The 57,671-nt window shown below is 59.9% G+C and carries 44 protein-coding genes and 1 pseudogene (2 of these 45 running past the window's edge); 23 read left to right on the top strand and 22 right to left on the bottom strand.

Going from position 1 to position 57,671, the window contains the following annotated elements; all coding sequences use genetic code 11:
- A protein-coding gene (locus tag AB4N53_RS00500; protein ID WP_150636617.1) for a TrkH family potassium uptake protein crosses the window boundary here: on the top strand, window positions 1–1,316 show its 3' portion. It extends 139 nt beyond the left edge of the window; the window shows 1,316 of its 1,455 coding nt (coding positions 140–1,455); its start codon lies off the left edge, out of view; it ends in the stop codon at window positions 1,314–1,316.
- Here the strand turns inward: AB4N53_RS00500 and AB4N53_RS00495 are convergent.
- Window positions 1,273–2,334, bottom strand: a complete 1,062-nt coding sequence (locus AB4N53_RS00495; protein WP_202883387.1) for an AraC family transcriptional regulator — start codon at window positions 2,332–2,334, stop codon at window positions 1,273–1,275. The genes AB4N53_RS00500 and AB4N53_RS00495 overlap by 44 nt on opposite strands.
- Window positions 2,335–2,499: 165 nt before the next feature.
- Between AB4N53_RS00495 and AB4N53_RS00490 the strand changes: the two genes are divergently transcribed.
- Both AB4N53_RS00490 and AB4N53_RS00485 read left to right on the top strand, forming a co-directional pair.
- Window positions 2,500–2,811: an Mpo1-like protein gene (locus AB4N53_RS00490; RefSeq protein WP_041478979.1), complete on the top strand. Its 312-nt coding sequence runs from the start codon at window positions 2,500–2,502 to the stop codon at window positions 2,809–2,811.
- Between the two features lie 14 nt (window positions 2,812–2,825).
- Complete coding sequence (locus AB4N53_RS00485) at window positions 2,826–3,416, top strand: HD domain-containing protein (protein ID WP_460125134.1); 591 nt, start codon at window positions 2,826–2,828, stop codon at window positions 3,414–3,416.
- A 109-nt stretch (window positions 3,417–3,525) separates the two neighbouring features.
- Here AB4N53_RS00485 and AB4N53_RS00480 read toward each other — a convergent pair whose 3' ends face one another.
- Window positions 3,526–4,341, bottom strand: coding sequence for a UDP-2,3-diacylglucosamine diphosphatase (locus AB4N53_RS00480; protein ID WP_024012063.1), 816 nt, complete (start codon window positions 4,339–4,341; stop codon window positions 3,526–3,528).
- A gap of 135 nt (window positions 4,342–4,476) precedes the next feature.
- Between AB4N53_RS00480 and AB4N53_RS00475 the strand changes: the two are divergent.
- Together AB4N53_RS00475 and AB4N53_RS00470 are read left to right on the top strand one after the other, a co-directional pair.
- Window positions 4,477–5,240: pseudogene (locus AB4N53_RS00475) on the top strand (AraC family transcriptional regulator).
- A gap of 72 nt (window positions 5,241–5,312) precedes the next feature.
- A complete protein-coding gene (locus tag AB4N53_RS00470; protein WP_460125130.1) occupies window positions 5,313–6,206 on the top strand; it encodes a DMT family transporter in 894 nt (297 codons plus the stop codon).
- Here AB4N53_RS00470 and AB4N53_RS00465 read toward each other — a convergent pair.
- Window positions 6,200–6,487, bottom strand: coding sequence for an Rdx family protein (locus AB4N53_RS00465; RefSeq protein WP_460125127.1), 288 nt, complete (start codon window positions 6,485–6,487; stop codon window positions 6,200–6,202). The two genes, AB4N53_RS00470 and AB4N53_RS00465, sit on opposite strands and share 7 nt — an antisense overlap.
- 71 nt (window positions 6,488–6,558) lie before the next feature.
- Here AB4N53_RS00465 and AB4N53_RS00460 point away from each other — a divergent pair, with 71 nt between their 5' ends.
- Window positions 6,559–8,748: a patatin-like phospholipase family protein gene (locus tag AB4N53_RS00460; protein WP_460125124.1), complete on the top strand. Its 2,190-nt coding sequence runs from the start codon at window positions 6,559–6,561 to the stop codon at window positions 8,746–8,748.
- Between the two features lie 128 nt (window positions 8,749–8,876).
- Here AB4N53_RS00460 and AB4N53_RS00455 read toward each other — a convergent pair whose 3' ends face one another.
- The 3 genes from AB4N53_RS00455 to recQ all read right to left on the bottom strand — a co-directional run bounded on the left by AB4N53_RS00455 (window position 8,877) and on the right by recQ (window position 13,494).
- Window positions 8,877–10,670: a FimV/HubP family polar landmark protein gene (locus AB4N53_RS00455; RefSeq protein ID WP_460125121.1), complete on the bottom strand. Its 1,794-nt coding sequence runs from the start codon at window positions 10,668–10,670 to the stop codon at window positions 8,877–8,879.
- Between the two features lie 127 nt (window positions 10,671–10,797).
- The gene (locus AB4N53_RS00450) at window positions 10,798–11,232 is read right to left on the bottom strand and encodes a MarR family transcriptional regulator (RefSeq protein ID WP_016771142.1); all 435 of its coding nucleotides are present in this window, start codon (window positions 11,230–11,232) and stop codon (window positions 10,798–10,800) included.
- Window positions 11,233–11,364: 132 nt separating this feature from the next.
- A complete protein-coding gene (recQ, locus tag AB4N53_RS00445; RefSeq protein WP_024012058.1) occupies window positions 11,365–13,494 on the bottom strand; it encodes a DNA helicase RecQ in 2,130 nt (709 codons plus the stop codon).
- Between the two features lie 403 nt (window positions 13,495–13,897).
- On the opposite strand from recQ, the gene AB4N53_RS00440 reads away from it, so the two are divergent.
- Both AB4N53_RS00440 and AB4N53_RS00435 read left to right on the top strand, forming a co-directional pair.
- Window positions 13,898–14,485 carry a UPF0149 family protein gene (locus AB4N53_RS00440; RefSeq protein ID WP_016771143.1) on the top strand — a complete coding sequence of 196 codons (588 nt, stop codon included), beginning with the start codon at window positions 13,898–13,900 and terminating at the stop codon, window positions 14,483–14,485.
- Between the two features lie 10 nt (window positions 14,486–14,495).
- Window positions 14,496–14,888: a YbaN family protein gene (locus tag AB4N53_RS00435; RefSeq protein WP_460125116.1), complete on the top strand. Its 393-nt coding sequence runs from the start codon at window positions 14,496–14,498 to the stop codon at window positions 14,886–14,888.
- 193 nt (window positions 14,889–15,081) lie between these two features.
- Here AB4N53_RS00435 and AB4N53_RS00430 read toward each other — a convergent pair whose 3' ends face one another.
- The 4 genes from AB4N53_RS00430 to AB4N53_RS00415 form a co-directional block, all read right to left on the bottom strand.
- Window positions 15,082–17,304: an autotransporter outer membrane beta-barrel domain-containing protein gene (locus AB4N53_RS00430; protein WP_460125113.1), complete on the bottom strand. Its 2,223-nt coding sequence runs from the start codon at window positions 17,302–17,304 to the stop codon at window positions 15,082–15,084.
- A 242-nt stretch (window positions 17,305–17,546) separates the two neighbouring features.
- The gene (locus AB4N53_RS00425) at window positions 17,547–19,487 is read right to left on the bottom strand and encodes a hypothetical protein (RefSeq protein ID WP_460125110.1); all 1,941 of its coding nucleotides are present in this window, start codon (window positions 19,485–19,487) and stop codon (window positions 17,547–17,549) included.
- A 149-nt stretch (window positions 19,488–19,636) separates the two neighbouring features.
- Entirely contained in the window at window positions 19,637–21,556 is a 1,920-nt protein-coding gene (locus AB4N53_RS00420) for a hypothetical protein (RefSeq protein ID WP_460125106.1), read from the bottom strand.
- 362 nt (window positions 21,557–21,918) lie between these two features.
- Entirely contained in the window at window positions 21,919–29,772 is a 7,854-nt protein-coding gene (locus tag AB4N53_RS00415) for a retention module-containing protein (protein WP_460125103.1), read from the bottom strand.
- 532 nt (window positions 29,773–30,304) lie between these two features.
- Here AB4N53_RS00415 and AB4N53_RS00410 point away from each other — a divergent pair.
- From AB4N53_RS00410 to AB4N53_RS00400, 3 genes are all read left to right on the top strand, one after another.
- The gene (locus AB4N53_RS00410; protein ID WP_039761048.1) at window positions 30,305–31,663 is read left to right on the top strand and encodes a TolC family outer membrane protein; all 1,359 of its coding nucleotides are present in this window, start codon (window positions 30,305–30,307) and stop codon (window positions 31,661–31,663) included.
- Between the two features lie 174 nt (window positions 31,664–31,837).
- The gene (locus tag AB4N53_RS00405) at window positions 31,838–33,997 is read left to right on the top strand and encodes a type I secretion system permease/ATPase (protein ID WP_073472856.1); all 2,160 of its coding nucleotides are present in this window, start codon (window positions 31,838–31,840) and stop codon (window positions 33,995–33,997) included.
- Window positions 33,998–34,007: 10 nt separating this feature from the next.
- Entirely contained in the window at window positions 34,008–35,369 is a 1,362-nt protein-coding gene (locus AB4N53_RS00400) for an HlyD family type I secretion periplasmic adaptor subunit (RefSeq protein ID WP_262137898.1), read from the top strand.
- Window positions 35,370–35,487: 118 nt separating this feature from the next.
- Here AB4N53_RS00400 and AB4N53_RS00395 read toward each other — a convergent pair whose 3' ends face one another.
- Window positions 35,488–36,084, bottom strand: a complete 597-nt coding sequence (locus AB4N53_RS00395) for a tRNA-uridine aminocarboxypropyltransferase (protein WP_460125100.1) — start codon at window positions 36,082–36,084, stop codon at window positions 35,488–35,490.
- A 7-nt stretch (window positions 36,085–36,091) separates the two neighbouring features.
- Window positions 36,092–36,985 carry a LysR family transcriptional regulator gene (locus tag AB4N53_RS00390; RefSeq protein ID WP_007956593.1) on the bottom strand — a complete coding sequence of 298 codons (894 nt, stop codon included), beginning with the start codon at window positions 36,983–36,985 and terminating at the stop codon, window positions 36,092–36,094.
- A gap of 343 nt (window positions 36,986–37,328) precedes the next feature.
- On the opposite strand from AB4N53_RS00390, the gene speB reads away from it, so the two are divergent.
- From speB to AB4N53_RS00370, 4 genes are all read left to right on the top strand, one after another.
- Window positions 37,329–38,279 carry an agmatinase gene (gene speB / locus AB4N53_RS00385; protein WP_003222717.1) on the top strand — a complete coding sequence of 317 codons (951 nt, stop codon included), beginning with the start codon at window positions 37,329–37,331 and terminating at the stop codon, window positions 38,277–38,279.
- Between the two features lie 10 nt (window positions 38,280–38,289).
- Window positions 38,290–38,712, top strand: coding sequence for a YybH family protein (locus AB4N53_RS00380; RefSeq protein WP_460125098.1), 423 nt, complete (start codon window positions 38,290–38,292; stop codon window positions 38,710–38,712).
- Window positions 38,713–38,763: 51 nt separating this feature from the next.
- Entirely contained in the window at window positions 38,764–40,266 is a 1,503-nt protein-coding gene (locus AB4N53_RS00375) for a purine-cytosine permease family protein (RefSeq protein WP_460125095.1), read from the top strand.
- A 159-nt stretch (window positions 40,267–40,425) separates the two neighbouring features.
- Window positions 40,426–41,805 carry a sodium:solute symporter family protein gene (locus AB4N53_RS00370; protein ID WP_460125093.1) on the top strand — a complete coding sequence of 460 codons (1,380 nt, stop codon included), beginning with the start codon at window positions 40,426–40,428 and terminating at the stop codon, window positions 41,803–41,805.
- Window positions 41,806–41,966: 161 nt separating this feature from the next.
- Here AB4N53_RS00370 and AB4N53_RS00365 read toward each other — a convergent pair whose 3' ends face one another.
- Window positions 41,967–42,095 (bottom strand): PA1414 family protein, encoded by a 129-nt coding sequence (locus tag AB4N53_RS00365; protein ID WP_003184145.1) that lies wholly within the window; start codon window positions 42,093–42,095, stop codon window positions 41,967–41,969.
- A 142-nt stretch (window positions 42,096–42,237) separates the two neighbouring features.
- Window positions 42,238–43,131, bottom strand: coding sequence for a putrescine utilization regulator PtrR (ptrR, locus tag AB4N53_RS00360; protein WP_460125090.1), 894 nt, complete (start codon window positions 43,129–43,131; stop codon window positions 42,238–42,240).
- A gap of 103 nt (window positions 43,132–43,234) precedes the next feature.
- Here ptrR and AB4N53_RS00355 point away from each other — a divergent pair, with 103 nt between their 5' ends.
- The gene (locus AB4N53_RS00355) at window positions 43,235–44,416 is read left to right on the top strand and encodes an MFS transporter (RefSeq protein WP_460125088.1); all 1,182 of its coding nucleotides are present in this window, start codon (window positions 43,235–43,237) and stop codon (window positions 44,414–44,416) included.
- Here the strand turns inward: AB4N53_RS00355 and AB4N53_RS00350 are convergent.
- The 3 genes from AB4N53_RS00350 to AB4N53_RS00340 all read right to left on the bottom strand — a co-directional run bounded on the left by AB4N53_RS00350 (window position 44,364) and on the right by AB4N53_RS00340 (window position 47,252).
- The gene (locus AB4N53_RS00350; protein WP_460125086.1) at window positions 44,364–45,293 is read right to left on the bottom strand and encodes a DMT family transporter; all 930 of its coding nucleotides are present in this window, start codon (window positions 45,291–45,293) and stop codon (window positions 44,364–44,366) included. The two genes, AB4N53_RS00355 and AB4N53_RS00350, sit on opposite strands and share 53 nt — an antisense overlap.
- A gap of 611 nt (window positions 45,294–45,904) precedes the next feature.
- Window positions 45,905–46,297 carry a DUF2177 family protein gene (locus AB4N53_RS00345; protein ID WP_460125084.1) on the bottom strand — a complete coding sequence of 131 codons (393 nt, stop codon included), beginning with the start codon at window positions 46,295–46,297 and terminating at the stop codon, window positions 45,905–45,907.
- Between the two features lie 118 nt (window positions 46,298–46,415).
- Window positions 46,416–47,252, bottom strand: coding sequence for a CvfB family protein (locus AB4N53_RS00340; protein WP_016771157.1), 837 nt, complete (start codon window positions 47,250–47,252; stop codon window positions 46,416–46,418).
- A gap of 339 nt (window positions 47,253–47,591) precedes the next feature.
- Between AB4N53_RS00340 and AB4N53_RS00335 the strand changes: the two genes are divergently transcribed.
- The 3 genes from AB4N53_RS00335 to AB4N53_RS00325 all read left to right on the top strand — a co-directional run bounded on the left by AB4N53_RS00335 (window position 47,592) and on the right by AB4N53_RS00325 (window position 49,646).
- Complete coding sequence (locus AB4N53_RS00335; protein WP_016985943.1) at window positions 47,592–47,780, top strand: hypothetical protein; 189 nt, start codon at window positions 47,592–47,594, stop codon at window positions 47,778–47,780.
- 202 nt (window positions 47,781–47,982) lie between these two features.
- Window positions 47,983–48,699 (top strand): TorF family putative porin, encoded by a 717-nt coding sequence (locus AB4N53_RS00330; RefSeq protein ID WP_460125081.1) that lies wholly within the window; start codon window positions 47,983–47,985, stop codon window positions 48,697–48,699.
- A gap of 77 nt (window positions 48,700–48,776) precedes the next feature.
- Window positions 48,777–49,646, top strand: coding sequence for a DUF6279 family lipoprotein (locus AB4N53_RS00325; RefSeq protein ID WP_460125079.1), 870 nt, complete (start codon window positions 48,777–48,779; stop codon window positions 49,644–49,646).
- A gap of 121 nt (window positions 49,647–49,767) precedes the next feature.
- Here AB4N53_RS00325 and AB4N53_RS00320 read toward each other — a convergent pair whose 3' ends face one another.
- Window positions 49,768–50,160 (bottom strand): transcriptional regulator, encoded by a 393-nt coding sequence (locus AB4N53_RS00320; RefSeq protein ID WP_460125076.1) that lies wholly within the window; start codon window positions 50,158–50,160, stop codon window positions 49,768–49,770.
- Window positions 50,161–50,332: 172 nt separating this feature from the next.
- Here AB4N53_RS00320 and AB4N53_RS00315 point away from each other — a divergent pair, with 172 nt between their 5' ends.
- Both AB4N53_RS00315 and AB4N53_RS00310 read left to right on the top strand, forming a co-directional pair.
- Complete coding sequence (locus AB4N53_RS00315) at window positions 50,333–51,067, top strand: DUF899 domain-containing protein (protein WP_460125073.1); 735 nt, start codon at window positions 50,333–50,335, stop codon at window positions 51,065–51,067.
- An 89-nt stretch (window positions 51,068–51,156) separates the two neighbouring features.
- Window positions 51,157–51,432 (top strand): hypothetical protein, encoded by a 276-nt coding sequence (locus AB4N53_RS00310; RefSeq protein ID WP_024012041.1) that lies wholly within the window; start codon window positions 51,157–51,159, stop codon window positions 51,430–51,432.
- A 51-nt stretch (window positions 51,433–51,483) separates the two neighbouring features.
- Here the strand turns inward: AB4N53_RS00310 and AB4N53_RS00305 are convergent, their stop codons facing one another.
- Window positions 51,484–52,824: a DEAD/DEAH box helicase gene (locus AB4N53_RS00305; protein ID WP_024012040.1), complete on the bottom strand. Its 1,341-nt coding sequence runs from the start codon at window positions 52,822–52,824 to the stop codon at window positions 51,484–51,486.
- Window positions 52,825–53,015: 191 nt separating this feature from the next.
- Here AB4N53_RS00305 and AB4N53_RS00300 point away from each other — a divergent pair, with 191 nt between their 5' ends.
- A complete protein-coding gene (locus AB4N53_RS00300) occupies window positions 53,016–54,314 on the top strand; it encodes a mechanosensitive ion channel family protein (RefSeq protein ID WP_460125068.1) in 1,299 nt (432 codons plus the stop codon).
- Between the two features lie 595 nt (window positions 54,315–54,909).
- Here AB4N53_RS00300 and AB4N53_RS00295 read toward each other — a convergent pair.
- The 3 genes from AB4N53_RS00295 to AB4N53_RS00285 all read right to left on the bottom strand — a co-directional run bounded on the left by AB4N53_RS00295 (window position 54,910) and on the right by AB4N53_RS00285 (window position 57,287).
- Window positions 54,910–55,776, bottom strand: a complete 867-nt coding sequence (locus AB4N53_RS00295) for a carboxylate/amino acid/amine transporter (RefSeq protein ID WP_460125065.1) — start codon at window positions 55,774–55,776, stop codon at window positions 54,910–54,912.
- A gap of 343 nt (window positions 55,777–56,119) precedes the next feature.
- The gene (locus AB4N53_RS00290; protein WP_329516067.1) at window positions 56,120–56,719 is read right to left on the bottom strand and encodes an FMN-dependent NADH-azoreductase; all 600 of its coding nucleotides are present in this window, start codon (window positions 56,717–56,719) and stop codon (window positions 56,120–56,122) included.
- Window positions 56,720–56,972: 253 nt separating this feature from the next.
- Complete coding sequence (locus AB4N53_RS00285; RefSeq protein ID WP_129998982.1) at window positions 56,973–57,287, bottom strand: 3-phosphoglycerate kinase; 315 nt, start codon at window positions 57,285–57,287, stop codon at window positions 56,973–56,975.
- A gap of 49 nt (window positions 57,288–57,336) precedes the next feature.
- Here AB4N53_RS00285 and AB4N53_RS00280 point away from each other — a divergent pair, with 49 nt between their 5' ends.
- Window positions 57,337–57,671 carry the 5' portion of a LysR family transcriptional regulator gene (locus AB4N53_RS00280; protein WP_016771199.1) on the top strand. Its footprint extends 589 nt past the window's final position, so the window shows 335 of its 924 coding nt (coding positions 1–335); its start codon is at window positions 57,337–57,339; its stop codon lies beyond the right edge, outside the window.

Genomic DNA, 57,671 nt, shown 5'->3' with positions numbered 1-57,671 from the left:
GCATGATCACCTTTATCGCCGGCCTCGCTCTGGTGATTCCCGGGAGACCGGAACACATTCACCTGCGCCCGCGCGACATGTACCTGCTGACAGTCAGCAGTTGGCTGGTGGTGTGCATTTTCGCCGCGCTGCCGTTTCTGCTGACCCAGCACATCAGCTACACCGACTCGTTCTTCGAAAGCATGTCCGGCATCACCGCCACCGGCTCTACCGTGCTCAACGGCCTGGACAACATGTCGCCGGGAATTCTGATGTGGCGGTCGCTGCTGCACTGGATCGGCGGCATCGGCTTCATCGGCATGGCGGTGGCGATTCTGCCGCTGCTGCGTATCGGTGGCATGCGCCTGTTCCAGACTGAATCCTCGGACCGCTCGGAAAAGGTCATGCCGCGCTCGCACATGGTGGCGCGGCTGATCGTGGCGGCCTACGTCGGCATCACCATTCTCGGCAGCCTGGCATTCTGGTGGGCCGGGATGAGCCCGTTCGATGCGATCAACCACGCGATGTCGGCGATTTCCACCGGTGGTTTCTCGACCTCCGACCAGTCGCTGGCCAAGTGGACGCAACCGGCGGTGCACTGGGTGGCCATCGTCATCATGATCCTCGGCAGCCTGCCATTCACCCTGTACGTGGCGACGCTGCGCGGCAACCGCCGGGCGTTGATCAGGGATCAACAGGTGCAGGGTTTGCTGGCGATGTTGCTGGTGACCTGGCTGGTGCTCGGCACCTGGTACTGGTGGACCACAAAGCTGCATTGGCTGGAAGCGCTGCGGCATGTGGCGCTGAACGTGACCTCGGTGGTCACCACCACCGGTTTCGCCCTCGGCGACTACAGCCTGTGGGGCAACTTCTCGCTGATGCTGTTTTTCTACCTGGGCTTTGTCGGCGGTTGCTCAGGTTCGACGGCGGGCGGGATCAAGATTTTCCGTTTCCAGGTCGCGTATATCCTGCTCAAGGCCAACCTCAATCAACTGATCCACCCGCGCGCGGTGATCAAGCAGAAGTACAACGGCCACCGCCTCGACGAAGAGATCGTCCGTTCGATCCTGACCTTCTCGTTCTTCTTCGCTATCACCATCTGCGTGATCGCCCTGCTGCTGTCGCTGCTCGGGGTCGACTGGATGACCGCGCTGACCGGCGCCGCCAGCACCGTGTCCGGCGTCGGCCCGGGCCTGGGCGAAACCATCGGCCCGGCCGGCAACTTCGCGACGCTGCCGGATGCGGCGAAGTGGATTCTGTCGTTCGGCATGCTGCTCGGCCGACTGGAGATCATTACGGTGTTTGTGCTGTGTATTCCGGCGTTCTGGCGTCATTGACCGCGTCCGGCACTTGCGTCAGGCGTAGGCGGTATTCGCCTGGCGTGGTGTCGAACCAGCGGCGAAACGCGCGGAAGAAGTTGCTCGGGTCGGCAAAGCCCAGCAGGTAAGCGATCTCCAGCAAGGTCATGCTCGGTTGCGCCAGATATTGTTCGGCGAGTTCGCGGCGGGTGTCGTCGAGCAATTGCTGAAAACTGGTGCCCTCCTCCTGCAAACGCCGCTGCAACGTGCGCTGGGAGAGGTGCAATGTCTGAGCCACGGTGTCGCGCTTGGGCTCGCCCTGGGGCAGCAAACGACACAGCACCTGCCGTGCCCGGTGCGTCACGCGGCTCTCGGAAAACCGCGCCAGATATTCCCCGGCAAAACGGTCATGCAACAGCGCCATGGCTTCGTTGGCGGTGGGCAATGGTGCTTCCATATCGGCACGTTCGAAGATCAACGCATCGTATGGCGCGTTGAACACCAACGGTGCGTGAAAGGCTTCTTTATAAGGTTGCAGGTTTGTCGGCTGATCGCCCTGAACTAACACTTTGACCGGGTGCAGCGGGCGCCCGGTCAGCCAGCCGCACAGCGCCAGTGCGCAGGCCAGTGAGGCTTCGGCGCTCTGCCGGGTCGGCGGCAGATGATCGCCGTGCACGGTGAGAATCAGCGCGTAACCTTCATCGAGCAGGCGAAAGCTCAGGTCGGCGCTTTCGGCAATGATGCGTTGATAGCGCACCAGACGCTGGAAGCCTTCAGCCAGCGTATTGCTCGACATCAGCGCATAGCCGGCGACGTGAAACGAGGCCGGGCGCACCACTTTGCCCATGTTCAGGCCGATCGCCGGGTTGCCGGAAACCTCGACCGCGCGCTGCCAAAGCCGGGTCATGGAGTCCTGCGGGAAACGCGCATCGGGATCTTCGAGGGCGCTGAAGTCCAGCCCCAGCTGCTTGAACAGAACCCGGCAATCCAGGCCGTCCATCTCCAGTGCTTTGACAATCCCCATCGCCCAGCTTGCAGAAGTCGTTCGTTCGCTCATGGTTGTTATTCTTTTACATGACGGGCTGCAGATAACCGCCCTATTTGCGAAGGATACTAAAGTGGCGCCGATTGTCACTGGCCCACGCCAATGATCACTCTAGACTCAAATAAGCTACCCAACGCACAACTTGTCGCCAGAACAATCACCACAGAGAGCGCGGTCGTGGAAAACATCAAGCAGTTCAACAGCTTCGCCGAGTTCTACCCGTATTACCTCGCCGAGCACAGCAACAGCACCTGCCGTCGTCTGCATTTCATCGGCACTTCTCTGGTCATCTTCATTCTCGCCCTGAGCATCGCCAAGAGTGCCTGGCTGCTGTTGCTGGCACTGCCTGTGGCCGGTTACAGCTTTGCCTGGATCGGCCACTTCTTTTTTGAAAAAAACCGCCCGGCGACGTTTCAGCATCCGTTGTACAGCTTGCTCGGCGATTTCGTCATGTACCGCGACATGATTCTCGGTCGCGTGGCGTTCTGAATGAGGGTCTGCCCATGAATGCCCATGCTCGCTTCACTCATATGAAGGACGGCACCGAAGACGACTGGGCGATCATCGCCGCCGACTTCAGTGCCTATGCCAGACAACTGCCGTCGCGGATCCTCGCGCATCTGAAGCTGCTTGAGGGCGACTTCGGCGGTTTCCCGGTGGATCGCCTGACCCACTCGTTGCAAACTGCGACCCGTGCCTTTCGCGACGGGCGTGACGAGGAATACGTGGTCTGCGCGCTGTTGCATGACATTGGTGACACCCTCGGCTCCTACAACCATCCGGACATCGCCGCAGCGATTCTCAAGCCGTTCGTGAGTGCGGAAAATCTGTGGATGGTGGAGAAGCACGGCATCTTTCAGGGCTATTACTTCTTTCATCACCTGGGCATGGATCGGCACTTGCGCGAGCAGTTCAAAGATCATCCGCAGTTCCAGGCCACTGCCGAGTTCTGCGCCAAATACGACGCGGCGGCGTTTGATCCGGCGTACGACACGCTGCCGCTGAGCTTCTTCGAGCCAATGATGGAGCGGCTGTTTGCGCAGCCGAAGAACTCGATTTACAAAGCCGCAATGCAAGAACACAGCCCGGCCTAAGCCCACATGTGGGAGCGAGCCTGCTCGCGAAAGCGCTGTATCAGGCACATAAGTTTGTCTGACACTACGCCTTCGCGAGCAGGCTCGCTCCCACAGGGTTCTCTTTCGCTCAGGCGATTTCGGCAACTTTGGCAGCTTTCAACTCCGCCTCCCGCGCCTGCGCATCCGCCAGCCGATACAGCTCGATCGTGCCGTCCCAATGCTCGATCAGCGCCGTGCACGATTCGACCCAGTCGCCACAATTGAGGTAGTCCACCTCCCCCACCTTGCGAATCTCGGCATGGTGAATATGCCCGCAAACCACGCCATGCAGTTCGCGCTTCACACATTCGTGGGCGATGGCTTCTTCGAAATCGCTGATGAAACTGACGGCGGTCTTGACCTTGTGTTTCAGGTACGCCGACAGCGACCAGTAACCGTAGCCATAACGGGCGCGCCAGTGATTGAGCCAGCGGTTGAGGGTCAGGGTGAATTCGTAGGCCGAGTCGCCGAGAAACGCCAGCCAGCGGTGATAGCGGGTGATCACATCGAACTGATCGCCGTGAATCACCAGCAAGTGCCGGCCGTCCGCCGTAACGTGCACCGCCTCGTCGACCAACTGGATATTGCCCAGAATCAGTTTCGAATAGCGCCGCAGGAATTCGTCATGGTTGCCGGTGACGTAGATCACTTCGGTGCCGCGCTTGCTCATGGTCAGCAGGCGACGGATGACGTTGGTGTGTGCCTGCGGCCAGTACATGCCGCTGCGCAGTTTCCAGCCGTCGATGATGTCACCGACCAGATAGACCTTGTCGGCGTGGTAGCCCTTGAGAAATTGCGACAAGTGCTCGGCCTGGCAATCCCGGGTGCCCAGGTGCACATCGGAGATCCACAGGGTTCGCACCCGTTGTTTGCGGCTGGGTCGGGCGAGCTCGGCGCTGGTCATGGGCAACCCTCTGCGATGTTTTCGCCAGCTTGCGCGCGCCCGGTTAATCGACCGTGACAAGCGTGAGTCAGTCGTGTGACAACGCATCCAGCGTACGGCGGTGTAGACTGACGGCCACTTCGGAGACGACCTGCCATGCGACCGATCCTCACCCTGCGCCAGTACACCCACGATTTGATTGTGCACAGCCACGAGCACGCGCAATTGGTGTTCGGGCTGTCCGGTGCGCTGGATTCGAGGTCGAGGGCTGTGGCAGCCAAGTGCGTCAGCAGAGTGTTGTGGTGGTTCCGTCCGGCGCTCATCATGCCTGCGACAGTCCCCAAGGCAGCAGCTGCCTGGTGCTCGACATCCCTGAAGGGGAATGGGTGCAGGACTCGCTGGGCGCGCATGCCGAGGCCAGTCGCCGCTTGCTCGATCATCCGGGGCGGCTGTCGCTGGACTCGGGGCAGAGCCAATTGGTCAACTGGCTGGCGAACAGTCCGGTCAGCGATCCGTTGATCGCGCAGCAAGGCGCGGTGTTGCTGCTGGCCAGTCTCAATCACGCGCAACCTGCCGAACTCGGCGCGCGTCGCCTGCCCTACGCCGCGCTGGATGCGCACATCGAGCAATACGCCGCCTATCCGCTGCAAGTCGCCGACCTGGCGCGCGTGGCCGGGTTGTCCAGTGCGCGCCTGCATGCACGGTTCATGGCCGAATGCGGACAGACGCCGATGGATTACATCCGCAGTCGACGCCTGCATCTCGCGGTGCAACTGCTGCGCGACACTGCATTGCCGATTGGTGAAGTAGCCAGTCGCGTCGGTTACAGCTCGCAAAGTGCGTTCTCGGCCGCAGTCCTACGTGAGTTCGGCTCATCGCCCGGACATCTTCGGCGCGATTCCTGCGACAAAAGACGATAGCCTGCCGACAGACTTGTAGGCCGAGACGCGGTTCAATGTACGCATGAAGTTGAACCTGAAAAAAGGAATGCAATGACTCCGCGTACCGCCCTGGGCGCTCTGCATATTGGCGCTTTGATGTTTGGCCTGACCGGTGTGTTCGGCAAACTCGCTGCCGCATCCCCTGCTGTGATCGTCTTTGGACGTGCGGTTTTTGCCGTGCTCGCCCTGGCATTTTTCGCCCGTTTCGCCAGCCAGCATGGTTGGCAGAAACTTCAGTCCGTGGACTGGCGGCGCCTTGCCCTCAGCGGCCTGTTGCTGGCCGGGCACTGGGTGAGTTTCTTCATATCCGTGAAGATCGCCGGCGTAGCCATCGCAACATTGGGCTTTGCCAGTTTCCCGGCGTTCACGGTGATTCTCGAAGGGCTGATCTTCCGCGAACGTATCCGCGCCAACGAGATTCTGCTGGTGGTATTGGTCAGCATCGGCCTGATTCTGGTAACGCCGGCCTTCGACCTGGCCAGCGGGGCGACCATCGGTTTGCTCTGGTCGGTGCTTTCGGGGCTGCTGTTTTCCCTGCTGTCGCTGACCAACCGTGCGAGCTCCGGGCGCATCCCGGCGGTGCAGGCGGCGCTGTGTCAAAACGTGGTGGTGGCATTGTGTCTGTTGCCGGTTGCGGCACCGCAACTGAGCGAGGTGCGCGCACTGGACTGGTTGTGGATTGCCCTGCTCGGGGTGTTCTGTACCGGCGTCGCCCACAGCCTGTTCGTCGCCAGTCTGGCGGTGATCAAGGCGCGCACGGCGGCCGTGGTGTTCGCCATGGAGCCGGTTTACGGCATCACCATCGCCTGGCTGCTGTTCAATGAAATCCCGACGCCGAAGATGTTGATTGGCGGCGCGCTGATCATTGTTGCCATCGTTATATCGGCGCGGATGTCAGGCCATGCCGACAAGAAAGCCGTCGCCGCCGAAGCCGCGTCTCACTGAGTGCGGTCGTTGTGACCGAGGTCGCGGTCAGGATCGATCTGATCGCGCACCCGTTGCTTCAACACCTTGGCCTCGGGGAAACCACCATCGGCCTTGCGCTCCCAGATCTGCACACCCGCACAGCTGATGTGAAACACCCCGCCGGTGCCCGGCACCAATGACACTTTGCCCAGGTCGTCAGCAAAGGTGCTGAGCAGCTCCTGTGCCAGCCACGCGGCGCGCAACAGCCACTGGCATTGGGTGCAATAAGTGATGACAACTTCGGCTTTGGCGACGGTCATGATCGCTGAAACTCCTGAGACAGAGGGCGCCGCTATAATAGCCGGCTTTATCGCTTGCCCCGAGACTCACAATGCGCCGTTTGCTGTTCTGCCTGCTGCTTGGTTTCCTTCCCCTGCTGGTCCACGCCAGTGACGCGCCACGACCGAAAGTCGGCCTGGTGCTGTCCGGCGGTGCTGCGCGCGGGCTGGCGCACATCGGCGTGCTCAAGGCGCTGGAAGAACAAGGCATCAGGATCGACGCGATTGCCGGCACCAGCATGGGCGCGGTGGTCGGCGGCCTGTACGCCTCGGGTTACAAGATCGACGAACTGGAAAAGCTCGCCCTGAGCATCGACTGGCAGGCTGCACTGTCCGACGCCCCGCCGCGTGAGGACGTGCCATTTCGACGCAAGCAGGACGACCGCGACTTTCTGGTGAAACAGAAACTCAGCTTCCGCGACGACGGCAGCCTCGGACTGCCATTGGGGGTGATTCAGGGCCAGAATCTCGCGCTGTTACTGGAAAGCCTGTTGGCCCATACCAGCGACACCCGTGACTTCGACAAATTGCCGATCCCGTTTCGCGCCGTGACCACCGATATCGCCAATGGCGAAAAAGTGGTGTTTCGCAAAGGCCACCTGCCGCAGGTGATCCGCGCGAGCATGTCGATCCCGGCGGTGTTCGCCCCGGTCGAGCTTGATGGCCGACTGCTGGTGGACGGTGGCATGACCGACAACATCCCGCTGGATGTCGCGCGGGAAATGGGCGTCGACATCGCCATCGTCGTCGATATCGGCACGCCGCTGCGCAATCGCAAGCAACTGACCACCGTAGTGGATGTGCTCAATCAGTCGATTACCCTGATGACCCGGCGCAATTCCGAAGAGCAACTGGCGAGTCTGCATGCCGATGACGTGTTGATTCAGCCTGCACTGGCAGCGTTCGGCGTGACCGATTTCGGCAAGGCGCAGGAGATGATCGATGCCGGTTATCGCGCCACGCGAATCCTCGATGCGCGTCTGGCGCAGCTGAAGCCGACTCAAACCCAGGACGCGGAATTGAACGCTGCCCGCCAGCCTGGTCAGCGCACGCCGATCATTACCGCAATCCGGGTCGAAAATGACTCGAAGGTCGACGATGACGTGATTCGCTATTACATCCGCCAGCCGATCGGCGCGCCGCTCGACCTGGGCCGCCTGCATTCGGACATGGGCACGTTGTACGGCCTCGATTACTTCGATCAAGTGCGTTATCGCGTGGTGCACAAGGGCCAGGATCACACATTGGTCATCAGCGCCAGCGGCAAGCGCAGCGGTACCGATTACTTGCGGGTCGGTTTGAATCTGTCGGACGACATGCGCGGCGACAGTGCTTTCAATCTTGGCGCCAGTTATCGCGTCAATGGCATCAACCGCCTCGGCGCGGAATGGCTGACCCGCGCGCAGATCGGCGACAAGCAGGAGCTGTACAGCGAGTTCTATCAGCCGCTGGACGTCGGCTCGCGTTACTTCGTCGCGCCCTATGCGTCGTTCGAGGCGCAGAACGTTGATTCGGTGCTGGATAACGATCCGATCGCCCAGTACCGGGTCGAGCGCTACGGCTTCGGCCTCAACCTTGGCCGGCAGATCGGCAACAATGGTGAAGTGCGACTCGGCGTCGGCCAGGCCTGGGGCAAAGCTGATGTGCGCATTGGCGATCAGGATTTGCCGAGTGAAAGCTTCAACGAAGGCTTCTATACCGTGAAGTATTCCTACGACTCGCTGGACAACGTGTACTTTCCGCACGAAGGCAAGGACGTCAGCCTGACGTTCGCTCAGTTCGAACCGGGTCTGGGTTCGGACAATCGCTATCGCCAATGGGAAGCAAAGTTCGACAAGGCCATGAGCCACGGGCCGGATACGCTGATACTCGGCGGGCGCTACGGCCGCACGCTGGACGATGCCAATGTGGTCACCTCAAGCTTCCTGCTCGGCGGCGCGCGGCAGTTGTCGGGGTTCCGTGAGGATGCGCTGTCCGGACAGAACGTCAGCCTGATGCGCGCCGTGTACTACCGCCGTCTGACGCCGCGCTCGTACCTGCCGCTGGACTTCCCGCTGTACGCCGGCGCCTCGCTGGAGCGCGGTCGGGCGTGGAACAACGACAACGAGTTCGACAGCGGCTACATTAATGCCGCGAGCGTGTTTATCGGCTTCGACACGCCGCTGGGGCCGTTGAACTTCACTTATGGCTTGAATGATGCGGATGAGCAGGCGGTTTATCTGAATCTGGGGCAGACGTTCTGACGTGAGAGGGTGTTGGCCGATCTGACGCCTTCGCGAGCAGGCTCGCTCCCACAGGGGAAAGCACATTCCATTGTGGGAGCGAACCTGCTCGCGAAAGCGGCCCTCAAGGAATCGTAATCCGTGGGCGCTCAGCGAATCCCCGCCAACAACGTCCGCGCCGTCTGCTTCAACGGCTCATCCCCTTCCCTGAGCAATTCATTGAGCAGCGCGATCGCACTGTCGATGTCGCCGTCGTCGATGCAGGTTTGTGCCTGTTCGAGCTTGCCGGCGGCCTCGGTGTCAGTGTCGATGGACTCGGGCAATTGCAGATCCAGAGGTTCCAGCACCAGCGATGGCTCGGGATCGCCGAACTCGTTGAGAAAGTCATCGTCGAGCGGTTGGGCGTCGGGTTCGGGAATCCATTCGAGCTCGGCTTCTTCGGCAGATGCCGCCTGCGGCAGTTCGAAATCGGCGTCCACTGACAAGCTGGTTCCCAGTGCCGGATCATCGATCGGCGGTGCCGCGCGATCGCTACGGCTGTCGTTGAGATCCCAATTCGAATCCATCGACAGCTCGCCCAGGTTCAATTCGAAATCATCCTCGGGAGCGCTGAGCGTCGATGCGAGCGGCGCGGCCGCAGTCGCAGGCAGTTGGGGTGCAATTGGCGTTGCTGCAAATGCCGCCGGTGCGGCGCCTGCCAGTTTTGGATGGCGAGCACGGGTTTCAATCAGTTCGCGTTCATCGACGCCAAGCGCACGCAGGCGGTTCTCCTGCTGTTCAAAAGCGCCACTGTCACCCTGGCGCCCCAGGACTTCCAAAAGCTGCAAACCGAGATCGGTGCGTTCGGGTTCCTTGTGCAAGGCATCGCGCAGCAGCCCGGCGGCTTCGCTGAGTCGACCGTAGGCCAGATAGATGCCCACGGCCTCCAGCACGTCGCCGGCACCCGGTTCGTCTCGATGATCAGCCGCCGCGTGCGAACCGACAGTTTGGTGAATCTCGGGCTCATCGACGTCGCTTTCGACGCTCACGGGCAATAGCGGCAGCGGGGTGCCATCTGCTGTCGAACGTTGCTGACGGCGGCGTATGAGCAACGCTGCCAGCACGCCCAGCAGCAATATCAGTCCGCCAAGCACAGGCCAGTTCACGCCATCGTCTGTTGATTCGACCGGGGCTGAAACAGCGGCCGGAGCGGGCGCGACCACGGCTGGCGGCGGCGCGTTCTGTACTTCGGCCAGACGGGTTTGCAAATCTTCGATCTGCTTCCTGCCGTCGGCTATCTGCACTTGCTGTTCTTGCAATCTGAGGTTCTGTTCATCGATGGTCTTTTGCAACTGCTGGGTCAGCAGCACGCTGGCGGCCAGTTGCTCGGCCTGCGCATCATTGGCAGGTGCCGCTGGCGTCGGCGACACAGGCGCCGCGGTGCGTTTGCCCTGGGCTGCCTGGGGCGCCGCGGTAACCGGTTCGACGGTTGGAAATTCGGAGGATTGCGGGCGCGGATCCGGCTCGTCGGTGGCGGGCACGATGCCCGGCGAGCCCGGCGGGTCGATCAGCACCGTGTACTCGCGCAACAGACGGCCGTTGGGCTGATCGAGCTGCACGAGGAAGTTCAGGAAAGGTTCGTTGACCGGCTTGCCGGACGTCACCCGGATCATCTGGCGACTGCCGCGCAAAATCGGGGTGAATTTGAGGTCATTGAGAAAGAACACCCGCTCGACGCCGGCCCGGCCGAATTCATCCGCCGAAGCCAGGCTGGCCGAGAGATCGTTTTGCGTCAACGTGCCGACATCGACCAGTGCGATGTCGGCCTTGAACGGCTGATTGAGGGCTGAGTGAACAGTGATTTCGCCCAACCCCAACGCCATCGACCAGGTCGAGTAGCTGAATACGCCAGCGAGCAGCAGCCATTTGGCGCCCTCGCGCAGCACGTGCCGACTTGCGAGCATGAGCATCCCTTAAATAAGCAAAACCGGTTTCTATGCGTTCGCACATCCGGTACGAACACGATATTGCCCAGTAGTTCTTATAGACGGCTCAGACCGATCTCTCAAAAAATCGCCGTTGGGATGTGCCTCAAGATTTTTCCAGATTGGCCAGAATGTGCCCGTGCACACGCATGCACACCTTCAAATCCGCCTCGTCGACGCCTTCGAATAATTCGTGGCGCAGTTGCGTGGCAATGGTTTCGATTTGTTCGATCAGCGGCAGAGCGGGTGCGCAGAGAACGATTTTTTTCGCCCGACGGTCTTCCATCACGGACTGGCGTTGCACCAGTCCCTGGTTCTCCAGACTATCGAGCAAGCGCGCCAGGGTCGGGCCTTCGACGCCGACACTCTGCGCCAGTTCGCGTTGGGTCGGCGCCTCTTCAAAACGCGCCAGATGCAGCAGCACCAGCCAGCGCGCCTGCGACAGGCCCAGCCCGGCGAGACGACGATCCAGTTCGGCACGCCAGCCACGGGACATCTGGGCCAGTTGCATACCAAAGCGATGTTGATCGGTTAACGGCATAAAACACTCACGGTTAGACTGAAAATACGGAAAATCTAATTATTAGTCAGCTAAGCATGGGCCGCAGTTATAGGCAAGAGTGGCTCTGTACTGAATCGTTACAACTGTACGGGGCTTGGCGCATACGCCGTTTCACATCTCGAATTCAGACTGCAACGCCGCCCGCACGCAATACAGCACGCCTTCCGGTACTCGCCCGGCAAACAACTCCGCCACTTCGGCGACCGACGGCAACTCGCCCTCGCCATCGAGGAACGCGTCCTGCACTTCGCCCATCAATTCCTCAGGCAAGTCCAGCGCCTGCTCCAGCGACAATTGTTGCTTGCCGATGGCTTCAGCGAGCATGGCGTAGACGTTTTTCTCCGAACACTGCAGTTGCCCGGCGATCTGCAGCGGGGTCATGCCGGCGCGGGCCAGGGTGATCAGTTCGTGACGGACATCGGCGACCACCTTCGGCGCCTCGGCCTCGCCGCCGAGCACTTCGAGGAAGGCTTCGCCGTAACGTTCCAGCTTGCGTGCGCCGACGCCGCTGACCCGGGCCATTTCCGCCAGCGAGGTCGGTTGGCTGCGGAGCATTTCCAGTAGCGTCGAGTCGGGAAATATGACGTAAGGCGGCACACCGTGTTCTTCAGCAAGCTTGCGGCGCAATGCACGCAAGGCTTCCCACTGTTCGCGTTCCTCGCCGCGTACCAGCTGGCTGGCCTGGCTCTTGCTGCCGGTCTTGGCGGTGACTTGCGGTTTCAGGTCACGGCGCAGTTCCAGTTTTACTTCGCCTTTGAGCAAAGGCCGGCAACTGTCATTCAAGCGCAGACCGCCATAGCCCTCATGATCGACGTCGGCCAACCCACGGGCCACCAGCTGGCGGAACAGCGAGCGCCACTCGCTCTCGCTCAGCGCCTTGCCAACGCCGAACACTGACAGATGCTGATGGCCAAAGCTGCGCACCTTTTCGTTGTCCTTGCCTAGCAACACGTCGACCAGATGACCGACGCCGTAACGCTGGCCGGTGCGGAAAATCGCCGACAACGCCTGACGTGCAGGCTCTGTGGCGTCCCAGGTCTGCACGCCGTCGACACAGTTGTCGCAGTGCCCGCACGGCTCAGGCATGTCTTCATCGAAATAGGCCAGCAACGCCTGGCGGCGGCAGCGGGTTTCTTCGCACAGCGACAGCATCGCGTCGAGCTTGTGCTGCTCCAGACGCTTGTGGCGCTCGTCGCCTTCGGAGTTCTGCAGCATCTGCTTGAGCATCACCACGTCTTGCAGACCGTAGGCCATCCAAGCATCCGCCGGCAGACCGTCACGGCCGCCGCGACCGGTTTCCTGGTAATACGCCTCAAGGGATTTCGGCAGATCGAGGTGCGCGACGAAGCGTACGTTGGGCTTGTCGATGCCCATGCCGAACGCCACCGTGGCAACCATGATCAGGCCTTCCTCGTTGAGGAAGCGTTTCTGGTGATAGGCGCGCAGATCGTTGGGCAGACCGGCGTGATACGGCAGCGCCGGGAAGCCTTGCTCGCTGAGGAACGCCGCAACTTCTTCGACCTTCTTGCGCGACAGGCAATACACGATGCCGGCATCGCTGCGCCGCTCGGCAAGGAACGCCAGCAATTGTTTGCGCGGCTGCTCCTTGGGCACGATGCGATAAAAGATGTTCGGGCGATCGAAGCTCGACAGGAAGCGCTCGGCGTTCTGCAGGTGCAGGCGATCGACGATTTCTTCACGGGTGCGCTTGTCGGCGGTCGCGGTGAGGGCAATGCGCGGAACGTTGGGGAACAGCTCGGCCAATTGACCCAGTTGCAGGTATTCGCGGCGGAAATCGTGGCCCCATTGCGAAACGCAATGCGCTTCGTCGATGGCGAACAGGGCGATTTCCAGGCTTTGCAGAAACGCCAGCATGCGCGGCTGCACCAGACGCTCCGGTGCGAGATAGAGCATTTTCACTTCGCCGCGTTTGATCCGCAGAGCGAGATCGCGCTGCTGCTCGGCGCTCAGCGTTGAGTTCAGCGCAGCGGCAGCCACGCCCAGTTCTTCAAGGGTGGCGACCTGATCGTCCATCAGTGCGATCAGCGGTGATACCACTACGGCCAGGCCTTCACGCAACAGCGCTGGCACCTGGAAGCACAACGACTTGCCGCCACCGGTAGGCATCAGCACCAGCGCATCACCGCCGCTGGCCACGCGCTCAATGATCGCACCCTGACGGCCACGGAAACTGTCGTAGCCGAAGATGTCCTTGAGGACGCGTTGAGCCTGTTCGAGCATAAAAACTCCAAAAATCTACCGATACATCCCTGCTCAGGCTGGTTCATAGCAGCCTCGGCTGCTTAAACAAAACGTAAGAACACATTGCATGACCAGCGCAGCGCCGGCAGGGATCGCAAAACGCGGCAGTATACCCGAGGCCTTCGCCGCAGAGGGTGCCGCTGAGAAGACACTGATAAACCTGCCACACAAAACCCTGTGGGAGCGAGCCTGCTCGCGAAAGCGACCTGTCAGTCGATAGAAAAGTGCCTGATACAGCGCCTTCGCGAGCAGGCTCGCTCCCACAGGGTTATTCATCTTTCCAGTGAGGCCGGTAATTCGGGCAAATCTGCCAAGCGGCTGGCTAGAGCGCGCAAGAAGGCCTAGAATTCCCGCATTGTTTATTCCCCAAGGTAGCCCCGTAATGTCCTTCGCTGAGCAACTGACCCGCCTGCAAGTCTTCCTCGACGCCGACGAGCTGCACGACGAGGCGCTGGATTACGTCGCCGCCCACGGTTACCTGACCGCGCTGTCGATCTGCTCCGAAGACGTTCCGGAGCGCGAGTGGATCGACGCGCTGTTTGCCGAAGAGCCGCATTACACCGACGAAGCCCAGCGTGCCGAAATCGAAGCCACGCTGATCGGCCTCAAAGCGCACATCGCTCGCCAACTGGCCTCGGATGAAGAATTCGAATTGCCGTGCGAGCTGGATCTGGGCGAAGAGCCGGACGACTCCGAACTGCGCGGCTGGTGCATCGGTTTCATGGAAGGCGTGTTCCTGCGTGAAGCGGCCTGGTTTGAAACCGCCGAAGAAGAAGTCAGCGAAATGCTCCTGCCGATCATGGTCGGTTCCGGCCTGTTCGACGAACAACCGGAGTTCGAAGACATCGCCAAGGACGCCAACCTGATGGACGACATGATCGTGCAGATCCCGGAAGCCCTGACCGCGCTGTACCTGCTGTGCCAGGCCCCCGACGAAAAACCGGCGATCCTCAAGCCACGTCATCACTAAGATCCGGCCTATGGACAACCCCATAGGCAACCGCCCCCTGATGTTGCGCTACGTCCTGCTGGCCATCGGCTGGCTCAGCGTCGCATTGGGGGTGATCGGCATCTTCCTGCCGGTCCTGCCCACCACCCCTTTCCTTTTGCTCGCCGCGGCCTGCTTCGCGCGCAGCTCTCCGCGCTTCTATCGCTGGCTGGTCGAACACCCACGGCTGGGGCCATGGATCCGCGACTACCTCGAAGGCAATGGCATCCCGCTCAAAGGCAAGGTCTACGCGATCGGGCTGATGTGGCTGAGCATTCTGTTCTCGTGTTATCTGGTGCCGCTGGTTTGGGCGCGGGGGTTCATGCTGACCAGCGCGGTGTTGGTGACGGTTTATATCTTGCGGCAGAAGACCAGGGGCGAATGATTATTACTTTTCAGCTGATAGTGCCGAGGGCTTTCCTGCTCGGTACCACATGGTAAACATCATCAGCGGCTATGAAGCTCACGTGCAGTATTACGGCAAGTATCACGGCGTCGGGATCAGATAAAGCCATTTTCAGTGGGAACAAAAAGTGTCTCGCCGATCACTAGACACTTTTCGATAAACGAGATGGTAATTACCAGTTGTACCTTACCCCGACATTCCCTCCCCACGGCTGTTCGATATGCTCGCCATTGGAATAGTCCAGATCAACATGCACCTGCCACTTGTCCGACATCGCCACCGCCACCCCCGCACCAAACTCCGCACGCGAACCAGACAGATCGTTGTTGAACACATTGTTGTTAACCTTCACCTCGTTGTTCGAAGCGAACTCATGAGCAATGGCCGCTCGCACGTACGGCTGGGCAACGCCTCTGCCGACGCTGAATTCGCGACCCAACGTAGCACCGGCCTTCGCCAGCAGCGAACGCGTGCGATCGCCATCGGCGTCCATCTCGTTGCCCAGTGTGTAGCGCTTGCCCTGGATCTGCACGGCCGACAACTGGGTGAACGGTTCTACGAAGTAGTCGTTGGCCAGTTGGATATGCCGGCCGAACTCTGCAGATGCGCCCAGCCCCCAGTTGTCGTAATCGCCCTTGGTCCGCGAGCCATCGCTAAGATTGACCTTGGACTCGTTGCGAAAGCGGTTGAACTTGAGCACGCCGTCGAAGTAGTAACCGGTGTCGCTGTCCAGCCAAGTCACATAGGGCCCGACGTAGTAGCTTTTTACTGCGCCTGAGGTGCCACTATTCAGATCCAGGTCGGACTCACTTGTACCGGCAAGTATCCCGAGTAGCACCTGGCTTTCTCCCAGACGCGCGTCGGCGCCCAGCGACAAGCCCTTTTGCGTTTGCTGATACCCGACACCTGAACCATCGGCAACGTTGTACTTGTTGCCGTAGGTGCGGATCCAACCACCGGCTTGACCCCCGTTGAAACGCAACTCACCCATGCGGCTGCGCAACGAAGACAGCTCGCCATACCAGACAGTCGGTGCGGTATTGAACAAAGCCAGCACCGAGCGCGCGCCGGGGCTGATGACCTCGGTGGTCGGGTCGAGAAACCACTCCTTCGCTCCCCCCTCGATTTCCCGGCTGGCCAAACCGTAGGACCAGGTACCGACGTCCACCCTCTGCTCACCGGCCAAGGCAAAATTCGCAGCGTCGGTGGTGCCGGTACGTACCAGGGTCAACTGCTGTGGCGAGGCCGCATCCAGACCAGAGGCCGCGACAGCCAGGGCGAAGTCGCCCGAGGAAGCGCCGGCGACATTGAGAAAGTCATGCTCGCCGCTGGCGAAATCGCCCTTCATCGCAAATGTCCCGTTGCCGGAGAGCGTGCCGACATTCAACTGGTAATACGTAGCGGGGGCGTTCTGAGCGCCAAAGCTGACGATGCCACCGTTCATGCCCAGTGCACCAATCGAATCGTTGCCGACAAGTGTCCAGTTGGCGTTGCTGTTGATGTTCACGCTGTCGACATTGTCGAGGCGACCCGTCAATTGAGAATGGTTTTGCAGCGTGACGTTAGCGGTAGAATTGCCATCGACAAGAACGTCACCCGTTATTTCGCCTTGGTCGAAAAGAAGATTGGCCGTGCTGTTATCCACCACATAGACGTTTCCATTCAAGGTGGTGTTGGCCACGCTCAGGGTCGCGATCGACGCCCCTTGAACATCCAATAATCTGCCGTTGCCAGCAATAAGGCTGGACCCGTTGAGAACGTTTATCGTGGCCTCAGTACCACGATCCACCAGAATCGCAGAACCACCGATACCTTCCACCGTGGAATTATCCAGCGAAAGGGTACGGCTTCCCACATTGAGGGCGTCATTGACCATCCGCACCCCTGTCGCCTGGCCGGTGATGGTCGTACGCGCGGAAGCACTCACTTCCCCACCGAGGATATTCACACCAATGCCATCGCTGGCCGCGCCCATGACTTGCGTATTGGTCAATGACAGGGAGCTCAGGCCCGTGACCTGCGAACCGATCAGTTGTCCACTGATCTGGCTGTTGGACACCGTCACGGTGGATCCACCCGCGGTGACACTGGAGCGATTGACCGCCAGCCCGATTTCATCGCTGGTCACCGTCGTTCGATCAATGCTTGCTCCACTACTGGTGACTGTTACGCCATCGCCACCGTTGTTGCCGACGACTGTGGCGCCATTGATGCTCAGCAATGAACCGGACTGCGCCGTGATCGATCGGGTACTGGCATCGGAGGCATTGAGCACGCCATTATTGCGCACCAGATAATCCGTAGACGCCGTCGATGCATCGATATTCAGCGTGGTGTTATCAACGATAGTTGCCGAATGGGCAAAGTCAGTGAAAAAAAAACGGCCGGCAAGCAAAGCATTATTCCCGACCGCGCAGGAACAACGCGAACGTGTGATACATCCAAAATTTTCATGATTGATTCACCTCGAAATAATTACTGGCCCGAGCAGCTCAATAGCATCTGACGGGAGCGGACAGTAGCCTGCCCTCCCCATAAAAAGCTGTAGGAATAGTCCTCTATGCGTACAGAAACTTCCTACGACTTGGTAGTCCTTTAAAGAAAAGGGAGGCTTGAATGCCTCCCTGACTTCAACGATCAGATATCACAGACTGACCCGTCGCCTTTTTTCATGTGTACCCTGACCAAGTGTCGCTGAGCACTTACCGGGCGCCCGTCAATGATTGCCGAGTAAGTGATATCGCCCCACGCACTCTCCGTTGCCAATATTTTCTGATAGGGAATTTTCACGACAAACCCGGCAGTCGCTTCCTGCAGCGTTGGCGTGTAAGTTACTTTTTCTTCAGTACCGTCTTTTTTTGCAGTGCCCTCCGCATTGGTATACCCCTGGTAGACAAACTCCAGAGTTTGATCGGCTAACTGCGGCTCGCCACCGGAAACCAGTACTTCTGCACATCTAATCAGAACCGGGTCCGGGCGCAGTGAGCCACAGTTGAACCAGTCAGTGAAGTCCGGATCCAGATGCTGAAACTTGATTTCAGGAACCACACCCGGTCGAATGAGCGCGTCGACATCCCGCGGCCGTGAGTGCACTTCGTTATCATTGATGTCAGGGTTGGTGATTTTGTAGGTGACCGGCAGCGGATTACCATTGCCACCCGCGTCTGCGACTTCCCAGAGCACACTGAACGACAAGTTTCCGGTTTCCGTTCCGTCCAATACCTTTACACCACCTTGCGCGGCAGTAACCTCAACGCCTTTCCATATGAGTGTCATAACATCCTTGTCTTTGACACCGCCGAAAACCGGAACAGTTACAGTTATAGCCTGGTCTTTGTCTTCTTCCCGCAGAGTATTCGCAGTAGTCGTGACCGCACCTTGCACAGTCACCAACGCCAGGTTGGGATCCGGATTCTCGCCGCCGTCGCCATCTCCGGGCCGCCGCAGGTCAACGTCCACGTCTTTTGAAGGTGGCGTTGTGCCAAGTGGATAGCGCAGGTTATGGCGTTTGATCCGATAACTTACGGCTACCTTTTTTTCATCGAGGTTGCCGTTGAACACATCCCGATAAGGAATGTTCACGTAGAACGGAAACGCATTGATCTTCTGCGCCGGTTGCACGACCCCGTCGAAAGTCACTTCCAACTCGTCGACATCCATCAGATAGTTTGTATATTCAGCCAGAATACCGACCCCCAGAGGGGCCTGGGCATCAGCCAGATCTACCAGTTTGGGGTCGGCATCGTCATCAAACAAAGGGATACTGGGTGCTATAAGCCCTTCCGGAGGATCGGTCAGCGAGACATTGAGTTCCGTGTAGTAATGTGGTGTGTTTCGGTTACCTTTACGGTCGCTGAGGTAATAAAAAATGGATCTTAAACCTTCCTCGGTACCGACCAGTGCGGGGGTCAATTCAAACGTTATCGGAGCTGCCGGGTCAGTTATGGTCATTGTTCCGATGATCGTCGGAATTGGCAAACTCGACCCGAAGAGACACTCAACGATGTCACCGAGCTTCTTGCTTCCATAGTTTGGAACGGTAACCAATACGAACCCGTTATCGTCGAGGTATTTTTTGGTAATGCCGTCTCTCTCCACCTCAGGAGGAACAGTTGCCTTGCCGAAAGCTATTGGTGCTGTTGCATCAATGTTGATTGCGAGTGGCGTTACTTCCGATGGGTTACCGCCAAAATTCAACACATAACTCAACTCATGAGGTCCTGAGGATGATGTGTAGCCTTCCGGTAAAACCAGATCAAACACCGTAGTACCTGAATCAACCGGAGTTGTGAAACGGACTCGCGTAGAAGGTATGCTTGTGCCATCCCACATAAGTTCAAGAAATCCTTGAACACCATTTGGATCATCCGCTTCGGCAAATCGCGGGATCTGCACTTTCAGCGGAAATCCTTGAAAGCGCGAGTGCAGTTGGTTTGGAGCATCATCCGCTTCATCAGGGAGTAGCGGATTATCCGGATGAAGTTCCGGGGGTAATGCCGCAGCCTTCGGGCTGCGAAAACGAACACCAAAGAAACGTTCGCGGTTCTGCGCCGGTGTCAACGAGTGAATACTGGTCATCTTTTGTTATCCTCTGAGCAACTTCTTTTGACTGGCACAGGGCGAACAGCTTCCTTGCCAGAGTTTTTACACAATGACTGCATGGGTGAAAAAAATTCGAATAAAGCCTTTGATTAACTTCGACCAAGCCGCGTCAATACACTTGGAAACTACACCTCACACAGGTCGTTATCCGGACCGCAAACTTCGCCACTCGGCCACGTTCGATTGATAATGACAAACTCCGGCTTTGAGTTGCCTATGCCACCGTTGGCTTTTTTCAGGTGATAACTGCACAGCGCCGAGCCGTTGTTTACCATGGGCGCAATCAGACGCTCGTAGTCACTGACATGCACATCAAAACCTTCCCGAGCCTGCTCGGCGGTCAGCGTTGTTTTGAATGTTTCGTCCGTTCCTTCAATCGGATCGGTTCCATTCAGACCGGCACATCCTAGCCAGGACAATTCGACGATATCGTCTTTATCAAAGGCATCATTGCCGGCGACATGTACGAAGACACCTTCCCATAATCTGGGCTTGCTGCAGCAGTGGAGTACGCCATCACGGTTGGCATGAGGAAATGTAGGCTCCGGCAAGTTCTCGATCACGATGATCGCAACATCAACGGCCGTCACTTGCGCCTGCTGCAGGTTCACGCCATTACTGGTGATATACCAGGTCGGCAGCGACGGATTCACTTTGTCCTGTTCGATCGCCCCCCAAGGAACACTGAAAATGATCGGCTTGCCCGCGACATCGCCGGTTACCACTTCATATTCGGCGACGGGCGTGATTATCGTGCCCCAATACAGGAAAAGCTTTTCACCCGGTTGTGGATTGTCATAAAGCGCCAAGCGCGCCTCGGCCGGCTCACCGAAATCGACGGTTGACAGCTTGTTGGGCTGCTTTGATATGGCACCGTAAACTTCCAGCTTGGCCAACGTGGAATTCAATAGTGCCGGGGCGTTGGCATGATCCTGCCCAGCGATTGTCAGATTCACCATCACCCGCGTATCGGCTGATGGCAAAGTCGGCGTACCGCCGCGCTGTATGCGGTAGCTCACGCGAATGTTCAGTGGCCCTAGTCCGTCTGCTGTCAGGGTCATCCAGGGCACGACAGCCACTTGCGGGAACTTGGCGGGATCGACGTCGAGCGGAGTAAGTTCGTGACCGTTCCAGTTAATCAACACCTTGTCGGTCGGATCCGGATTTTCATACATATCTATTTCGACGGTAACAGCCCGCTGGCTTACTGCGCCTTCACGGGCATGTTGCCGGTCGATGAAACCACGCGCTGACAACGGCACCTTCGGCGGTTTGAGTTTGCCCGGGGCAGGATTCAGATCGACGAAAGCCGGCAGCAACGTTGAGCGCGGCCCGCGATTTCCAGACCAGTCACGGAGCCGGTAGTAGATGAAGCGCTGCCCAGGACCGCTGTCACGAATATCTGCCTCAATCATGGCGATGATCAGACGTTTCTCGTCGATGTCCTCCTGACTGAACTCCTGCTCAGCTATTTCGATTTCCGAATCCAGGGGATCCGGGTGGTCCGTCCAGTAATAAATCGCACGATCCTTGGCCCGGACATCGACATACAGCGGTACCTGAAACCGTACTTCGCCATGCTGCGAGAGGTAGTCGTCAGTGATGTCGCCCGCCAGATCCAGCAGAATCAGAGGGTCAGGTTCCTGATTGTCATTCGGCGGAGATCTGTCGACTGTGACTCGCTTGATCTCTGAGTCCATCGGGTTGCCGCCGTAGCTGACTCTGTACGACAGGGAATAAGTGCCGTGATCGAAGTTCAAATTCTCCCTTGGGACAATCAGCGTCTTCTCTCCGGGATCGTCGAAAGATTCACGGTAGACTTCCGTGAACGCACCGCCTCGTGCTGCCCAACTGATGATAACGATGAAGGGAATGGGATCTTCGAAGGGAGCGCTCCAATCCGGGATGACGACGGTGAGATCTTCGGCCAAAGCGGAACGCGGCAACAGCCCTTCGGGACTTTCCTTGCCTTCTGCATCCTTGAGGATGGCAGGCACTTGAGGTATCTCAAGCAGGTCATCATCCGTGTATTCAGAGCGTTGCATTGAACGAACTCCCTCGCCTCATCCCAAGCAGAACATGCACAAATCACCAGGTGTGATGGGTCGCTGCTTGAGTTGATTTAACGACGTTGAAGACCTCCTGCCTACTGTCAGAAATTACAGGTATTGCTACCGCTTGTCGGAAGGCAATTTGCATGGGGGGGCTAGATAATATGGGGTCGGGGCAGCGCGACGAGATTATGCGCTGTCCAAGCCGCCCCCCTTCGCGAGCAGGCTCGCTCCCGCAGTTTCACCGCGCCCCCTGCTCGCGAAGACTGACTTAGAGACAACACGTTTCTGCAGACGGACAAAACCCACCGTCCCGAATCAACGGGGCGGCGGGTTTTGTTGTTTCAGACCTCAGATCAGACCGTATCCACCTTCAACGAATGATCATTGAGCATGCCGCTGATGATCGTCGCCGTGTCGTGGCCGCTGGCAATCATGCCGCCTGCGCCCGGGGTCACGCCGTAGTGGCTGGCGAGGTTGACGCCGGCAAGGTCGATGGTCTGGTTCGGCGCGGCGCCAGCCATGGCGCTGACGTCAATGCTGGTCATCACCGAGGCGCCGCTGCCGCTGACGGTGAAGTGCAGATAGTCGTCCAGCGACGCGGTACTGGCGTTTTCGCCTTGCAGCAGTTGCGACAGATCGAGCCTGTCGGTACCGGGGGTGAAGTCGGTGATCAGGTCGTGGCCGCTGTTGCCCTTGAGCCACTGGAAGGTGTCCGCCCCTGCCCCGCCTGTCAGCGTATTGTTGCCCATGCCACCAATCAGCAAGTCATCGCCAGCACCGCCATTGAGGAAGTCGTTGCCGAGGCCGCCGTTGATCACGTTGTTGTTGCCGTCGCCGGTGAGGCTGTCGTTGAAGTTCGAGCCGAGCAGATTTTCGATGCCGGTCAGCGTGTCAGTACCGGCGCCCAGGGTGTTCTGCGCACCGAGCAGGCCGAGGTTGACGGTGACGGCGGCTGTGGCGTGGGCGTAGCTGGCGGTGTCGCTGCCAGTGCCGCCGTCGAGCAGGTCATTGCCGGCGCCGCTGTAGAGCAAATCGTTGCCGGCGCCGCCGTGCATTTCGTTGTTGCCGGAGCCTGCGCTGAGCACGTCGTTGCCGTCGCCGGCGTTGATCACGTTGTTGCCGCTGCCCGCTACCAGCACATCGTCGCCAGCGGTGCCGGTGAGGGTGTGGCCATCCTGATAGCTGATGCTGAGGTTGGCGGTGTCGCTGCCGCCGTGGTTGTCGTTGGCGGTGTAGGTGCCGTGGTAGTCCGGCGTGATGTCGTGCGCGCCGGCGTAGTTGAGGGTCATGGTCAGTTGGTAGCTTTCCGCCACATTCGGGTTGCCGTTGCCGGTAGCGTTGGCAATGTTGGTGATGTGGATCTGGTAGACGCCGTCGGCCGATGCGGTAAGCGTTTGCCCGTCCGCCAGCGCGGTCCAGGCGCCGCCGTTGAGCGAGTACTCCATGCCGACATGACCGGCGGCGAGGTTGTGATCCAGATTGAGGGTTTCACCCTGACGCAGGTTGACGGTGATGCGGTCCTCGTCATTGGCATTGCTGTTGCTAACCGCGCCGAGGTAGCCGCTGACCACCAGCACGGCGGTCATGGTCGCGGCATTGGCGCTGAAGGCGCTGCGCACGTTGGCCAGGTTCTGGTTGGCGGCGCTGTTGCTCTGCCCGGTGAAGCCGATCAGACCGGTGCCGGTGAAGTCCGCCGCTTTCGACACCCAACCGGTGTTGAAACTGGTGGGTGTGGCGTTGAGCGCATCGCCGTTCGGATCGGTGTCATTGGCAAGCAGCAGCTCACCCGGCACCACGATGTTGCCCGACAGCACGTTGGTGATGACGTGATCGTCCATCGCCACTGGCGGCGCGTTGGGGATCACTTTCACGGTCAGCGTGGAGCTGGCCAGATCGCCGTCGTTGTCGCTGACGGTGAAGCCGATGTTTTCGGTGATCACCACGGCGGTGGTTTTCTGCGAGGTGTAGCTGTATTCGCCGGTGTCGAGGTTGACCACCAGCGTGCCGCTGTTGTTGGTGGCGATGCTGACGCTGTTGTTCGCTGTGTTGAAGGTGCCGTGGTTGGCGCCGCCGCTCGCGGTCAACGCGCCCTGGCCGCTGAGGGCTTTCGGGTCGTAGGTGTAGGTGGTGCCGTCGACCACGATCGACTTGATGAAACCGCCATCGGCACCGAACGAACCGCCCTCGCCCAGCAACGAACCGGTAACCGGCGCGCCCTGCACAGTGCCGGACAATACCGAGTTGAGCTGATTGAGATCGGTGACCACTACCGCATTGGTGTTGGTGTGGTTGATGCCGTCGTAGGCCAGCGGATCGAGGTTGGCGTTGCTCACGCCACTGCCCAGACCGATTGCATAGTTCTTGATGTTGTTGGCGTCGAGGAAGTTTTTCAGCACGGCTTCGTCAGCCGTGCCGATGTCGCCCTCGTTGGGCTTGCCGTCGGAGAAGAAGTAGCCGACGTTCTGCGCCCCGGTGAGTTTGCCCGAGGTGTTGAACGCGTTCTGCATCACCGCCACGGCGGCGTCGTAATTGGTGCCGCCGCCGGCGTTGAGGCCGGCGAGCAGGGTCTTGGCGGTGGCGACATCGACCCACACGGTGGTGCGGTCGGCGGCATTGCTGCTGAACGTTACCAACTGCACTTTCACATCGCCCAGATCATCGTACTTGTCGAGCAAGGCGCCAATGGCTTGCTTGGCCAGTGCCAGCCGCGACAGGCCCGGCACGCCAGAGGCATCAGCCATACTGCCGGAGATGTCGAGGACGATGAGGATGTTGGAATCGATCTCCACTGCGGTTACCGAGCGATCCGAGGCAACGGCTTTCGGCACGTCGTCAACAATGTTCACCACGAGGGTGCTGGTGGTGCTGTTGCCCAGCGCATCGGTGGCTTTGTAGGTGAACGTTTCGCTCAGGGTATTCGGCCCGTCGTTGGCATTCGGTGCGGTTTTCGGCGCTGAGGTCAGCGTGTAGGTGTAGGTGCCGTCAGCGTTGAGCTGCAGTTGTCCGTAACTGCCGGTGGCGTTGCCGACCAGGGTGTACGTGATCGCGCCGCTGCCGCCACTGACCGAACCGACCAGCGTGCCGCTGGCGGTTTCGCTGGTGTTGCCCGGTTCGCTGCCAGTGACTGTGCCGGGAGCCAGGTCGGCGCCATCCTTGCTCAAATCGAGGGCTTTTTCGTAGACCGTGACATCCTGATCGACCGAAGCGACCAGTTTGCTGTCGGCGACATTGATGGTCAGCGTCGTGGTGCTTTCATCGCCATCGCTGTCGCGGATGGTGTAGGTAAACGTGTCGGTCGCGCCCGGCGGGCTCACCGAGTTCGGATTGCTGTGATAAACCGCGTTGCCCGCCGCGTCGAGCGTCAGGTAGCCGTAGTTGCCGTTGATGTTGCTATTGAGCCCACCGCTGGCCGACGTCGCGGTGTTGCTGCCAGCGCGCACGCCGACCACCGTGGCGACGCCGTCGGCACCGCTGAGGTCATTGCCGAGCACGCTGACATTGACCGTGCCGCCCTCGGCCACCGAGCCGGTATCGGCATGGGCAGTCGGCAAATCGTCTACGATGTTGACGTTGATCTGACCGCTGGCGGTGCTGCCGTCAGTGTCGGTGGCGACCACAGCAAAGCTCTCGCTGAGGCTGTTGGCACCGCTGGCGTTCGGATGAACTTCATTGTCGACCAATGTGTAGCTGTAGCTGACCACGCCGGTGGCCGGGTCGTAACCGGTGACGGTGAAGGTGCTGCCCAGCGGCGAGACCACCGACTGCGGCAAACCGGCGGCGACGCCATTGCTGATCACGGCAATGCCGCCGACCGTCAGGGTTTGCAGGCCATCAAGAGCGATCACGGTGAAGCTGCCGCTCTGGGTCAGCGCCGAGGTGTTGGGGTTGCTGCCGTCGCTGAGGTTTTTCTCGTAGACGGTGATTTCGCCGCCCTTCACATCAAGGCCATCGAGGCACACCGGATCGTCGTTGTTATGGACGTTCAGCACCAGATTGGCCGTGCTGGTGTCGCCGTCGGCATCGGTGAGGGTGTAGGCGAAGGTTTCCGTGCCGTTGCCGCCGCCGTGGAGGTTTTTGAAGTCGGCGTCGTTGGCGTCCAGCGTGTAGGTGTAAGTGCCGTTCGCGTTGAGCACCAGCGTGCCGTAAGTGCCGGTGAACGTACCGGCGGTGACCGGGCCACTGGCGACGCGGTCGGCGCCTTGCACATCGTTGTCGAGGACGTTGCCGCTCAGGGTCACCCGGGCTTCTGTTGCGCTGTCGGCATTGCTGTCATTCAGCGCCTTCGGCACGTCATCGACGATGCTCACAACGATCGTGCTGGTGACGACATTGCCCAGCGAATCGGTGGCCTGATAGGTGAAGGTTTCGCTCAGGCTGTTGGCGCCGTCGTCGGCGTGCGGCGTGGTGGTCGCTGGCGAAGTCAGGGTGTAGGTGTAGGTGCCATTGGCATTAAGGACGATCTGCCCGTAGTTACCGGTGGCGCTGCCGACCAGTGCATAACTGATCGCGCCGACCGCGCCGGTGACCGAACCGACCAGGGTGCCGGAAGCGGTTTCGCCAGTGCTGTTCGGATCGCTGCCGACCACACTGCCCGCCGCCAGATCCTGGCCGTCCTTGTTCAGGTCGAGGGCTTTTTCGTAAACGGTGACATCGGTGTCGCTGACCGCTTTCAAGCAGCTGTTGTAGACATCGATGGTGATGGTCGTGGTGCTTTCATCACCGTCGGAATCGCGCACGGTGTAGGTGAACACATCTACCGCGCCCGGGCCGTTCACCATATTGGGGTTGCTGTGATAAACGGCGTTGCCGTTGGCATCAAGCGTGAGGTAGCCATAGGTGCCGTTGATCTGCGAATTTAGCCCGCCGATGGCCGAGGTCGAAGTGTCGGCACCCGCGCGCACGCCGACCACTGCACCGCTGACCGCCGGGCCGTCAGCGCCGCCGATATCGTTATCCAGCACATTGCCGCTGACGGTGCCGCCCTCCGCTACCGAAGCCGCGTCCGCATGCGCAGTCGGCAAATCATCGACGATGTTGACGTTGATCTGGCCGCTGGCGCTGCTGCCATCGGTGTCGGTCGCGACGACGTCGAAGTTCTCGGTGAGGCTGTTGGCGCCGCTGGCAGTCGGGTGGGCTTCGTTGTCGGCCAGGGTGTAGCTGTAGCTGACCACGCCGGTTGCCGGGTCATAACCGGTAATGGTCAAAGTGCTGCCCAGCGGGGTGATCACCGATTGCGGGAAACCCGCAGCCACGCCGTTAGTGATCACGGCGATACCACCGACCGTGAGGGTCTGCAGACCATCGAGAGCGCTGACGGTGAACGTGCCGCTCTGGGTCAGCGCGGGCGTGTTGGGGCTGGTGCCGTCGCTGAGATTTTTTTCGTAGACGGTTAGCTCGCCACCGTTGACGTCGAGACCGTTGAGCAGCACCGGATCATCGTTGTTGTGAATTTGCAGAACGAGGTTGGCGCTGCTGGTATCGCCGTCGGCGTCAGTGATGGTGTAGGCGAAGGTTTCGGTGCCGTTGCCGCCACCAGTCAAGGCTTTGAAATCGGCATCGCTGGTATTGAGCGTGTAGGTGTAAGTGCCGTCGGCGTTCAGAACCAAGGTGCCGTAAGTACCGGTGAACGTGCCGGGTGTGACTGGACCGGTGGGTACGCGGTCGGCGCCTTGCACGTCGTTGGTCAGGACGTTGCCGGTCAGGGTCAGTTGGCTTTCCGAGGCGGTACCGTTGCTGTCGTCGTTGGCTTTCGGCAGGTCATCGACGATGTTCACGTCGAGGGTACCGGTGGCGGTGGTGCCGTTGTCATCCACGACCGTGACCGCGAACTGCTCAAGCAGATTGTTGGCACCGTTGGCATTCGGATGCGCTTCGTTGTCAGCCAGGGTGTAGCTGTAACTGACCACGCCGGTTCCAGCGTTGAAACCAGTAATCGTCAACGTGCTGCCCAGTGGCGTGGTGATCGATTGCGGGAAACCTGCGGCGACGCCATTGGTCACCACGGCGATGCCGCCGACTGTCAGCGTGGTCACGCCGTCCAGCGCGGTGATGGTGAACGTGCCGTTTTGCGTCAGTGCGCCAGCATCCGGGGCGCTGCCGTCGCTGAGGTTTTTTTCGTAAACCGTGAGCTCGCCACCGGCGACGTTCAGGCCGTCGATGATGACTGGATCGTCGTTGTTGTGGATCTGCAGAATGAGGTTGGCAGTGCTGGTATCACCGTCGGCATCGGTGACGGTATAGGCGAAGGTTTCAGTGCCGTTACCGCCGCCGGTCAAGGCTTTGAAATCGGCATCGCTGGTATTCAGGGTGTAGGTGTAGGTGCCGTCGGCGTTCAGAACCAACGTACCGAAAGTACCAGTAAAAGTGCCCGGCGTGACTGGACCTGTTGGTACGCGGTCGGCGCCTTGCACGTCGTTGGTCAGGACGTTGCCGGTCAGGGTCAGCTGGCTTTCTGACGCGGTACCGTTGCTGTCATCGTTGGCTTTCGGCAGGTCGTCGACGATGTTGACGTCGAGGGTGCCGGTGGCCGTCGTGCCGTTGTCATCGACTACCGTGACTGCGAATTGCTCAGGCAGATTATTCGCGCCGTTGGCGTTCGGGTGCGCTTCGTTATCGGTCAGGGTATAGCTGTAACTGACCACGCCGGTCGACGCGTTGAAACCGGTGATAGTGAGCGTACTGCCCAGGGGCGTGGTGATCGATTGCGGGAAACCTGCGGCGAAGCCGTTGGTGACCACGGCGATGCCGCCGACGGTCAGCGTGGTGACACCGTCCAGTGCAGTGATGGTGAACGTGCCGTTTTGGGTGAGCGCGCCAGCGTCCGGGGCGCTGCCGTCAGTGAGGTTTTTCTCGTAAACCGTCAACTCGCCACCGGCGACGTTCAGGCCGTCGATGATGACTGGATCGTCATTGTTGTGGATCTGCAAAACCAGATTGGCGCTGCTGCTATCGCCGTCGGCATCGGTGATGGTGTAGGCGAAGGTCTCTGTGCCGTTGCCGCCACCGGTCAAGGCTTTGAAATCGGCATCGCTGGTGTTCAGGGTGTAGGTGTAGGTGCCGTCGGCATTCAGAACCAAGGTGCCGTAAGTACCGGTAAATGTGCCAGGCGTAACCGGGCCGGTAGGTACACGGTCGGCACCTTGCACGTCGTTGGTAAGCACGTTTCCGGTGAGGGTCAGCAAGGTTTCCGAGGCAATGCCGTTGGCGTCGTCAAACGCTTTGGGCACGTCGTCGGTGATATTCACGTCCAGCGTGCCAGTGGCGCTGTCGCCATTGCCGTCGGTGGCGATCACGGTGAACTGTTCGCTGAGGTTGTTCACGCCGTCGCCGGCCGCGTGAGTTTCGTTGCCGTTGAGTGTGTAGCTGTAGCTGACCGTGCCAGTGGCCGCGTTGTAACCGGTGATGGTCAGGGTGTTGCCCAGTTGTGTGGTGATCGACTGGGGAAAGCCGATCGGCACGCCGCCAACAATCACGTTGATGCCGCCGATGCTCAGGCTGTTCAAGCCATCCGCTGCCGAGACGGTGAAGCTGCCGCTCTGAGTCAGAGCGCCCGGATTGGCCGCTGTACCGTCAGGCAGATTGGCTTCATTGAGGTTGAGCTCGCCGCCCGCCGCATCGAGACCGTTGAGGATGACCGGGTTGTTCACCGGTGGCGGTGGCACCACGACCGGCGCCGGCGTGTCGTCGCCATTGTCGTTGTCGGCGTCGCGACGATACTCGGGAAATTCGGGAATGCCGTTGAAGCCGGCGGTGGGGAAACCGATGATCGGATCAACTCGGCCGCCGACTTCGGTGAGCAGAACGAAGCTGTGCCCGCCGCCCAGTTCCCCGGTATTGCCAGTGGGCGCGTTGGGACCGGCAGCGGTGGCTTCAGCAGTTTTGCTCGGGTCTTCACCGGCGGCGATGGCTTTCTGGATCTGCTCGACGTCGGTCAGCTGTGCCTGGCTTGGGGTCTGCGCTTCGTCGACATTCACCGGCACCGCCTGGTCGGCCAGCAGTTGGCCGGTCATGGTAATGCTGCTGCCGCGGCCGAGGGTCAATTCCTCGCCGTTTTGCAGCTTCACCGCCACCGCGCCTTCCGCGCCAGTGATCAGTTGATCGCCGGCGTACAAACGATCGCCTTCGAATAGCGGGCGTTTGATGCCGTCGCTCGCCTGAGCGAACACCTGACCAATGACTTTTGTGACCGTACCGATGAGCGTTGCCATGTGAAATCCTCCGCTGCCGACCACCGTCGGCACAGGTTCGCGAAGCAGCCCATGGCTCAATCGGGTTGCCGGGGGCGACGCTCGCACCCTCGACAGTTCGTTTCGCAGGCCTCATTGGAAGAGAATTGTCAGCGCCATCAAGCACTTGCCAACCCTGTTCAATCCATCGACCCACTAGCGCTACGTAACGGTGGTGAATCACCCGAGTGACAAAAAAATGTCGCTCGTTTGCCGCTACGCGTCCCTCCCCTTCAGCAGTACTTCGCAGTGTCTCGCAAAGTGAATGGAACTTTCCTCAAGCCTTTTCGAGCTCCCTAAAGCGCATAAAACAAAGGCTTTCGAGCTGAACAATGTGCTGCTTTTGAAAAACCGCATAAGTTTTTTTTGGAATAAGCCTTATGAAAATTTTTTCTTAGCTACGCTCTAGGATGTTCTTAGCTCTGTTGTTACAAGAGTGAAACGCTTACACCCTAAAATTACGTCAAATATTTGGCGACGGTAACACAACATTGAGATCCAGGGAGATGCACCCATGCGCGTTTTAACCCCCCTCTGCAGCGCGGTTTTGCTGGCCATGGCTTGCACTTCCCAAGCCCAGGCGATGAACCTCACCGAGGCGATTCAGAGCACCATCGCCACTCACCCGGAACTCGCTTCGCGCGTGGACGCCCGCCTGTCTGCGGATGAACAGGTCAAAGTGGCCAAGGGCGGGTTTTATCCGTCGGTCGATCTGAACGCTGCCTACGGTCGCGGCTACAGCGACAACACCAACACCCGCGCCTTCGGTAATCACAACACCGAAATCCTCAATTACACCCAGTCCGAGCTGCGTTTGCGGCAGATGATCTTTGACGGTTTCAACACCGCCAACGAGGTCGAGCGCACCAAGGGCGTGTCCAACTCGCGTGCCTACTACGCGCAAGGCACCGCACAGGATCTGGCCCTGCGCACCATCGAGGTCTACCTCGAAGTGCTCAAGCGTCGTGAGCTGGTGACGCTGGCGAAGAACAATTTGCAGGCGCACTTGCGCGTCAACGATCAGATCGGCCTGCGCACCGAGCGCGGCATCGGCAGTACCGCCGACTCCGATCAATCGGTTGCCCGTCGGGCACTGGCGCAGAACAACCTCGACACCGCCGAAGTCGATCTGGCCGACGCCGAATCGAATTTCTACAGCGTGGTCGGACGCATGCCCGACGAACTGGAAACCCCGGCCTCGACTCGCGGTGAGCTGCCGCCGGACCTGCGTGAAGCGCAGCAGAGCATGGTCGATAACAACCCGTACCTGAAATCCGCCCAGGCTGACGTGCAGTCCGCCGAGAGCCAGTACGAAGTGGCCAAGTCGCCGTTCTACCCGCGCTTCGACGCGGAAGCGGCAGTGGGCGCGAACAACAACGTGCAGGGTGACGAAGGCCACGACAACGAATGGCGTGTCGGTGTGGTGATGAACTACAACCTGTTCCGTGGCGGCAGCGACAAGGCGCGTCTGGCGGCCAATGCGCACGACATCAACCAAGCGATGGACATCCGCAACAACGCTCTGCGTCAGCTCAACGAGAATATTCGTCTGGCCTGGAACGCCATGGAAAACGCCAAGAAGCAGACGCCGACCGCTCGCGAATATGCCGAAACCACCAAACGCGTACGCGCCGCTTATCAGGACCAGTTCGGCCTCGGCCAACGCACCCTGCTCGACCTGCTCGACAGCGAAAACGAGCTGTACAACGCCAACCGTCGCTACACCGAAATCCGCTACACCGAGGAATACTCGATGTACCGCGTGCTGGCGAACATGGGCCAGTTGCTGAGCAAGCAACGCGTGGTGCTGCCGGCCGATGCGATTGCCACGACCGAAGTGAAAAACCAGGCGCGCCTGCCCGAGTTGAAATAGACCCGTGTAGGAGCCGAAGGCTGCGATCTTTTGATCCTGATCGTTCCCACGCGCAGCAAAGGAATGCAGCCGTACGCGGGTCACGTTCAGAGCGACGTCAAAAGATCGCGGCCTTCGGCAGCTTCTACAGGGGCCGTGTTCACCTCGCATCACTGTTCAACAGAGGCAATCACTATGACCAGCATGGAACCCGGCGCCACCGGGGTCGATCCGCGCCTGAGCTTCGATGATCCGTTACTCGACGGTCTGCTGATCCTCTGCAAACTGCATGGCGCCACGGTCAGTCGTGCCAGCCTGAGCGCCGGGCTGCCCTTGAACAAACAACGCCTGAGCCTCGATCTGCTGCCCCGTGCAGCAGCGCGGGCCGGATTACAGGCGCGCTTGTTGCGCCGTGACTTGAAAGACATTTCACCGCTGAACCTGCCGATCCTGCTGCTGCTCAACGACGGCCGCACCGCTGTGCTGCGGCGGTTTGGCGAGGATGGCAAAGCCCTGCTGCTGCCCAGCGAAGCCGATGGCGGCGAGCAATGGGTCAGCCGCGAAGAGCTCAGCGAACACTACAGCGGCCAGGCCTTGTTCGCCCGCCCGCGCCACGAACTCGAAGACCTGCGCGCGCCGCTGGTGCCAAGGGTAAATGCGTGGTTTCGCGACACTCTCAAATTGTCGAAATGGCTGTACAGCGATGCGATCCTCGCCAGTTTCCTGATCAACCTGCTCGGCCTGATGGTGCCGCTGTTCGTCATGCAGACCTACGACCGCGTGGTGCCGAATCAGGCGACTTCGACGCTGTGGGTGTTGTCGATCGGCCTGCTGATCGGCACCGGTTTCGAACTGGTGCTGCGCGTGGTGCGCGCGCACCTGCTCGACACCGCTGGAAAGAAAACCGATGTGATCCTCTCGGCAACTTTGTTCGAGCGCATCACCGGCATGTCGATGAAGGCGCGGCCAGCAACCATCGGCGGCTTTGCCCAGAGCATTCATGATTTCCAGGGCCTGCGTGAATTTCTCACCGCGGTGACCCTGACCAGCCTGATCGACTTGCCTTTCGTGGTGTTGATGCTGGTGGTGATCGGCCTGCTCGGTGGCTGGCTGGTGGTGATTCCGCTGCTGGCGTTTCCGATCACGATCATCTTCGCCATGGCGATTCAGGTGCGCCTGCGCGACACCGTGCAGAAAAGCCTGAGCCTCGGCGCCGAGCGTCAGGCGGTGCTGATCGAAACCCTCGGTGGCCTGGAAACCCTCAAGGCCTGCGGCGCCGAAAGCGAGCGCCAGCACAAATGGGAAAGCACCCACGGCGCCCTCACCCGCCTCGACAGCCATGCGCGCAACCTGTCGGCCCTGGCCACCAACGGCACGTTGTTCATCCAGCAATTTTCCGGGATGGCGACGATTGTTGCCGGGGTCTACAGCATCATCGCCGGCAACCTCAGTGTCGGCGCGCTGGTCGCCACCTACATGCTCGGCAGCCGCGTGCTCGCCCCGCTCGGGCAGATCGCCGGGCTGATCACCCGCTACCAGCAAGCGCAACTGACCATGAAAAGCACCGACGCGCTGATGGCGCTGCCGCAGGAACGCGACGGCAAACAACGGCCACTGGAACGCACGCAGCTGCAAGGCGCACTGGACGTCAGCGGCGTGACGTTCCACTACAACGGCCAGAACGCACCGGCGCTAAGCGAGGTCAGCTTCAGCCTGAAAGCCGGCGAGCGAGTCGGCATCATCGGCCGCAGCGGTTCCGGCAAAAGTACGTTGGCGCGATTGGTCATGGGCTTCTACGAAGCGGAGGAAGGCCAGTTGCTGCTCGACGGCCTCGACCTGCGCCAACTGGACGTGGCTGACCTGCGCCAGCAGATCGGTTATGTCGCCCACGACCTGCCGCTGTTGGCCGGCAGCCTGCGTGACAACCTGACCTTGGGCGCGCGCTACATCAGCGACTCGCGCATGCTCGAAGTCGCCGAGCTGACCGGCGTTACCGAACTGGCTCGGCAACACCCGCAAGGTTTCGACCGACCGGTGGGCGAACGCGGGCAATTGCTTTCCGGCGGCCAGCGCCAGGCGGTTTTGCTGGCGCGGGCGTTACTGCTCGATCCACCGATCATGCTGCTCGACGAACCCACCAGCGCCATGGACAACAGCAGCGAAGATGCACTGCGGCAGAAACTGCATGGCTGGGTGCAAGGCAAAACCCTGCTGCTGGTGACTCACCGCACCTCGATGCTGAGCCTGGTGGACCGGTTGCTGGTGCTGGACAACGGCCGGGTCGTCGCCGACGGCCCGAAAGAAGCGGTCATCGATGCACTGCGCAAGGGCCGTGTCGGCTCGGCGGCGGTCTAGGAGTTACGCCATGCCAGCTACTTCCGATAGCAACAAGCGCGGCTACTTCGACAGCTTCGGCAAAAGTGCCGAGGCCGAATTCATGCCGGAAACCGCCGGCGCGGCATTGCAGGATTCGCCGCGCAAATCGCGGATCACCGTGTGGTTGGCGGCAGCGCTGCTGATCGCAGCGCTGGTCTGGGCCAAATTCGCCGTGCTCGAAGAAGTGACCATGGGCGAAGGCAAGGCGATTCCGTCGAGCAAGGTTCAGGTGATCCAGAACCTCGAGGGCGGCATCGTCACCGAGATTTTCGTTCGCGAAGGCCAGATGGTCGGCAAGGGCGACACCCTGCTGCGTCTGGATGACACACGCTTTCGCTCGAACAAGGGCGAAAGCGAGGCCGACCGTTACGCGCTGACCGCGCAGGTTGAACGGCTGTCAGCGGAGGCCGAGGGACGTCCCTTCAAACTCTCCGCCGAAGTGATCGCCAAGGCACCGCAAGTCGCCGAGGACGAGCGTTCGTTGTACGAGCAACGTCAACGGCGCCTGGCCAGCGAGCAGCGCACCCTCAGTGAACAACTGCGGCAGAAAACCCAGGAACTGGCGGAGTTTCGTTCCAAGCAAGGCCAGTTCAGCTCCAGCCTCGCGTTGTTGCAGCAAGAGATGAACATGTCGGAACCGCTGGTGAAAACCGGCGCTGTGTCACCGGTGGAAATCCTCCGTCTCAGACGCAGCGCCGTGGAAATTCGCGGCTCACTGAACGCCACCACGCTGGCGATTCCCCGGGCCGAATCGGCCATTGCCGAGATTCGCAGCAAGATCGACGAATCCGAGCAAACCTTCCGTTCCGAGGCTGCCAAAGAGCTGAATGAGAAACGCACCGACCTGTCGAAAATCACCGCCTCGAGCATCGCCATCGACGATCGCGTCAGCCGCACTACGGTGACGTCGCCGGTGCGTGGCGTGATCAAGCAGATGAAGGTCAACACCATCGGCGGCGTGGTCCAGCCGGGCAGCGACATGGTCGAAATCGTGCCGCTGGAAGACAACCTGCTGATCGAAGCAAAAGTCCGCCCGCAAGATGTCGCGTTCCTGCATCCGGGCCAGAAAGCCATGGTCAAGTTCAGTGCCTACGACTACACGATTTACGGCGGGCTGAGCGCCAAGCTCGAGCTGATCGGCGCCGATACGATTACCGATGACAAGGGCAACAGCTTCTATCTGATTCAGGTGCGCACCGACAAGAATCACTTGGGCGGCGATGTGAAACCGCTGCTGATCATCCCGGGGATGGTGGCGACAGTGGACATTATTACCGGGGAGAAAAGCGTTTTGGATTACCTGCTCAAACCGGTGTTGAAAGCGCGGACCGAGGCGATGCGCGAGCGCTAGTGATCTTTGAATTGCGGTGATTGATCTGGCGCTTTCGCGAGCAGGCTCGCTCCCACATTTGGGATGCGTTCCCCTGTGGGAGCGAGCCTGCTCGCAAAGCGGCCCGCACAGACAATGATCATCTGTCGCCATGATTACGCTGGAAAGTCTCCTCCCCCATCGCCGCAATCTGCCCTTCGATCAGCGCTTCAAACGGCTTGAGCAACGGCGCAAACGTCGTCGGCGCTTCGAGGGTTTCCAGCGCCTGCACGATCGCCTCGATAGTCGATAGCGCCCCCGGCGCCGGTGCTTTGCGCAGGCGATAGCGCGACACACCGCCCTCGGCGAGGGTCACCCGTGGCAGCGCCGCCAGCAGCGGATTGAGGTGCAGCATCTTGCGCGCCTTGCGCCAGGTGCCGTCCGGGACGACCAGCAACATTGGCTGATCATTCGCCGCGTAAACCTGCAGCGGCTGCGCATCTTCAGCCGGAAACAACAGCCGCGCCTGATAGCCCGGCCGGTTCAACAACGTCGGCAAATCCTCGAACACCTCACCCACAATCAGCTCGGCATTGGTCAAACCCAGCGCCGCCAGTCGCGCGGTATTCAGGGCGTGGCTGACCTCGCCGGGATGCTGCAGCACTAACACGCGCGTGCGGCTGTCGAGGTGCGGAATCAATGGGCACAGGCAATGGGTCTGGGGGCGCAGGCAGCGCGGGCATTGTGGTCGGGACATTTTTTTATCAAGCCTGATTGAGCTGCGCTTTAAGCAAATCGCGGAAGGTCTGGATCAGCGGCTCGCGGCTGCGGCCCCTGCGCATGATCATCGAAAACGGTGCCTGGTAACCGAAGGTCGCTGGCAGCAGAACGCGCAGATCGCCCTTGTCGGCCCAGGCCTGCGCGTAGTGCTCCGGCAGATAACCGATGTAGGCGCCGGAGAGCACCAGAATCAGCTGCGCTTCCATGCTTTCCACGGTCGCGGCGCTGTGTTTGAAACCATGCCGGGCCAGTTCCGCCTGACTCCAGTAACCGCGCCCGACCATCCGTTGCTGGGTGATGACCTGCTCGGGGATGCGCCGCTCGTTGAACAACGGATGACGACTGCTGCAATACAGCCAGTGCTGCTCGCGGTACAGCGGCATGTAGACCAGACCGCTCATGCGCGTGGAAAACGCACCGATGGCCAGATCGAGGCGATTGTCCTGCACGCCGAGCTGCAATTCGTAAGGGCTCATCACCGACAAGTGCAGATGCACCGCTGGGTGTTCCTGACTGTAGGCGCCGATGGCTTCGGCAAATGGCAGGGCTTTGTCGCTGACCGTCGAATCGATCACCCCGAGGTTGAGCGTGCCGCGCAGTTCGCCCTTGAGCGCGGCGGCGTACTGCTCGAAGCCTTCAAGTTCGGCGAGCAGGCGCAGGGTTTCCTGATGGAACAGCTCGCCCTTGCTGGTCAGGCTGAACCCGCCGCGCCCGCGATGGCACAGCACCAGACCCAACGCGGCTTCGAGCTGGCTCATGTAGGTGCTGATCGCCGAGGTCGACAGGTTGAGTTCCTGCTGCGCATTGGCAAAACCCTGATGGCGCACAACGCTGACGAAGATGCGCAGGAGTTTCAGGTCGGGTAAGGCGTTGGCCATTTCTGCTCCGGTCATGAGGTAACGCGCAATGCACAGTTCGATGGAGATCATATTGTGGGAGCGAGCCTGCTCGCGAAGGCGTCGGGTCAGTCGCCATCGAGGTTGACTGTCATGCCCTCTTCGCGAGCAGGCTCGCTCCCACAGAGTGAGATCTTCAGAGATTCCAGTGGTGCGAAGTCTAAGCCGCTGGTTGGCATTAGTTTAGAAAAATCTGAACTAAGTTTTTGCCCGTAGCGATTCTTCCCCGCCACTACATTTCGCATCATCGGCCCCACAGCGGCGTGCGAACCTGTGCTCAACGGCGCGCCGGCATAAATAAAACAAAGACGATGAGGCCCTACCCGTGGACAAGATTCTTCACCAACCACTGGGCGGCAATGAAATGCCGCGCTTCGGCGGCATCGCCACCATGCTCCGACTTCCCCATGTACCGACCGCTGCCGGCCTCGACGCTGCCTTCGTTGGCGTGCCGCTGGACATCGGCACTTCGCTGCGCCCCGGCACCCGCTTCGGGCCGCGCGACATCCGCACCGAATCGGTGATGATCCGCCCGTACAACATGGCCACCGGCGCCGCACCGTTCGACTCGCTGTCGGTGGCCGACATCGGTGACGTGGCGATCAACACCTTCAACCTGCTCGACGCCGTGCGCATCATCGAAGAAGCCTACGACAACATTCTCGAGCACAACGTTATCCCGATGACGCTGGGTGGCGACCACACCATCACCCTGCCGATCCTGCGCGCGATTCATAAAAAGCACGGCAAGGTTGGCCTGGTGCACATCGATGCCCACGCTGACGTCAACGATCACATGTTCGGCGAGAAGATCGCCCACGGCACCACATTCCGTCGTGCCGTCGAAGAAGGTCTGCTCGACTGCGACCGCGTGGTGCAGATCGGTTTGCGTGCCCAGGGCTACACCGCCGACGACTTCAACTGGAGCCGCGACCAGGGTTTCCGCGTGGTGCAGGCCGAAGAGTGCTGGCACAAGTCGCTGGCGCCGCTGATGGCGGAAGTGCGCGAGAAGGTCGGTGGCGGTCCGGTGTATCTGAGTTTCGACATCGACGGCATCGACCCGGCCTGGGCGCCCGGCACCGGCACCCCGGAAATCGGCGGCCTGACCACCATTCAGGCGATTGAAATCGTCCGTGGCTGTCAGGGCCTCGACCTGATCGGTTGCGATCTGGTAGAAGTCTCGCCCGCTTACGACACCACCGGCAACACCTCGCTGCTGGCCGCCAACCTGCTGTACGAAATGCTCTGCGTACTGCCTGGCGTGGTTCATCGCTGAGGGTCGGGTCATGCACGCACGTGATCAGGTTTTGCACGCGGCCGCCGAGTTGGTCGCCGCGTTTGCGCGTAACGATCGCGAAGCTTACTTCGGCGCATTCAGCACCGATGCCAGCTTCGTTTTCTACACCCTCGAGCAGCCATTGTTGTCGCGCGATGCCTATCAGGCGTTGTGGGACCGCTGGCGCGCCGAGGATGGATTCGAGGTGCTGTCGTGCACCTCGAGTAACGCCTTCGTCAGCCTGCAGGGTGACGTGGCGATTTTCATCCATGACGTGGCCACCGAGCTGCGCATGCAAGGGGAGCAACACTTCAGCCAGGAGCGCGAGACGATTGTTTTCAGAAAACAAGCGTCGAGCCTAGAACAACAAGGCCTATGGCTGGCCTGTCACGAACATTTGTCCGCAATGCCGGAAGGGCTGCCACCCCCTTAGCCAATGGTGACGCTCACGCACGATGAGCGCGCCTGATGATCGGAGCAGATCATGAATAACAACAACAACGAAAAAAGCCTTAGCAGTATCGAAACAAACGGGGTCGAACAGATCCCGGATCATGAGCGCGACGCCCGACCCAGCGACCTGTTTCGCTTGATCTTCGGCGGCGCCAATACGTTTGCCACCGCTGTGCTCGGCAGTTTCCCGGTGCTGTTCGGCCTGTCGTTTCAGGCCGGTGTCTGGGCGATTGTGCTGGGTGTGGTGGTCGGTGCGCTGATCCTCGCGCCAATGGGCCTGTTCGGCCCGCTCAACGGCACCAACAACGCCGTGTCTTCCGGTGCGCACTTCGGCGTGCACGGGCGGATTGTCGGTTCGTTCCTGTCGCTGTTGACGGCGATCGCGTTCTTCTCGCTGTCAGTGTGGAGCTCAGGTGACGCGCTGGTCGGCGGCGCCAAACGCCTCGTCGATTTGCCGGAAACCGACCTGACCCTGGGCCTGGCCTACGGTCTGTTCGCGCTGCTGGTGCTGACCGTGTGCATCTACGGTTTTCGCATCATGCTGTGGGTCAACCGCATCGCCGTGTGGGCCGCGAGCCTGTTGTTCCTGCTCGGCATCTTCGCCTTCGCCCCTGCTTTCGACAGCCACTACGCCGGCAGCGTGGCGCTGGGTCAGGCCGGGTTCTGGGCGGCGTTCATCGGCGCAGCGCTGGTGGCGATGAGCAACCCGATTTCCTTCGGTGCATTCCTCGGCGACTGGTCGCGCTACATCCCGCGTGAGACACCGAAGGGCCGGATCATGCTGGCGGTGATCGCCGCGCAACTGGCAACGTTGATCCCATTCCTGTTCGGCCTCGCCACCGCCACCATCGTCGCGATCAAGGCGCCGGACTACATCGCCGCGAACAACTATGTCGGCGGCCTGTTGGCCGTGTCGCCGAGCTGGTTCTTCCTGCCGGTGTGCCTGATTGCGGTGATCGGCGGCATGTCCACCGGCACCACGTCGCTGTATGGCACCGGCCTGGACATGTCCAGCGTGTTCCCGCGCGTGCTCTCCCGCGTCAAGGCGACCTTGCTGATCGGCGTGCTGTCGATCGCTTTCATCTTCATCGGCCGTTTTGCGGCGAACCTGGTGCAAAGCGTGTCGACCTTCGCCGTGCTGATCATCACCTGCACCACCCCGTGGATGGTGATCATGATCATCGGCCTGCTGGTGCGGCGCGGCTTCTACTGCCCGGATGACCTGCAAGTGTTCACCCGCGGCGAACAGGGCGGACGCTACTGGTTCAACCACGGCTGGAACTGGCGCGGTCTGGGGGCGTGGATTCCGAGTGCGCTGGTCGGCCTGTGCTTCGTCAACCTGCCGGGGCAGTTCGTCGGCCCGCTGGGCGAACTGGCCGGTGGCATCGACATCAGTTTGCCGGTGACATTGGGCCTGGCGTCGGTGGTGTATCTGACGCTGCTGCGCCTGTTCCCCGAACCTCGGGAGGTGTTTGGGCCGACGGATGTGCGCAGCGAAGCCGCCATAAAACCTCAACTGCGTCAGGCCGCCTGACACCCATCCCCTGTGGGAGCGAGCCTGCTCGCGAAAGCGATCTGTCAGTCACATCTTTATTGAATGTGCGTGCGACTTCGCGAGCAGGCTCGCTCCCACAGGAAGCCTTGCAGACCCCATTTGCTTGACCATAAAAAAGACAATCGGAGACACGCCATCATGGCTTTGGATTTATTCGTCGTACTCATTTATGCCGCTGCGATGCTGATTCTCGGCTACTACGGCATGCGCAAGGCCAAGACCCACGAAGACTATCTGGTTGCCGGGCGTAATCTGGGGCCGTCGCTGTACATGGGCACCATGGCAGCAACCGTCCTCGGCGGCGCGTCCACGGTCGGCACGGTCCGCCTGGGTTACGTGCATGGCATTTCCGGTTTCTGGCTGTGTGCGGCACTGGGTTGCGGCATCGTCGCGCTGAACCTGTTCCTCGCCAAACCCTTGCTGAAACTCAAGGTATTCACCGTCACCCAGGTCCTGGAGAAGCGCTACAACCCGATGGCGCGCACCGCCAGTGCGACGATCATGCTCGCTTACGCGCTGATGATCGGCGTGACCTCGATTCTGGCGATCGGCACCGTGCTGCAGGTATTGTTCGGTCTGCCCTTCTGGGTCTCCATACTGCTGGGCGGCGGCATCGTGGTGATTTATTCAACGATCGGCGGCATGTGGTCGCTGACCCTGACGGATATCGTCCAGTTCGGCATCCAGACGGTGGGCCTGATGTTCCTGCTGCTGCCGATCTGCCTGTACCGCGTCGGTGGCTGGGATCAACTGGTCGCGCAACTGCCGGCGGCCAGCTTCAACTTCACCAGCATCGGCTGGGACACGATCATCACCTACTTCATGATCTACTTCTTCGGCATCCTGATCGGCCAGGACATCTGGCAACGCGTGTTCACCGCTAAAAGCGAAAAAGTCGCCAAGTACGCCGGCACCTCGGCCGGGATCTACTGCATCATTTACGGCCTGGTCTGCGCCTTGATCGGCATGGCTGCGCATGTACTGATTCCGGATCTGGACAACGTCAACAACGCCTTTGCCGCCATCGTCAAAGTCTCGCTGCCTGACGGCATCCGTGGCCTGGTGATCGCTGCTGCACTGGCGGCGATGATGTCCACCGCCAGCGCCGGCCTGCTCGCCGCGTCCACCACCCTGACCGAAGACCTGCTGCCGAAACTGCGCGGTGGCAAACAGTCCAACGTCGCGGTCAGCCGTCTGTTTACGCTGCTGACGGGGATCGCGGTGCTGGGCATTGCTCTGGTCGTCAACGACGTGATCAGCGCGTTGACCCTGGCTTACAACCTCTTGGTCGGCGGCATGCTGATTCCGCTGATGGGCGCGATTTTCTGGAAGCGTGCGACTACCGCCGGGGCGATCAGCGCGATGACGCTAGGCTTTATTACGGCGCTGGTGTTCATGGTCAAGGACGGCATGGATGCGAACACGCCGATCTATTACAGCCTGGGTGTCAGCCTGGTGAGCTTTGTACTGGTCAGCCTGTTCTCGCCGCGCCCGGCGACAGTGGCAACTGCGGTGTGAATCAACGGTAACGACCTGATGTTTTCTTCAACGGGTGTGGCGTCGGTGGCCACACCCGTTTTTTTTGCCTGATGAAAAGCAAAAGATCGCAGCCTTCGGCAGCTCCTACCCTTTGTAGAAACTGCCGACGGCTGCGATCTTGAAATCTCTGATCGCAGGTATTAACGGCGACGTGGCTGGCGTCGACGCTGTTCGTCGTCCGTGCGAATCGGTACCGGTTGCAGAGGCGGTTCGATCAAACCGAGGGCAACTCCCAAATCGTGCAGCCAGTTCTGGATTTTCTCTTTCATCGTCATGCCCCCTTCAGGGTGGTGCTGAGCAGCCGGAATTCTGAGGCCGCTTCGCACTGATAATAGTCCGAAGTCCTACGCAATGCGCGGCCAAATCCGCAATGATCTGTTACTGAATTGAACAGAAACTGTTGTGTTTGGTTCACGCTGTTTCACGTACTTCATGCAAAGCCACGGGATAGACCGCTTGCTGCACGTCGATCCAGGCATTCAGGTTGGCCCCGGCCATGCCCTTGCGCCACATGAGCCACGTTGTCGCACCCGCGAACGGCTCGGCCAACGGATGCACCGCAACGCTCTCACGACCTGGCAAGCTGGCGAGCATCGACTCGGCCATCAACGCGACACCACTGCCGGCGATCACACAGGCGAGCATGCCCTGATACGACTCGATCTCCATCGGCCGGCCCATCGCCGCGTGGTAATGAGAGAACCACGCTTCCAGACGCATGCGATATGAACAGCCCTGACGGAAGGTGAATACCGAACGCCCTTCCACGTCGCGCGCGGTGCGTACCGGCGGATGATCGATTTCAGTGATCAGCACCAGCCGCTCCTCGCACAGCGGCACGCCATCGAGCCCGGCCAATTGCAGCGGACCGTCGACCAATGCTGCGTCGAGGCGGCCGGTGAGCAACCCTTCGAGCAATTCCCCGGTCGGCGCCGATTGCACCTGCAAATTCACCATCGGGTATTGCTTGTGATAACGCGCCAGCAGCGCCGGCAGATGGATCGCCGCCGTGCTGTACATGGTGCCCAGCACGAAATCCCCAGCCGGTTGCCCGCCCATCACTGCCGCGCTGGCCTGATCACGCAAAGCGAAGAGTTTGCCGGTGTAGTCGAGCAAAACCTTGCCCGCCGGCGACAACTGCAAGCGCTGTCGTTCGCGGACGAACAGTTCGACACCCAGTTGCTCCTCGAGCTGTTTCAGGCGCGTCGACAGATTTGATGGCACGCGATGCAGGCGCTCGGCGGCGCGGGTGATAGAGCCTTCCTCGGCGACCGCCTGAAATATCCGCAGTTGGCTGAATTCCACTGCTTTCTCCTGAACAGAACAAGTTACTCACTATTATTCAATTTTAAAGAAAGTCAATCGATCCTAGCCTGACGGTCATTGCTCCTTTGAAGGAAGCCCGACCATGTCGCCGCTGATACGTTTATCCGCCTGTTTCATTGCCCTGATGATGGCCATGGGCATCGGCCGCTTCGCCCTGACGCCACAGATGCCGCACCTGCTCAGCGAAGGGCAGATCGACCTCACTGCCGCCGGGTTGATCGCGGCGGCCAACTATCTCGGGTATCTGCTCGGTGCTGTGGATGCGATGTTCGCGCATCGGCCACAGCAGGTGCAGCGACGCCTGCATGGTGGGTTGTGGCTGTGCGTGCTGCTGACCCTGGCGTCGTTCTGGGCCAACGGTTTCTGGTCGCACTTGCTGTTGCGTTTTGGTACCGGCGTGGCGAGTGCGTGGGTGCTGGTGATGATCACTTCACTCAGTCAGCCGCTGGCGGCGGCCGCGGGTCGTCCGCGCTGGGGCGCTCTGGTTTTTGCCGGGCCGGGTCTGGGGATATTTCTCACAGGCTTGCTGGCGCTGGTCTCACACCGCTTGCAGCAGACATCGGCAACCCTTTGGCTGATTTACGCGGCCGCCGCGTTGCTGATGATGCTCGGCGTCTGGCGGTTGTTGCCGCAGCCTGCAGCGGCAACGAAGACGGCGATCACCCCGGCGACTTCAGCGAATCGAGGCATTGGCCGGCTGGCGCTGGTGTATGCGTTGTACGGCATCGGCTACATCATTCCGGCAACGTTCCTGTCGCAGATGGCCAATGCACAATTTCACGGCCAGTGGCAGGCGGATCTGTTCTGGCCGTGCTTTGGTCTCGGCGCGGCAATCGGTGTGTGGCTGGTGAGTCTGCGCCGACATGATCCCGAGACCACGCGGCACTGGCTGATGGCGACGCTGTGGCTGCAAGCGGCCGGGGTATTTGCCTGTCTGCTGGGCAGCGGCCTCGGCTTGGCGTTGGGGGTGATCCTCTGCGGCACGCCGTTTCTGGCCTGCATGCAACTGGTCATGCAGCGTTCGCGAGAGCTGGCGCCCCACGCCACTCAGCGCAACGCCGGGATGCTCACGGCGTGCTTCGCTGTCGGCCAGCTGAGCGGCCCGCTGCTGGCGGCGCTGAGCAGCCATTTCAGCGGCGGTTTGCAGCCGGCGCTGCTGATCGCCGGCGCGCGCCTGTTGGTGGCCGGCGCGCTGGCGATGCAGGCCAGGGCTACTGGCCCAGTGCCTTGCGCAAACGCCGACGCAGCCACTGCTCGGCGCTGACGAAAGTGATGCCGAGCAGCACCAGCACGGCGCCGATGACGAAGTTCAGGCTCAACTGTTCGTCGAGCAGCAGCACGCCGAAGGTCACGCCGAACAACGGCGTCATGAACGAGAACACCGCAAGGTTCGCCGCCAGATAACGGCGCAGCAGCCAGAACCACACCAGGTAACTGAAGAACGACACCACCAGGCCCTGGAACAGCACACTGGCCACCGCCACGGTAGTCAGGCTGACGTGGGTGATCTGGCCGCTGAACAACGCGATCAACAGCAGACCGATGAAACCGACCAGCAATTGATAAAACAGGGTCAGCGTCACCGGTGCTTCCGACAGCCGCGAGGCACGCACCACCACGGTGGTCGCGCCCCAACAAGCGCCGGCCAGCACGCCGAAGGCATCGCCCAGCAGCATGCGGCGGTCGAGGTTGTCCCACGACACACCGCCGGCGAAGGCAATCGCGATGCCGATGAACGCCAGCAGAATCCCCAGCCATTGCAACGGTCGCAAACGCTCGCTGGCGAGCAGAAAATGCACGCCGAGTGCAGTGAAGATCGGCGCGGTATAGAGGAACACCGACATGTGCGCGGCGGTGGTCAGTTGCAGTCCTTCGGCAATGAACAGGAACTCCAGACCAAACAGCGCACCGGCCAGCAAGCCGCCGCGCCAGGTGCTGCCCACCTGATCCCAACCGCCCTTCCAGCAGATCAGCAAACCGACCAGCAACGCGGAAATCCCCGAGCGTCCCGCCGCTTGCATCACCGGCGCGATGTCCGTTGCCGCCCATTTGATCAGGACTTGCTGCACCCCCCAGATCAGGCACAGGCCGATCATCACTTGCAGGGCAAAACCGTCGGCATTGCGCCGCTCGGCACTCACCGCAACACCTCGAACACACACAACATGGCAGGCCATCCAATGGTCAGAAAACAGTGTCGGGGATTATCAATCAGTCGCGCGGAAAAAGCCGTCTGGAAAAGACCTTTATTTGGTCAGTGGCGTCAGCGCTGAATGGTTGACGGCTGCGCCGTCATTCGCGGGCAAGCCCGCTCCCACAGGGGATTCGGTGAACATGTGAGAGCCAGCCTGCTCCCACAAAGGGTTCGCTGAACATGTGGGAGCCAGCCTGCTCCCACAGAGCGTTCGGTTAACATCTGGGAGCCAGCCTGCTCCCACAGAGCGTTCGGTGAACATGTGGGAGCCAGCCAGCTCCCACAGAGGGGTCGGTGAACATGTGAGAGCCAGCCTGCTCCCACAGAGGGGTCGGTGAACATGTGAGAGCCAGCCTGCTCCCACAGAGGGTTCGGTGAACATCTGGGAGCCAGCCTGCTCCCACAGAGGGTTCGGTGAACATCTGGGAGCCAGCCTGCTCACAGAGGGTTCGGTGAACATCTGGGAGCCAGCCTGCTCCCACAGAGGGTTCGGTGAACATGTGGGAGCGGGCTTGCTCGCGAAGAGGCCCGCAGTGCCAACACAACTGCAGGATCAGCTCACGCAAATCGCTTCGCCACCCAATAACCGACAGCGCAAGCAACCGCCGTAGCCACTGTCCCCCACGCCCAATCCATCAAACTCACCTGCACCGACCAGTCGCGCAAGGTCGCCCAATTGGTCAGGTCATAAGTGCCGTACGCCACCAGCCCCAACAGCCCACCCAGCTTCGCCGCCCGCTGCCAGCTCAGCGCCGGCAACACGACAAACACCACGCAGCCAATAACGTACAGGCAATAAAAAACCGCTGCGGGCAACAGCAGCGGTTTTTCCAGCATCAGCGAACCGAGCAGTTCGCGATAGGTCGGCGCCATCAGCAGCCCGAGCCAGATGCCGTCGAGCAGCAGAAACGTCAGCAGCGTTGCGACGTAAGCGATCAGCGCCTTTTTCATTTGCCTTCCCTCTATATGTAGGAGCCGCCAAAGGCTGCGATCTCTTGATCTGTTTCATACAAGATCAAGATCAAAAGATCGCAGCCTTCGGCAGCTCCTACCATGGGCCTGCGGTGAGTCAGGTTAGTTCAATGCGATCGGCGTGAATGACGATCTTGCCTTCCTTGTACAGCGAGCCGATGGCTTTCTTGAAGTTGCCCTTGCTGACGCCGAACAGGCTGCTGATCAGTGCCGGATCACTCTTGTCACTGACCGCCAGGGTGCCGTCGTTTTCGCGTAACTTGCCGAGGATCTTCGAACTCAGACTGCTGGCCGCTTCCTGGCCAACCGGTTGCAGGCTCAGGCTGATCTTGCCGTCGGCGCGCACTTCCTTGATGAAGCCTTTCTCGCGCATGCCCGAACGCATGAACTTGAAAATCTCGTTCTTGTGGATCAGGCCCCAGTGCTTGTTGTTGATGATCGCCTTGAAGCCCATGTCGGTGGCTTCGGCTACCAGCAGATCAACTTCCTGGCCCGGGCTGTAGGTGGCCGGGGTCTTGTCCAGGTAACGATCGAGGCGTGCGGTGGCGGTGATGCGGCGCGTGTGTTTGTCGAGGTAGACGTGCACCACGCAGTATTCGCCAGCGGTCATCTGGCGCTTTTCTTCCGAGTACGGCAGCAACAGATCTTTCGGCAGGCCCCAGTCGAGGAACACGCCGATGCTGTTGACTTCAACGACTTTCAGGCTGGCAAATTCGCCGACCTGAACTTTCGGTTTTTCCGTGGTGGCGAGAAGTTTGTCTTCGCTGTCCAGATAGATGAATACGTTGAGCCAGTCTTCATCTTCGCTGGGAATATCTTTGGGGATATAACGGTTGGGCAAAAGAATTTCGCCGTCGGCACCGCCGTCCAGATATAAACCGAAGTTAGTGTGTTTAACCACTTGCAAACTGTTGTAACGCCCGACTAAAGCCATTTCCAAAACCCTCAATACGTGGGCGGCATTCTACCCGTTTTTGCCGCAGACGTCGGGCGACAGATCCTCGCAGCGGAAAATCTGCTTCAACCTGTTGATTTTGCTTGATCACTGCCCGACAAGGTGCCGCTCGTCAGTCCGACCCGACGCTTCACAGCTGCGCTGATTGGCCTCATCTCAATTAAATGTTCTTATTTAAAACAGTAGGTTAGTCGCTTATTACGAGTGGCCGCCCGGCATTAATGCAGCGCTGGGCCTGGTTATTCCGGGGGATATTTACCAAGCTATTGTCAAGTTATTCCTGTACGATGCCTGGCCGAGTTACTTTTCTAAAGGTTAATGGCCGCCATGCGTGTAAAAGCATCCACCAGCAAAGCAAAGCCAGCTCCAGCCGTTGAAACCAGCGAATCGATCAACGATCAGATCGCAGCATTCCTCAAGTCCGGCGGCGAGATCCAGCAAATTGCCAAAGGCGTCAGTGGCCAGACATTCGGCCCGTCCAAGCAAATCAGCCTGGGCAAGAAGTAATACGGTTTCACCCCGTCCAGAGGCGCTTTGAGCTTCGAAGCGCCTGGACTGGCACCGCGCAATACCCCTTCTCTTTAAACAAAAATCCCCGAAAATCGACGAACGGCCATCAATGCCGAGCATTCGTCGGTATCCTTGCACGCGTCTAGATCAAGCGTTTCAGCAGGCCTTCGCCCTGCGCTCGCGGTTCATGGAGTGACGCATGCGCCCATTTCCCTGTTTATTGTTCGTCAGCCTGCTGTCAGGCACGACCGCGCACGCGCAGGTTTTTCAGGGTGAACTCGGCGACTTCGATCTCAAGCTTGGCACCACGCCCAGCCGCAGCATGGCCCAGGGACTGGTCAAGCCGGCGGCGGTCGGTTCGTTCCATGGCGGCCTCGACCTGAGCCACGACAGCGGCGTGTATTTCGGCCAGTACGCGCCGAGCATGGGCATCAGCCCGGGCAAGAACCTCGAGATCGATTCCTACGTCGGCTTCAAGCAGCCGTTCGATCAGGTGCTCGGCTATGAAGTCGGGATGATCCATTACAGCTATCCCCGGGTGGACACCCTCGACAGCCAGGAGCTGTTTGGTGGTCTGACCCTGCTCGGCAGTCGCTTCGGCATCGCCTTGAGCAACGATCCGGATAAACAGAACAACACCTTGTTTGCCGACCTCACTGGCAATCAGCCGTTCGGCATTGGCGTGAGCATGAAATACACCACGCACCTATTGAATACGCCAGTGGCGGTGGACGGCGGTTACATCAGCAGTTTCACTGATTGGTCAGTGAAACTGTCGCGGCCATTCATGGGCGTCGATCTTGATCTGATCTACAGCGACTCCAGCCTCAGCGGCAGTGATTGCTCGGCCTATTCCGGGCACAACAGTGAGTGCGACGGCCTCGTCACCCTCAAGGCCGTACGTACGTTCTATTGATCGGCTGAACTGCCGCGCGCATCCTGCATCACATAAGAATCAGATTTCCGACGCCAGGCTCTCGCAAGGATTTGCCCATGTCTCGCTGGTTCAAACAGATTGCCGCCCTGCTCATCTTTACCCTCGCCCTCGGCGCTTGCAGCCGCGTGGGCCTAGCCTACCGCAACCTCGACGTAATCATCCCGTGGTCGCTGAGCGATTACGTGGACATGAACGGCGAGCAGAAAGACTGGTTCAACGAAAGGCTCAGAGAACACCTGATCTGGCACTGCACCACGCAGTTACCGGGTTACCTCGACTGGCTGGACCGATTGCAGGCCATGGTCGAAAGCAATCAGGTCAGCGACGCCGCCCTGCAGGAGCGCACCGCCGAAGCCAAGCAGGCCATTGCCGAAACCGCCCGCGAAATCACCCCATCGGCGATCGAGCTATTGCAAGGACTGGACGATAAACAGGTCGCGGAAATGAACGATGCGTTTGCCAAGGATTTGCGCAAACGCCAGCAGGAATACGTGAAGCCCCCGCTGGCCCAGCAGATCAAGGAGCGCGGCGAGCGCATGGAAAAACGCTTGAACGATTGGCTAGGCCCGCTCAGCGACACGCAGAAGCAACGCGTCGTAGCCTGGACCAACGCCTTGGGCGACCAGAACACTCAATGGATCGCCAACCGCGCGCACTGGCAGCAACAGTTCAGCGCTGCCGTTGCGCAACGCCAAAGCGCGGAATTCCCACAACGCATCGAGACGCTTCTGGTCAACCGCGAGCGGTTGTGGACAGCGGATTACCGCAAGGCCTACGCCAACACCGAAGCCCAGGCACGCTCGTTGTTCGTTGACCTGATGGCTGAAAGCACGCCGCAACAGCGTGAGCGTTTGTTGAAGAAAATCGAGGGAGTGCGCAAGGACTTCAATGACCTGAAGTGCCTGAAGGCCGCGCAGAAACCTTGAAATCACTGGACTCCAATGTGGGAGCGAGCCTGCTCGCGAAAGCGGTGTATCAGACAGTTCAATGTCACCGACAGACCGTATTCGCGAGCAGGCTCGCTCCCACAGGGCGGAATTCGCTGATTCAGGCGATTTGAGCCTTTGAAGCGACTTCATCAAACGTCGCTTCATCCAGCGCATCTTCCTGCTCATCCAGCACCTGACGCGGATGATCGTTGCCGGGAATGCTGCTGTCGATCAGGCTCAACAGGCTCGAACCGCGTGGCGTCAGGATGAAATTATTGCCGGTGCTGCCTTCATGATCCGGCCGCGGCTCGATGAATCCGCGTTCCAGCAGAAGTTTTTCATAATCACAGGCCAGGGTTTTCAGCTGATCGAGATTATCGATCGGCTCGCCGGCGCTGGCTTTCTCGGCCGCATGATCTTCGGCATAGGCGCGGGGGGCGAAGCTGTGGCCAGCGCTGTTCTGCACTTCATGCAGCAAACGTTCAATCAAATCCCAGTTATAAGTCGTCATCCTGATCCAACCTCCGGTGCGGGTGATTTTGTGCCGCGTTCAAGGTTGTGACCGAAGCGCTGCGCAGCCGTTCAGCAGTATTTCAGGCCCCGACCGACCGGCGGCTGTCGATTACCTCGCACGATGAACGACTAGGCTGAAACAGCCGGTTCAACCCGCAGGAGACATCGTCATGAACGTTGCAAACCATCCGGTGGTATCACGCGAAGAATGGCTCGCCGCCCGCGAGCAGCATCTGGCCCACGAAAAGGCCTTCACCCGTGAACGCGATCGCCTCAGCGCCGAGCGCCGCGCCCTGCCGTGGATGAAAGTCGACAAGGACTATCATTTTCAAGGCCCGAACGGCGAGCTCAAGCTCAACGACCTGTTTGGCAACAACAGCCAGTTGATCATCTACCATTTCATGTTTGCCAAAGGCTGGGAGGAAGGCTGCCGGGGCTGCTCGTTCCTCAGCGATCACATCGACGGCGCCAACCAGCACCTGGCCCATCACGATGTTGCGGTCGTCGCCGTTTCCCACGCGCCGTTGCGCGAGTTTCAGGCATTCAAACAACGCATGGGCTGGAAATTCGACTGGGTCTCGTCAGAAGGTTGCGATTTCAATTACGACTTCGGCGTCTGCGCCCGGGCTGAGGACGTCGCGGCGGGAAAGGCTACCTACAACTACGAAAAAACCGACAGCGCCGAGGAAGAAATGCCGGGGCTGAGCGTGTTTTATCGCAACGCGGATGGCGACATATTCCACACTTACTCGACTTATGCCCGGGGCCTGGACATGCTGGTTGGCGCTTACCACTATCTGGATCTGACGTCCAAGGGCAGGAATGAAGACGAGATCATGGAATGGGTGCGACATCATGATCGGTATGACGGTGCGCCGAAGTCGGGCTGCTGCCATGCCGATTGAGCGCAACCCTGGCCCCACAGTTTCTGAACTTTTGCCACGCTTCAGCCCTCAACCGGTTAACCCGCCTTAACCGGAACTGAGGCCTGCCCATGAAAACCCTGATCAAGCTGTCTCTCGCCGCCACCCTTGTCTGCGCCCTGCCCGTCTGGGCTTGCACGCCGGAAGAGGCGACGATCAAACGCGAACAACTGGCCAAGGAAGTCTCGAAGCTCACCGAGCAGAATCCGGAAAAGGCCAAGGAGATCAACGCCGAGTTGCAGAAAATGGATCTGGGCACGGCTAGCGCGGATCTGCCGGACAAGTGCCAGTTGATCGACCAGCGTTTGAAGGAACTGGGGTCGGCGGAGAAAAAAGCCGACAGTTGAGGACGAAAAAAAACCGGACAGTGTCCGGTTTTTTTATGCGCGGTCTATAGCTTACTCAGCCGCAGGCTCGGCCGGCTTGCGGCGCTTGAGCGGGGCCATGCCGTCGCTGCTCACCAGAGAATCCGGCTTTGGACGGTTGACGCTCTTGCGCTTGGTCGGCGTCTTGGCGGCGGTTTTCTTTTTGTCGCCCTTGGCGTCGGTCTTTTTCTTCTTCACGCCCACGGCTTTACCCGAGGCCTTGACCTTTTTCGGCCCGCCGTAGGTGCCTTTGACTTCCTTGATCGTGCGTCGCTCGAAGCTTTGCTTCAGGTAGCGTTCGATGCTCGACATCAGATTCCAGTCGCCGTGGCAGATCAGCGAGATCGCCAGACCATCGTTACCGGCACGGCCGGTACGACCGATGCGGTGTACGTATTCGTCACCGCTGCGTGGCATGTCGAAGTTGATCACCAGATCCAGACCGTCGACGTCCAGACCACGGGCCGCAACGTCGGTCGCGACGAGAATTTTCACACCGCCCTGCTTCAGACGATCGATCGCCAGTTTGCGATCCTTCTGGTCTTTCTCGCCGTGCAGCACGAACGCTTTGTATTCCTGAGCCACGAGGCGGCCGTAGATGCGGTCGGCCATGGCGCGGGTGTTGGTGAAAACGATGGCCTTCTGGTAGGTCTCGTTGGCCAGCAGCCAGTTCACAATCTGCTCTTTGTGCTGATTGTGGTCGGCGGTGATGATTTGCTGGCGGGTGGTCGAGTTCAGTTGGCTGACCGCGTTGAGCTGCAAATGCTCTGGGTTGTTCAGGACCTTGGCGATCATCTCGCGCAGGCCGGAACCGCCGGTGGTGGCGGAGAACAGCATTGTCTGCTGACGGTTCGGGCACTCATCGACCAGACGCTGCACGTCCTCGGCGAAACCCATGTCGAGCATGCGGTCGGCTTCGTCGAGCACCAGCACTTCGACTTCTTTCAAGTCGAGGTTGCCGGCGTTGAGCTGCTCGATCATCCGCCCCGGGGTGCCGATGAGGATGTCCGGCACTTTGCGCAGCATTGCGGCCTGGACTTTAAAGTCTTCGCCGCCAGTGATCAGGCCTGACTTGATGAAAGTGAACTGCGAGAAGCGTTCGACTTCCTTCAACGTCTGCTGGGCCAGTTCACGGGTTGGCAGCAGGATCAGCGTCTTGATGCTGACCCGGATCTTCGCCGGGCCGATCAGGCGATTGAGGATCGGCAGGACGAAAGCGGCGGTTTTGCCGCTACCGGTTTGCGCCGTCACCCGCAGATCACGCCCCTGGAGCGCCAGCGGGATGGCCGCGGCTTGCACTGGCGTTGGCTCGACAAATTTCAGCTCGGCCACGGCTTTGAGCAGGCGTTCGTGCAGGGCGAATTGGGAAAACACGGGTGCTACCTCGAAGATATGCAAAAAAACAGCTGCATAGGTTACCGGTTTCGAGCGCTCAGGCCGAGTTTCTTTGTGCAAACGGCGACAATCAGTGGTTTTTTTGTTGCCCGATTTGTCACTCGCTGCAATACACAGCGTCTTAAATGCTCTAATCGGCCCTCGCGTCTTACAGAAGAAATGTTTCGCTTATGGATATCAAACAGCTCTGGCTCAAAGCCCAAGGCCTCTGGGGCACGCTCGAAGAGCACCCACTTCTGCAATCGGGACTGGCGCTGCTGGTACTGCTGGTCATCGCGCTGGTGCTCGGACGGGTGGCGCGTTACCTGATCCTGCACGCCAGCCGCATGCTCGGCCGCCAGCCGGCGCTGCACTGGATCAACGACTTTCGCCACAACAAGGTGTTTCAACGGCTGGCGCAGATGACGCCGTCGCTGGTCATCCAGTTCGGCCTGCACCTGGTGCCGGAGCTGAGCAAAACCGCGATGAATTTCCTCGGCAACGTCGCGCTGGCGTTCACCATCCTGTTTCTGCTGCTGGCGGTCAGCGCCCTGCTCAATGCCTTGCTCGACATCTACGCACGCACCGAGCATGCGCGCACCCGCTCGATCAAAGGCTACGTGCAGCTGACGAAAATGGTCTTGTACGTGTTCGGCGCGATCATCATCGTCGCCACCCTGATCGACCGCTCGCCGCTGTTGCTGCTGTCGGGTCTGGGTGCGATGTCGGCTGTGATCCTCTTGGTCTACAAGGACACGCTGCTGTCGTTCGTCGCCAGCGTACAGTTGACCAGCAACGACATGCTGCGGGTCGGCGACTGGATAGAGATGCCGCAAGTCGGCGCCGATGGCGACGTGGTCGACATCACGCTGCACACGGTCAAGGTGCAGAACTTTGATAAAACCATCGTCTCGATTCCGACCTGGCGGCTGATGTCCGAGTCGTTCAAGAACTGGCGCGGCATGCAGCAATCGGGCGGACGGCGAATCAAACGCAGCCTGTTCATCGATGCCAGCGGCGTGCGTTTCATCCGCGACGACGAGGAAGAAAAGCTCTCGCAGGTGCACCTGCTGACCGACTACATGGGCCGCAAGAAAGCCGAGCTCAAGGCCTGGAACGAGGCGCAAGGCAACGTCGCGGCCATGTCGGCCAACCGCCGCCGCATGACCAACATCGGCACCTTTCGCGCCTACGCACTGGCGTACCTGAAGAGTCACCCGGAGATTCAGCCGAACATGACCTGCATGGTCCGGCAGATGCAGACCACCGCGCAGGGCATTCCGCTGGAAATCTACTGCTTCACCCGCACCACGGTGTGGGCCGATTACGAGCGGATTCAGGGGGATATTTTCGATTACCTTCTGGCAGTGTTGCCGGAGTTTGGCTTGAGTCTGTATCAACAGCCGAGTGGTGGGGATTTGCGCGCCGGGTTGCTGCCGGCGGTGTTGGGCTCGGCGAGTATTCCGGAGCCGGAAAAACACCTTATGTAACCCCGCAGAATCACAAATGTGGGAGCCGGCTGGCTCGCGAAAGCGGGGTGTCAGTTATAGATGATCTGATTGACCTGACGCCTTCGTGAGCAAGCCCACTCCCACAGTTTCTGTTGCGCGCCCAAAAATTCCTGAACACCCAAAACCCCAGTGGCTTGCCCCAAAAATCTGAACATCCAAAAACCTAGTGGCTTGCCCCAAAATTCTGAACACCCAAAAACCCAGTGGCTTGCCCAAAAATTCCTGAACACTCTTTATCCAATGTGGGAGCGAGCCTGCTCGCGAAGGCGGAGTGTCAGGTATTGAAGGGCCGACTGTCCTGACGCCTTCGTGAGCAAGCCCACTCCCACAGGTTCTGTTGCGCGCCCAAAAAATTCCTGAACACCCAAAAACCCAGTGGCTTGCCCCAAAAATCTGAACACTCTTTATCCAGTGTGGGAGCGAGCCTGCTCGCGAAGGCGGAGTGTCAGGTATCGAAGGGCCGACTGTCCCGCCGCCTTCGTGGGCAAGCCCACTCCCACAGGTTCTGTGGTTCGCCCAAAAATTCCTGAACACCCGCAAGCCCGCTCCCACAAGGGGATTTGTCAGTCAGACGTTATGCGATGGCCGCGGCTTTGCGGATACCCAACCGGCTGATCCACACAGCCGCCAGGATCACACCCCCGCCAAGGAACAACCGCCCCAGTTCCTCATGCTGATTCCAGATCAGCAGATTCAACAGCAACCCCACCGGCACGTGCAGGTTATTCATCACCGCCAGCGTGCCGCCATTGACCATGCACGCGCCTTTGTTCCACCAGTACAAGCCCAACGCCGTCGAAACCAGTCCAAGGAACAGCAACACCGCCCATTGCAGAGGCGCTTCCGGGAGAAAATTCGACTTGCCGAACAGCAGAAACGCCGGCAACACCACCGCCAGTGCGCCCAGGTAGAAATAACCGAAGCGCCGGTAATGCGGCAGATCGCTCGGATGCTTGGCTACCAGATGCTTGTACAGAACTTGCCCGGCGGCGTAGGTGAAGTTGGCCAGTTGCAGCAGCAGGAAGCCCATGAAGAAGTCTGGACTGATGCTGTCGAAACGAATCACCGCCGCACCGCCGACTGCCACCAGCGCGGCAATCAGAGCCCATGGGTTGAATCGGCGGTTCAGCGCATCCTCGATCAAGGTCACATGCAGCGGCGTGAGAATGGTGAACAGCAACACCTCCGGCACCGTCAGCACGCGGAAACTCAGGTACAGGCAGACGTAAGTCACACCAAACTGCAGCGCACCGATCAGCAACATGCCACGCATGAACGCCGGCTCCACCGAACGCCAGCGCGTCAACGGAATGAACACCAATCCGGCCAGCACTACACGCACCAGCACCGCAAAGTAACTGTCGACATGCCCGGCCAGGTATTCGCCGATCAGACTGAAGGAAAACGCCTGGATCAGCGTCACAAAAAGTAGATAGCCCATGCTCGCCTCGAAATTCGAATGGCGGCGACGATAGCGGTTTTTTCCCTCACCGCGAAGGCCGGCATGACAAAACTTCCTGTGGGAGCGGGCTTGCTCGCGAAGGCTACGTGTCAGACGGCGGATACTTTTCTGACACACCGCCTTCGCGAGCAAGCCCGCTCCCACAAAGAGTTTTGCGGCGTTCAAAAAATACAGACAAAAAAAAGCCCGATCTCGCTAAAGCGTTCAATCGGGCTACAGCACTCAGGAGCAAAAGTGCAAAGGGAGGTTCGATGCGCGTGGAACCTTGAAGGGGTTGCGCCAGGTCACTAGACCATCCAGCGATTATCTGGCGATTAACCGATCAAGCGACCTGAGACAATTTGGCGTTGGCCTGATTCAGGCCCTTCTCCTGGAAGTCACCGCCCAGGTTCATGCCCTCGGCATGGATGAAGGTCACGTCGTTGATGCCGATGAAACCCATCACTTGCCGCAGGTACGGTTCCTGGTGATCCGCAGGGCCACCGGCATACACACCACCGCGAGCGGTCAGGACAAAGGCGCGCTTGCCGTTGAGCAGACCTTGCGGACCGGTTTCGGTGTACTTGAAGGTCACCCCGGCGCGCAGCACATGATCGAGCCAAGCCTTGAGCGTGCTCGGGATCGCAAAGTTGTACATCGGTGCAGCCATCACCAGCACGTCGGCGGCGAGCAGTTCATCAGTCAATTGGTTGGAACGATCCAGCGACGCCTGTTCGCTGTCGTTGCGCTGTTCGGCGGGCTTCATCCAGCCACCGAGCAAGTTGGCGTCCAGATGCGGCACCGGGTTCACAGCGAGGTCACGCACGGTGATCTGATCGGCAGGATGCGCGGCTTTCCACTGAGCGATGAAAGTCTGGGTCAGTTGACGGGAAACCGAGTCTTGCTGGCGGGCACTGCTTTCGATGATCAGAACGCGGGACATGGTGTGTAGCCTCCATCCGAGAATGTTGTAAGTCGATGGAGTGAAGGTTAAACAGAGTCGAATCGATGAAAAAGCGCAAATATCCGCTGTAATCCATCGATAAATTCGTTTATAAGCTAAACCCATATTCCCGTATGAGAGCGGGCTTGCTCGCGAAGGCGGAGTTTCAGCCACATCATCTTTGAATGACGTGCCGCCTTCGCGAGCAAGCCCGCTCCCACAATGAATCCAATGTCATTCAATGGATCCGGTGTTATTTCGGGGTGCAGGTCAGTTTGATGCGCAGCTTGATGATTTCGCGGGTGAACTTGGCCGTGGCGTTTTTATGCTTGCCGGCCGGGACATCGATGCTGCGCGTGCGCGGTGCTTCCGGGCCGTTGCTGAATACCGCACGGCAGGTCGCATCGACATCACCGTAATTGGCCACGCGGATCGAGCCGATGTCGTTGTCGGTATCGAACGTCTCGAAGTCGATCTTCATGCCGTTGAGATCCTTTTGCACATCGATCGGATAGGCAAACGCGGTCAACGGCAGCAGCGCCAGCACCACACAACAGAATTTTTTCATTCGGCAGTCTCCATGAGGGACGGCCAGCTTAGGACAAGAGGAGCTATTGATGAAAGCGCCCCGCGTGACCCTTGATCAATGGCGAACGTTGCAGGCCGTGGTCGACCACGGCGGATTCGCCCAGGCCGCCGAGGCCCTGCACCGTTCGCAATCGTCGGTGAGCTACACCGTCGCCCGCATGCAGGATCAGCTCGGCGTGCCGTTGCTGCGCATCGACGGGCGCAAGGCAGTGCTCACCGAAGCCGGCGGCGTATTGCTGCGCCGTTCGCGGCAATTGGTCAAACAGGCCAGCCAACTCGAAGACCTGGCCCATCACATGGAACAAGGCTGGGAAGCCGAAGTGCGGCTGGTGGTCGATGCGGCCTACCCGAGCGCGCGGATCGT

It is taken from the genome of Pseudomonas sp. H3_E04, assembly GCF_054668915.1.
Note: the sequence above shows the minus strand (reverse complement) of the source record. Positions and strands in the feature narration are given on the sequence as shown.

Coding starts and splice junctions, on each gene's coding strand:
- AB4N53_RS00495 (WP_202883387.1), bottom strand. CDS start 2,334: ATGAGCGAACGAACGACTTCTGCAAGCTGGGCGATGGGGATTGTCAAA.
- AB4N53_RS00485 (WP_460125134.1), top strand. CDS start 2,826: ATGAATGCCCATGCTCGCTTCACTCATATGAAGGACGGCACCGAAGAC.
- AB4N53_RS00480 (WP_024012063.1), bottom strand. CDS start 4,341: ATGACCAGCGCCGAGCTCGCCCGACCCAGCCGCAAACAACGGGTGCGA.
- AB4N53_RS00470 (WP_460125130.1), top strand. CDS start 5,313: ATGACTCCGCGTACCGCCCTGGGCGCTCTGCATATTGGCGCTTTGATG.
- AB4N53_RS00465 (WP_460125127.1), bottom strand. CDS start 6,487: ATGACCGTCGCCAAAGCCGAAGTTGTCATCACTTATTGCACCCAATGC.
- AB4N53_RS00460 (WP_460125124.1), top strand. CDS start 6,559: ATGCGCCGTTTGCTGTTCTGCCTGCTGCTTGGTTTCCTTCCCCTGCTG.
- AB4N53_RS00455 (WP_460125121.1), bottom strand. CDS start 10,670: ATGCTCGCAAGTCGGCACGTGCTGCGCGAGGGCGCCAAATGGCTGCTG.
- AB4N53_RS00450 (WP_016771142.1), bottom strand. CDS start 11,232: ATGCCGTTAACCGATCAACATCGCTTTGGTATGCAACTGGCCCAGATG.
- recQ (WP_024012058.1), bottom strand. CDS start 13,494: ATGCTCGAACAGGCTCAACGCGTCCTCAAGGACATCTTCGGCTACGAC.
- AB4N53_RS00440 (WP_016771143.1), top strand. CDS start 13,898: ATGTCCTTCGCTGAGCAACTGACCCGCCTGCAAGTCTTCCTCGACGCC.
- AB4N53_RS00435 (WP_460125116.1), top strand. CDS start 14,496: ATGGACAACCCCATAGGCAACCGCCCCCTGATGTTGCGCTACGTCCTG.
- AB4N53_RS00425 (WP_460125110.1), bottom strand. CDS start 19,487: ATGACCAGTATTCACTCGTTGACACCGGCGCAGAACCGCGAACGTTTC.
- AB4N53_RS00420 (WP_460125106.1), bottom strand. CDS start 21,556: ATGCAACGCTCTGAATACACGGATGATGACCTGCTTGAGATACCTCAA.
- AB4N53_RS00415 (WP_460125103.1), bottom strand. CDS start 29,772: ATGGCAACGCTCATCGGTACGGTCACAAAAGTCATTGGTCAGGTGTTC.
- AB4N53_RS00410 (WP_039761048.1), top strand. CDS start 30,305: ATGCGCGTTTTAACCCCCCTCTGCAGCGCGGTTTTGCTGGCCATGGCT.
- AB4N53_RS00405 (WP_073472856.1), top strand. CDS start 31,838: ATGACCAGCATGGAACCCGGCGCCACCGGGGTCGATCCGCGCCTGAGC.
- AB4N53_RS00400 (WP_262137898.1), top strand. CDS start 34,008: ATGCCAGCTACTTCCGATAGCAACAAGCGCGGCTACTTCGACAGCTTC.
- AB4N53_RS00395 (WP_460125100.1), bottom strand. CDS start 36,084: ATGTCCCGACCACAATGCCCGCGCTGCCTGCGCCCCCAGACCCATTGC.
- AB4N53_RS00390 (WP_007956593.1), bottom strand. CDS start 36,985: ATGGCCAACGCCTTACCCGACCTGAAACTCCTGCGCATCTTCGTCAGC.
- AB4N53_RS00380 (WP_460125098.1), top strand. CDS start 38,290: ATGCACGCACGTGATCAGGTTTTGCACGCGGCCGCCGAGTTGGTCGCC.
- AB4N53_RS00375 (WP_460125095.1), top strand. CDS start 38,764: ATGAATAACAACAACAACGAAAAAAGCCTTAGCAGTATCGAAACAAAC.
- AB4N53_RS00370 (WP_460125093.1), top strand. CDS start 40,426: ATGGCTTTGGATTTATTCGTCGTACTCATTTATGCCGCTGCGATGCTG.
- AB4N53_RS00365 (WP_003184145.1), bottom strand. CDS start 42,095: ATGAAAGAGAAAATCCAGAACTGGCTGCACGATTTGGGAGTTGCCCTC.
- AB4N53_RS00355 (WP_460125088.1), top strand. CDS start 43,235: ATGTCGCCGCTGATACGTTTATCCGCCTGTTTCATTGCCCTGATGATG.
- AB4N53_RS00345 (WP_460125084.1), bottom strand. CDS start 46,297: ATGAAAAAGGCGCTGATCGCTTACGTCGCAACGCTGCTGACGTTTCTG.
- AB4N53_RS00340 (WP_016771157.1), bottom strand. CDS start 47,252: ATGGCTTTAGTCGGGCGTTACAACAGTTTGCAAGTGGTTAAACACACT.
- AB4N53_RS00335 (WP_016985943.1), top strand. CDS start 47,592: ATGGCCGCCATGCGTGTAAAAGCATCCACCAGCAAAGCAAAGCCAGCT.
- AB4N53_RS00330 (WP_460125081.1), top strand. CDS start 47,983: ATGCGCCCATTTCCCTGTTTATTGTTCGTCAGCCTGCTGTCAGGCACG.
- AB4N53_RS00325 (WP_460125079.1), top strand. CDS start 48,777: ATGTCTCGCTGGTTCAAACAGATTGCCGCCCTGCTCATCTTTACCCTC.
- AB4N53_RS00320 (WP_460125076.1), bottom strand. CDS start 50,160: ATGACGACTTATAACTGGGATTTGATTGAACGTTTGCTGCATGAAGTG.
- AB4N53_RS00315 (WP_460125073.1), top strand. CDS start 50,333: ATGAACGTTGCAAACCATCCGGTGGTATCACGCGAAGAATGGCTCGCC.
- AB4N53_RS00310 (WP_024012041.1), top strand. CDS start 51,157: ATGAAAACCCTGATCAAGCTGTCTCTCGCCGCCACCCTTGTCTGCGCC.
- AB4N53_RS00300 (WP_460125068.1), top strand. CDS start 53,016: ATGGATATCAAACAGCTCTGGCTCAAAGCCCAAGGCCTCTGGGGCACG.
- AB4N53_RS00295 (WP_460125065.1), bottom strand. CDS start 55,776: ATGGGCTATCTACTTTTTGTGACGCTGATCCAGGCGTTTTCCTTCAGT.
- AB4N53_RS00290 (WP_329516067.1), bottom strand. CDS start 56,719: ATGTCCCGCGTTCTGATCATCGAAAGCAGTGCCCGCCAGCAAGACTCG.
- AB4N53_RS00285 (WP_129998982.1), bottom strand. CDS start 57,287: ATGAAAAAATTCTGTTGTGTGGTGCTGGCGCTGCTGCCGTTGACCGCG.